This window comes from Arthrobacter mangrovi (genome assembly GCF_026011795.1).
GTDB lineage: Bacteria > Actinomycetota > Actinomycetes > Actinomycetales > Micrococcaceae > Crystallibacter > Crystallibacter mangrovi.
Window position 1 is genome coordinate 1 of the sequence record NZ_BRVS01000041.1, and the last position, 42,652, is coordinate 42,652.

General features: G+C 67.9%; 38 protein-coding genes and 1 tRNA gene. 22 read left to right on the plus strand and 17 right to left on the minus strand.

Annotation, left to right across the window (positions count from 1 at the left end; all coding sequences use genetic code 11):
* The first annotated feature begins 46 nt into the window (after positions 1 to 46).
* The 5 genes from AHIS1636_RS19910 to AHIS1636_RS19930 all read left to right on the plus strand — a co-directional run bounded on the left by AHIS1636_RS19910 (position 47) and on the right by AHIS1636_RS19930 (position 7,081).
* Positions 47 to 2,719, plus strand: a complete 2,673-nt coding sequence (locus AHIS1636_RS19910) for a helicase-associated domain-containing protein (protein ID WP_264797607.1) — start codon at positions 47 to 49, stop codon at positions 2,717 to 2,719.
* Entirely contained in the window at positions 2,712 to 4,382 is a 1,671-nt protein-coding gene (locus AHIS1636_RS19915) for a DNA repair helicase XPB (RefSeq protein WP_264797609.1), read from the plus strand. The genes AHIS1636_RS19910 and AHIS1636_RS19915 overlap by 8 nt, the downstream gene beginning before the upstream one ends.
* A 136-nt stretch (positions 4,383 to 4,518) precedes the next feature.
* Positions 4,519 to 5,229, plus strand: coding sequence for a response regulator transcription factor (locus AHIS1636_RS19920; protein WP_264797610.1), 711 nt, complete (start codon positions 4,519 to 4,521; stop codon positions 5,227 to 5,229).
* A 2-nt stretch (positions 5,230 to 5,231) separates the two neighbouring features.
* Positions 5,232 to 6,689 (plus strand): sensor histidine kinase, encoded by a 1,458-nt coding sequence (locus AHIS1636_RS19925; protein ID WP_264797611.1) that lies wholly within the window; start codon positions 5,232 to 5,234, stop codon positions 6,687 to 6,689.
* Between the two features lie 101 nt (positions 6,690 to 6,790).
* Positions 6,791 to 7,081: a WXG100 family type VII secretion target gene (locus tag AHIS1636_RS19930; RefSeq protein WP_264797612.1), complete on the plus strand. Its 291-nt coding sequence runs from the start codon at positions 6,791 to 6,793 to the stop codon at positions 7,079 to 7,081.
* A gap of 96 nt (positions 7,082 to 7,177) precedes the next feature.
* On the opposite strand, the gene AHIS1636_RS19935 is transcribed toward AHIS1636_RS19930, so the two are convergent.
* Positions 7,178 to 8,116, minus strand: a complete 939-nt coding sequence (locus AHIS1636_RS19935) for a ribonuclease HI family protein (RefSeq protein ID WP_264797613.1) — start codon at positions 8,114 to 8,116, stop codon at positions 7,178 to 7,180.
* Between the two features lie 65 nt (positions 8,117 to 8,181).
* Between AHIS1636_RS19935 and AHIS1636_RS19940 the strand changes: the two genes are divergently transcribed.
* The gene (locus AHIS1636_RS19940; RefSeq protein WP_264797614.1) at positions 8,182 to 9,087 is read left to right on the plus strand and encodes a DUF4031 domain-containing protein; all 906 of its coding nucleotides are present in this window, start codon (positions 8,182 to 8,184) and stop codon (positions 9,085 to 9,087) included.
* Here AHIS1636_RS19940 and AHIS1636_RS19945 read toward each other — a convergent pair.
* The 3 genes from AHIS1636_RS19945 to groL form a co-directional block, all read right to left on the minus strand.
* Complete coding sequence (locus AHIS1636_RS19945; protein WP_264797615.1) at positions 9,084 to 10,607, minus strand: MFS transporter; 1,524 nt, start codon at positions 10,605 to 10,607, stop codon at positions 9,084 to 9,086. The genes AHIS1636_RS19940 and AHIS1636_RS19945 overlap by 4 nt on opposite strands.
* A complete protein-coding gene (locus tag AHIS1636_RS19950; RefSeq protein WP_264797616.1) occupies positions 10,604 to 11,866 on the minus strand; it encodes a M20 family metallopeptidase in 1,263 nt (420 codons plus the stop codon). The genes AHIS1636_RS19945 and AHIS1636_RS19950 overlap by 4 nt, the downstream gene beginning before the upstream one ends.
* A 285-nt stretch (positions 11,867 to 12,151) precedes the next feature.
* Positions 12,152 to 13,789 carry a chaperonin GroEL gene (gene groL, locus AHIS1636_RS19955; protein WP_264797617.1) on the minus strand — a complete coding sequence of 546 codons (1,638 nt, stop codon included), beginning with the start codon at positions 13,787 to 13,789 and terminating at the stop codon, positions 12,152 to 12,154.
* A gap of 393 nt (positions 13,790 to 14,182) precedes the next feature.
* Here groL and AHIS1636_RS19960 point away from each other — a divergent pair, with 393 nt between their 5' ends.
* Positions 14,183 to 14,758: a TM2 domain-containing protein gene (locus tag AHIS1636_RS19960; RefSeq protein ID WP_264797618.1), complete on the plus strand. Its 576-nt coding sequence runs from the start codon at positions 14,183 to 14,185 to the stop codon at positions 14,756 to 14,758.
* Between the two features lie 96 nt (positions 14,759 to 14,854).
* On the opposite strand, the gene AHIS1636_RS19965 is transcribed toward AHIS1636_RS19960, so the two are convergent.
* The 3 genes from AHIS1636_RS19965 to AHIS1636_RS19975 form a co-directional block, all read right to left on the minus strand.
* Positions 14,855 to 15,061, minus strand: a complete 207-nt coding sequence (locus AHIS1636_RS19965; RefSeq protein ID WP_262106141.1) for a cold-shock protein — start codon at positions 15,059 to 15,061, stop codon at positions 14,855 to 14,857.
* 151 nt (positions 15,062 to 15,212) lie between these two features.
* Entirely contained in the window at positions 15,213 to 15,887 is a 675-nt protein-coding gene (locus AHIS1636_RS19970; RefSeq protein WP_264797619.1) for a LytR C-terminal domain-containing protein, read from the minus strand.
* 45 nt (positions 15,888 to 15,932) lie between these two features.
* Positions 15,933 to 16,241: a DUF3263 domain-containing protein gene (locus AHIS1636_RS19975; protein ID WP_264797620.1), complete on the minus strand. Its 309-nt coding sequence runs from the start codon at positions 16,239 to 16,241 to the stop codon at positions 15,933 to 15,935.
* A 149-nt stretch (positions 16,242 to 16,390) separates the two neighbouring features.
* Between AHIS1636_RS19975 and AHIS1636_RS19980 the strand changes: the two genes are divergently transcribed.
* Together AHIS1636_RS19980 and AHIS1636_RS19985 are read left to right on the plus strand one after the other, a co-directional pair.
* Positions 16,391 to 17,161 carry a uracil-DNA glycosylase gene (locus tag AHIS1636_RS19980; RefSeq protein ID WP_264797621.1) on the plus strand — a complete coding sequence of 257 codons (771 nt, stop codon included), beginning with the start codon at positions 16,391 to 16,393 and terminating at the stop codon, positions 17,159 to 17,161.
* A gap of 68 nt (positions 17,162 to 17,229) precedes the next feature.
* Positions 17,230 to 18,084 carry a siderophore-interacting protein gene (locus AHIS1636_RS19985; protein ID WP_264797622.1) on the plus strand — a complete coding sequence of 285 codons (855 nt, stop codon included), beginning with the start codon at positions 17,230 to 17,232 and terminating at the stop codon, positions 18,082 to 18,084.
* Here AHIS1636_RS19985 and AHIS1636_RS19990 read toward each other — a convergent pair.
* On the minus strand, positions 18,081 to 19,568 hold the full coding sequence (locus AHIS1636_RS19990; protein ID WP_373875890.1) for a threonine/serine exporter family protein: 1,488 nt from the start codon (positions 19,566 to 19,568) through the stop codon (positions 18,081 to 18,083). The genes AHIS1636_RS19985 and AHIS1636_RS19990 overlap by 4 nt on opposite strands.
* A gap of 525 nt (positions 19,569 to 20,093) precedes the next feature.
* Between AHIS1636_RS19990 and AHIS1636_RS19995 the strand changes: the two genes are divergently transcribed.
* The 3 genes from AHIS1636_RS19995 (at position 20,094) to AHIS1636_RS20000 (ending at position 23,089) form a co-directional block, all read left to right on the plus strand.
* Positions 20,094 to 21,503 (plus strand): OFA family MFS transporter, encoded by a 1,410-nt coding sequence (locus AHIS1636_RS19995; protein ID WP_264797624.1) that lies wholly within the window; start codon positions 20,094 to 20,096, stop codon positions 21,501 to 21,503.
* A complete protein-coding gene (locus tag AHIS1636_RS20450; RefSeq protein WP_444979311.1) occupies positions 21,503 to 21,604 on the plus strand; it encodes an MFS transporter small subunit in 102 nt (33 codons plus the stop codon). Before AHIS1636_RS19995 ends, AHIS1636_RS20450 begins: the two co-directional genes overlap by 1 nt.
* Positions 21,605 to 21,679: 75 nt before the next feature.
* Positions 21,680 to 23,089: a lipase maturation factor family protein gene (locus tag AHIS1636_RS20000; RefSeq protein WP_264797625.1), complete on the plus strand. Its 1,410-nt coding sequence runs from the start codon at positions 21,680 to 21,682 to the stop codon at positions 23,087 to 23,089.
* A 40-nt stretch (positions 23,090 to 23,129) separates the two neighbouring features.
* On the opposite strand, the gene AHIS1636_RS20005 is transcribed toward AHIS1636_RS20000, so the two are convergent.
* Complete coding sequence (locus tag AHIS1636_RS20005; RefSeq protein ID WP_264797626.1) at positions 23,130 to 24,131, minus strand: MsnO8 family LLM class oxidoreductase; 1,002 nt, start codon at positions 24,129 to 24,131, stop codon at positions 23,130 to 23,132.
* Between the two features lie 137 nt (positions 24,132 to 24,268).
* Here AHIS1636_RS20005 and AHIS1636_RS20010 point away from each other — a divergent pair, with 137 nt between their 5' ends.
* The gene (locus AHIS1636_RS20010; RefSeq protein ID WP_264797627.1) at positions 24,269 to 25,306 is read left to right on the plus strand and encodes an LLM class flavin-dependent oxidoreductase; all 1,038 of its coding nucleotides are present in this window, start codon (positions 24,269 to 24,271) and stop codon (positions 25,304 to 25,306) included.
* Positions 25,307 to 25,405: 99 nt separating this feature from the next.
* Here the strand turns inward: AHIS1636_RS20010 and AHIS1636_RS20015 are convergent, their stop codons facing one another.
* Complete coding sequence (locus AHIS1636_RS20015; protein WP_264797628.1) at positions 25,406 to 26,728, minus strand: MFS transporter; 1,323 nt, start codon at positions 26,726 to 26,728, stop codon at positions 25,406 to 25,408.
* 247 nt (positions 26,729 to 26,975) lie between these two features.
* Between AHIS1636_RS20015 and AHIS1636_RS20020 the strand changes: the two genes are divergently transcribed.
* From AHIS1636_RS20020 to AHIS1636_RS20035, 4 genes are all read left to right on the plus strand, one after another.
* The gene (locus AHIS1636_RS20020) at positions 26,976 to 27,848 is read left to right on the plus strand and encodes a shikimate dehydrogenase (RefSeq protein ID WP_264797629.1); all 873 of its coding nucleotides are present in this window, start codon (positions 26,976 to 26,978) and stop codon (positions 27,846 to 27,848) included.
* 22 nt (positions 27,849 to 27,870) lie between these two features.
* A complete protein-coding gene (locus tag AHIS1636_RS20025; RefSeq protein WP_264797630.1) occupies positions 27,871 to 29,745 on the plus strand; it encodes a bifunctional sugar phosphate isomerase/epimerase/4-hydroxyphenylpyruvate dioxygenase family protein in 1,875 nt (624 codons plus the stop codon).
* 85 nt (positions 29,746 to 29,830) lie between these two features.
* On the plus strand, positions 29,831 to 30,622 hold the full coding sequence (locus AHIS1636_RS20030) for an IclR family transcriptional regulator domain-containing protein (protein ID WP_264797631.1): 792 nt from the start codon (positions 29,831 to 29,833) through the stop codon (positions 30,620 to 30,622).
* A gap of 85 nt (positions 30,623 to 30,707) precedes the next feature.
* Entirely contained in the window at positions 30,708 to 31,019 is a 312-nt protein-coding gene (locus AHIS1636_RS20035; protein ID WP_264797632.1) for a hypothetical protein, read from the plus strand.
* Positions 31,020 to 31,030: 11 nt separating this feature from the next.
* Here AHIS1636_RS20035 and AHIS1636_RS20040 read toward each other — a convergent pair whose 3' ends face one another.
* Positions 31,031 to 32,320 (minus strand): CAP domain-containing protein, encoded by a 1,290-nt coding sequence (locus AHIS1636_RS20040; protein WP_264797633.1) that lies wholly within the window; start codon positions 32,318 to 32,320, stop codon positions 31,031 to 31,033.
* Between the two features lie 137 nt (positions 32,321 to 32,457).
* Between AHIS1636_RS20040 and AHIS1636_RS20045 the strand changes: the two genes are divergently transcribed.
* Positions 32,458 to 33,099 (plus strand): GNAT family N-acetyltransferase, encoded by a 642-nt coding sequence (locus AHIS1636_RS20045; protein WP_264797634.1) that lies wholly within the window; start codon positions 32,458 to 32,460, stop codon positions 33,097 to 33,099.
* A 58-nt stretch (positions 33,100 to 33,157) separates the two neighbouring features.
* On the opposite strand, the gene AHIS1636_RS20050 is transcribed toward AHIS1636_RS20045, so the two are convergent.
* The 3 genes from AHIS1636_RS20050 to AHIS1636_RS20060 form a co-directional block, all read right to left on the minus strand.
* Positions 33,158 to 33,604: a GNAT family N-acetyltransferase gene (locus AHIS1636_RS20050; protein ID WP_264797635.1), complete on the minus strand. Its 447-nt coding sequence runs from the start codon at positions 33,602 to 33,604 to the stop codon at positions 33,158 to 33,160.
* 236 nt (positions 33,605 to 33,840) lie between these two features.
* Positions 33,841 to 33,917 (minus strand) — tRNA-Thr (locus AHIS1636_RS20055).
* A 108-nt stretch (positions 33,918 to 34,025) separates the two neighbouring features.
* Positions 34,026 to 34,883 carry a DsbA family protein gene (locus tag AHIS1636_RS20060; protein WP_264797636.1) on the minus strand — a complete coding sequence of 286 codons (858 nt, stop codon included), beginning with the start codon at positions 34,881 to 34,883 and terminating at the stop codon, positions 34,026 to 34,028.
* A gap of 191 nt (positions 34,884 to 35,074) precedes the next feature.
* Between AHIS1636_RS20060 and AHIS1636_RS20065 the strand changes: the two genes are divergently transcribed.
* From AHIS1636_RS20065 to AHIS1636_RS20080, 4 genes are all read left to right on the plus strand, one after another.
* Positions 35,075 to 36,550 (plus strand): alpha,alpha-trehalose-phosphate synthase (UDP-forming), encoded by a 1,476-nt coding sequence (locus tag AHIS1636_RS20065; RefSeq protein ID WP_264797637.1) that lies wholly within the window; start codon positions 35,075 to 35,077, stop codon positions 36,548 to 36,550.
* Complete coding sequence (gene otsB / locus AHIS1636_RS20070; protein ID WP_264797638.1) at positions 36,547 to 37,344, plus strand: trehalose-phosphatase; 798 nt, start codon at positions 36,547 to 36,549, stop codon at positions 37,342 to 37,344. The genes AHIS1636_RS20065 and otsB overlap by 4 nt, the downstream gene beginning before the upstream one ends.
* Positions 37,345 to 37,414: 70 nt before the next feature.
* The gene (locus AHIS1636_RS20075; RefSeq protein WP_264797639.1) at positions 37,415 to 38,566 is read left to right on the plus strand and encodes an ABC transporter ATP-binding protein; all 1,152 of its coding nucleotides are present in this window, start codon (positions 37,415 to 37,417) and stop codon (positions 38,564 to 38,566) included.
* Positions 38,567 to 38,591: 25 nt separating this feature from the next.
* Positions 38,592 to 39,932 carry a DUF4032 domain-containing protein gene (locus AHIS1636_RS20080; RefSeq protein ID WP_373875891.1) on the plus strand — a complete coding sequence of 447 codons (1,341 nt, stop codon included), beginning with the start codon at positions 38,592 to 38,594 and terminating at the stop codon, positions 39,930 to 39,932.
* A gap of 5 nt (positions 39,933 to 39,937) precedes the next feature.
* Here the strand turns inward: AHIS1636_RS20080 and AHIS1636_RS20085 are convergent, their stop codons facing one another.
* From AHIS1636_RS20085 to AHIS1636_RS20095, 3 genes are all read right to left on the minus strand, one after another.
* Positions 39,938 to 40,546: a class I SAM-dependent methyltransferase gene (locus AHIS1636_RS20085; protein ID WP_264797641.1), complete on the minus strand. Its 609-nt coding sequence runs from the start codon at positions 40,544 to 40,546 to the stop codon at positions 39,938 to 39,940.
* Positions 40,547 to 40,611: 65 nt separating this feature from the next.
* The gene (locus AHIS1636_RS20090; RefSeq protein WP_373875889.1) at positions 40,612 to 42,000 is read right to left on the minus strand and encodes an FAD-binding oxidoreductase; all 1,389 of its coding nucleotides are present in this window, start codon (positions 41,998 to 42,000) and stop codon (positions 40,612 to 40,614) included.
* 69 nt (positions 42,001 to 42,069) lie between these two features.
* Positions 42,070 to 42,585 carry an SRPBCC family protein gene (locus tag AHIS1636_RS20095; RefSeq protein WP_264797642.1) on the minus strand — a complete coding sequence of 172 codons (516 nt, stop codon included), beginning with the start codon at positions 42,583 to 42,585 and terminating at the stop codon, positions 42,070 to 42,072.
* Between the last annotated feature and the right edge of the window lie 67 nt (positions 42,586 to 42,652).

The window sequence follows — 42,652 nt, forward strand, 5'->3', positions numbered from 1 at the left end:
AACCATAGGGACACCCCCCCAGGCTGCGGCGGGTACCGTTAATACGGTGTCCTCCATCCGGGCGCTGGCCCACGATCTGGCGGCCCGCAGCAACCAACAGCTGCGGGAGCTGTTCCTTGCCCGGCCGGATCTCTGCCTCCCTGCCGTTCCGGACTTCCCGGCCCTCGCCGCCCGCGCCTGCACCCGCGTCAGCCTGCAGCGCGCGCTGGAGAAGCTCAACCGGCCCGAGCTGGAATTGCTGGAAGCGCTGGTCCTGGCCACCGACGTCGACACCGGCACCGCAGCCGACGCCGCCGGACTAGCCCCGTTGCTGGCTGTGCCCGAAGGAATCGCCCCGGAGCAGCTGGTTCCTTACCTTCGGCGCCTCCACGCGCTGGGCCTGCTCGTGCGCGCGGACGGAGAGCCGCCATCCGCGCAGGATGCGGAGAATAACGACGGCGGCGGCGCCCATCCTGCCTACCTTCCGCTGGCAAGCCTCGTGGACGTGCTCGGCCCCTATCCGGCGGCGCTGGGCCGCAGCCACCGGGCCCTCGCGTCGCTGAATGCCTCCATCGGCAGCAGGCTTGCCGCCGTCGCCACCGCGCTGCGGGCCGCCGGCCACCGCGTGGCCGGCCCGGCCAGGGACAGTGCCGCGGAGGACGGTGCCGCCGAAAACCGTGCCGCCGAAGACCGTGCTGCCGAGGACGGCGCTGCCGCGGCGGCCGCGCTTGAAAACTGGCTGCAGCTGCCGGGGGTGTGGCCCGCGTTGCTGGCCGATGCTCCCGCGCAGACGGCGGACCTGCTGGAGCGCTTCCACTCCTCTCCCGTGGGCGCCGTACCCGACGCGCTGCGACCCGTTGACCCTTCGGAACCGCCCGGCCAGCCCGTGCCCTGGCTGCTGGCGCATGGCCTGCTGGTGCCGCTCGACAACACGCACGTGGAGCTGCCGAGGGCCGTCGGGTTACTGCTCCGCGGGGGCGCAGTCGCCGACCCGTGGCACGTCCGTCCCCCGCTGCCCTTCGCGTCGGAGGCAACCGGTGGCGGCCCATCCCGTGCCGGCGCGTCCGGAACCGTTCGTCCTGCGATCCGGGACAACGCGGCCTACTCCGCAGTGGCGGAGACGCTGCGCCTGATGTCGGACCTGCTCGGCGCGGCGGCCCGGGCGCCGGTGGCGACCCTGCGTGCCGGCGGCGTCGGCGTCCGGGAAATCCGGCGGCTGGCGGATGAGCTGCAGGCCGGCACCAGGGAGACCGGCTGGCTGCTGGAACTCGCCGCGGCCGCGGGCCTGCTGGTCCTGGATGTCGATACCTCCCGCTGGGTTCCGCACGGCGCCGAGGCCTATGCGGCGCTGGACCGGCACCTGCAGTGGCAGCTGCTGGCCACCGCCTGGCTCGATCTCGGCCGCGCTCCGTCCCTCGCGGGCACCCCGGCGGTCGGCTCCACCGCCTCCCCGCCGCGGCGCGGAACGGAAAAGGCGGCTGCGGCCGCCCCCGCCGCGGCGCGAGGCGCGCAGATCAACGTGCTGGCCGCCGAGGCCGCCCGACCGGATGCGCCGCCGGTGCGACGCCGGATGCTGGCAGCCCTGGCGGAACTCAGCCGACCCGCAGCGCAGGACCGGGCCGGCACTGTCCCCGCCCCTTCCCCGGGCGAGGTCGTCGCGTACCTGGGCTGGCAGTCGCCGCGGCAGCAGCGGAAGTTCGACCGGCTGGTTCCGGGCATGCTGGATGAGGCGGCGAGCCTTGGGCTGCTCGGCTCCGGCGCGCTCACCGCCTTCGGCGCCCTGCTGCTCGACGATCCGGCCGCCGCGGCCGAGCTGCTGGCGGCCGAGCTGCCGGCCCCGCTGGCCCATTTCATGCTGCAGGGGGACCTGACCGCGGTGGCGCCGGGCTATCTGGAACCGGCCGTCGCACGGCAGCTGCAGGAGCTTTCCAGCGCCGAAGGCCAGGGCCCGGCCGCCATCCACCGGTTCTCGGCGGACTCCATCCGGAGGGCCCTCGACGCCGGCCGGGACGCGCCCGGGATCCTCGCTTTCCTGGAGCGGCACTCGGCCACCGGCGTACCGCAGCCCCTGCGCTATCTCGTCGAGGACACGGCCGGGCGGCACGGTGCCATCCGGGTCGGGTCGGCCGGTTCCTACCTCCGTAGCGAGGACCCCCGGCTCCTCGACGACCTGCTGGCCGATCCGCGGGCCCCGGGCCTCGGGCTGCGCCGCCTCGCCCCGACCGTCCTCGCCGCCCCGGCGAGCGCCCCGGAACTGCTGGCTTCGCTCCGCCGCCTGGGCTACTCCCCCGCGCCGGACCGGGACGGTGTGCCGGCGCTTGGTACGGGGACCGCGCCCGAGAACACCAAACCCAGCGCCCGGACGGAAGGTACCTCCCCGCCGTCGTTCGCGGTCACCACCAACCCGTGGCGGCTCACGGAGGAGGACCTGCAGGCGCAACTGGAGCTCCTGCACGGGACCGCCGCCGACGGTGCCGGCCGGGCGGCCGAGGCCGAGCCGCTGCTGGCGCTGGAGACGCTGCGCCGCGCCATCCGGATGAAGAAGCGCGTGCGGATGGGTATCGTGGATCCGCACGGCAACCACAGCCGGGAGATCCTGCAGCCGCTCTCGGTCGGCGGCGGCCGGCTCCGCGTGGCGGACCCGGACCGCGGCAACGAGCGCGTCGTGCCGATCCACCGCGTCATGGATATCGAGCTGGTGGAGGACACCGGCAGCGAAAAGGAGCAAACGGATGGTTGACGGACCGCTGATCGTCCAGAGCGACAAGACCATCCTGCTGGAAGTGGACCACGAGCAGGCCACCGAGGCCCGCCATGCCATCGCCGCATTCGCGGAACTGGAGCGGGCCCCCGAGCACGTGCATTCGTACCGGATCACGCCGCTGGGCCTGTGGAACGCGCGGGCGGCCGGCGTGGACGCCGAACAGGTGCTGGATACGCTGCTGAACTATTCGCGCTTCCCGGTGCCGCACGCGCTGCTGGTCGATATCGAAGAGACGATGTCCCGCTACGGCCGGCTGCGGCTGGAGAAGGACCCGCAGCACGGGCTGGTGCTGCGGACCAGCGACTACCCCGTGCTCGAAGAGGTCATGCACGCGAAGAAGGTCAAGCCCCTGCTTGGCCCGCGCATCGACGCGGAGACCACGGTGGTGCACTCCTCCGGGCGCGGCCAGCTCAAGCAGCTGCTGCTGAAGCTCGGCTGGCCCGCCGAGGACCTGGCCGGCTACGTGGACGGCACGCCGCACCCGATCCGGCTGACCGAGACCCCCGGCGCGGACAAGGACACCGGCGGCTGGCAGCTGCGGCCCTACCAGCAGGTGGCCGCGGAGAATTTCTGGTCCGGAGGGTCCGGCGTGGTCGTGCTGCCCTGCGGTGCGGGCAAGACGCTCGTGGGCGCCGCGGCCATGGCCACCAGCAGCACCACCACCCTGATCCTGGTCACCAACACGGTCTCCGCGCGGCAGTGGAAGGACGAGCTGCTGCGCCGCACCACGCTGACCGAGGAAGAGATCGGCGAATATTCCGGCGCCGTCAAGGAAGTACGGCCGGTCACCATCGCCACGTACCAGGTCCTGACGACGCGCCGCGGCGGGATCTACCCGCACTTGGAGCTGGTGGACGGCCACGACTGGGGCCTGATCATCTATGACGAGGTGCACCTGCTGCCCGCCCCGATCTTCCGGATGACGGCGGACCTGCAGGCGAGGCGGCGGCTCGGCCTGACCGCCACGCTGGTCCGCGAGGACGGCCGCGAGGGCGAGGTCTTCTCGCTGATCGGCCCGAAGCGCTACGACGCCCCGTGGAAGGACATCGAGGCGCAGGGCTACATCGCTCCGGCGGACTGCGTGGAAGTGCGCGTGGACCTGCCCCGGGACGAGCGGGTGGCCTACGCAATGGCCGACGACGGCGACAAGTACCGTCTGTGCGCGGCGTCCGACACCAAGTCCGACGTCGTGGAGCGCCTCGCCGCCCGCCACCGCGGGGAGCAGCTCCTTGTGATCGGCCAGTACATCGACCAGCTGGACGACCTCGCGGAGCGGCTCGATGCCCCCGTAATCAAGGGCGAAACCTCGGTCAAGGAGCGGCAGCGGCTCTTCGACGAATTCCGCGCCGGCGGCATCCACACGCTCGTGGTCTCGAAGGTGGCCAACTTCTCCATCGACCTTCCCGAAGCCTCGGTGGCGATCCAGGTGTCCGGTTCCTTCGGCTCCCGCCAGGAGGAAGCCCAGCGGCTGGGCCGGCTGCTGCGGCCCAAGTCGGACGGCCGCGCCGCCCGCTTCTACACCGTGGTCGCCCGCGACACCCTCGACCAGGACTACGCCGCCAAACGTCAGCGGTTCCTGGCCGAACAAGGCTACGCCTACACGATCATGGACGCCCAGGACATCCCGAACCCCGCGTAGTAGGCCCGCCGCGCCCGCTCCCCCGGCCGCCGCCGGCGCAGGCACCGCCGTCGTGCGCGCAGCACAAAGGTGGCTCTAGGCCGGCTCCCATTTGACGTGCAGACAACTCCCAGAAACTGTGAGCATACTGGGAAATGTGAAGAAGAACGGACCTGAAGCACGCCTGCTCGTTGTCGACGACGAACCCAACATCCGGGAGCTGCTTTCGACCTCCCTGCGCTTTGCCGGGTTCGACGTCGTGGCTGCCGCGAACGGGCGCGACGCCCTCGCCGCGGCCGAGCAGCACAACCCGGACCTCGCGGTGCTGGACGTCATGCTGCCGGACATGGACGGTTTCACGGTCACCCGGCGCCTAAGGGCCGCGGGCCGGCACTTCCCCGTCGTCTTCCTGACCGCCCGGGACGAGACCGAGGACAAGGTCACGGGGCTGACCGTCGGCGGCGACGACTACGTCACCAAGCCGTTCAGCCTCGACGAGGTCGTGGCCCGCATCCGGGCCGTGCTGCGCCGCACCCAGCCGCTGCTGGAGGACGACGCGGTCATCCAGGTGGAGGATCTGGAGCTCGACGACGACGCGCACGAGGTCCGCCGCGGCGGCCAGGTCATCGACCTCTCCCCGACCGAATTCAAGCTGCTGCGCTACCTGATGCTGAACCCGAACCGCGTGCTCTCCAAGGCCCAGATCCTCGATCACGTCTGGGAGTACGACTTCAACGGGGACGCTTCCATCGTGGAGTCCTACATTTCCTACCTGCGCCGGAAGATCGATATCAACCCGGACGCCCCCGCCCTGATCCAGACCAAGCGCGGAGTGGGGTACCTGCTCCGCACGTCGGAAAAGCGCTGACCTTGCTCGAGCGGTGGAACCGTGTCTCGCTCCGAACCCAGCTGGTGGCGATCATCAGCGTGCTCGTCGCCGCCACGATCGCCCTGCTTTCGGCCTTCACCATCACGTTCATCCGCAGCGACCTGGTTGAGCGCCTGGACGTCAACCTCGTCAGCAACGCGGAGACCATGGGCGGAGTGCTGCTGTCCCGCGATGATGCGAACCTGCGGCTGAGCGGCTACTACGGTGCGCTCCTGCTGCCCGACGGAACCAGCATCAGGAAGACACCGCGTGTCGAGGGCGATGCACCGGTCATACCGGTATTGACCATGCCGGAGATCCTCCGGCTAGGAGATACCGCAATCTATGATCTCCACGGCACCGCCCCCGGAAGCCCGGGGTGGCGGGCGTTTGCCTACGCGCTGCCCAACCAGGGCGGTACCGTCGTGATCGCCCGGTCCTATAAGGAAATCAACGACACCGTGGACTCCGCCACGGCGCTGAGCCTGCTGCTGGGACTTACTGCCACCGTGTCGGCGTCGGCCATTGCGTGGCTTGCGGTCACGCGCGCCTTCCGGCCCCTGGCCAGGGTGGAGAAAACGGCTGCGGCTATCGCCGCCGGGGACCTTTCCCGCCGCGTAGAGGTGGACAACCCGACCACGGAAATCGGACGGCTCTCGAGCTCCCTGAACGCGATGCTCGCCCATATCGAAACCGCGTTCGCCGCCAAGGCCGCCTCGGAGACGCGCATGCGGCGCTTCGTCGCCGACGCGTCCCACGAGCTGCGTACGCCCCTGGTCACCATCCGGGGCTTCTCCGAGCTCTACCGGCACGGAGCCCTCCAGACGGAGGAAGACGTCAAGGCCGCGATGGGCCGGATCGAGGCGGAGGCCCAGCGCATGGGGCAGCTGGTGGAGGACCTGCTGACCCTGGCCCGCGTGGACGAGCAGCGCCCGCTGGAGTCCAAGCCGCTGGACCTGCTGCTGCTCGGCAACGATGCCGCGATGGATGCCCGTGCGAGCGCCCCCGACCGCGACATCAGCGTGATCGGGCTGGACGGGGCCGCACCGCGCCCGGCCCCCGTCGTCGGCGACGAAGGCCGGTTGCGGCAGGTGATGGCGAACCTGGTCACCAACGCCCTGCGCTACACGCCGGCCGGCTCCCCGATCGAGATCGCCGTCGGCGTGGAGCCGGTGATCGCCGACCGCAAGGATTCGGTGATCGAGGTGCGGGACCACGGTCCCGGAATTTCCGACGACGACGCCGCCCGGGTCTTCGAGCGCTTCTACCGTGCGGACACCTCCCGCTACCGCGAAACGGGCGGGACGGGCTTGGGTCTGGCCATCGTTGCCGCGCTCGTGGCGCAGCACGACGGCACGGTACGGCTCAGTGAAACGGAGGGCGGCGGGGCCACCATGTCGATCCGCATCCCGTACGAGCCATTCCCCGAGGACCCGGACCACGTGTACGAAATCGACTGACGGCCGAGGTTATCCACAAGCTGAAGCCTGCCCCTCGTCCGGGGGCGGGGACCCGCCTAGCCTCGAAGTGTCACCCAGCCTCAACTTCGAAGGACTCGATCATGGCGGTATTCCACGTAGACAGCGAAGCCCTCAACGCCAAGAGCATGGCCGTGCAGGGCACCATCGGCCGGCTCCAGGCCGAGGTCAACACCATGCAGGCGGGCCTGCGCGAACTTGAGTCCCTCTGGACCGGCTCAGCCTCCGCGAACTTCCAGCAACTGGTCAGCGACTGGCGGGCCACGCAGCTGAAGGTCGAGGAATCCCTGGCCAGCATCAATGCCGCCCTGGCCCAGGCCTCGCAGCAGTACGCACAAGCGGAGGAGGCCAACGCCCGCATGTTCATGGGCTGACCCGGGACCGGCAGCCGGGCCGGCGGTTTCCCGGACGCCGCCCCGCTGCGAGGCTTCGGCTCCCCCTGCCGCCGGGGGCCCTAGGGACCCGCGGTGCTAGTTCCGTTCCGGAGTCCCCTGGTGGAAACGCAGCCGCCACTGCTCCCCGTCCCTGAGCCAGAGCGAACTGCGCAGGGCGGACCCGGTCCGCGTGCTGGTGCGGTAGGTCAGCAGGATGCTGTCTTCGCCCAACCGTTCAGCGGCGAAGAACTCCACGGACGCGTCGGTCTCGGGATCCTCCTGGAGCGAGCTGATCATGGCGTCCCTGGTCCACATCCGGCCCGTCTGCCCGATCTCCGCGAAGTCGGGATGCAGCAGCACGCCGAGCCTGCCGAAATCCGCGCGGGTCCCGGGGTCCAGCAATTCCTTCTCGAGCCGGCGGACCATGTCCTCGGCCGGCTCCTGGCCGGCCTCGTCGTAGTCCTCGAGGGCGGAGAACAGGTCCGGTTCGGACGGCGGCAGCTGCGGCTCCTTGGCCGGCACCGCCGATTCGGCCACGGCCGAGTTGGTTTCGGCGTGGCGGGGCAGGGCACCGGCGAACCCCGGCCCGTGCGGGATGACGGAACCGTTCTGGAAGGCGGTGGCCACCGCACGGGCCCGCACATCGGCGGCCTCATTCAGGTCATGCCCGGCATGGCCCTTGACCCACTCGAATTCGTAGTTGCGTCCCTTGATCGCGGCGTCGATCTGCTGCAGCAGATCGACATTGAGGACCGGCTTGCCGTCCGCCTTGCGCCAGCCCTTGCGCTTCCATCCCGGCATCCACTTGGTGATGCAATTGATGACGTACTGGCTGTCGCACAGGATGCGCAGGGGTTCCTGCGGGATGTGCTCGGTCGCCTTGAACAGGTCCAGCACGGCCATGAGCTCGCCCTGGTTGTTGGTTCCGTGCGGCCAGCCTCCCGCTGCCCAGGAGTTTTCGTCGATGAACCAGGCCCAGCCCGCGGGCCCGGGATTGCCGAGGGCGGAGCCGTCGGCGGCAGCAGTGATGGTCATGGACCTATCTTTTCAGATCACCGCAGGCGGTACTGGACAGCAGTATTGGATCTAAGCTTGCGTAGATGGCAATCCTGATCGATCCACCCCGCTGGCCGGCGCATGGAACGCGTTTCTCGCATCTGGTCTCCGACGACTCGCTGGAGGAACTCCATGCCTTCGCCGCGGCAGCCGACGTGCCGCCGCGGGCCTTCGATCTCGACCACTACGACGTGCCGCTGGAGCGGTATGCGGAACTGGTGGTCCTTGGTGCGCAGGAAGTATCCGGGGCGGAGCTCGTGCGCCGGCTGATCGGGAGCGGACTGCGGGTACCGGCCCGGCGCCGATCCGGGAAACTGGGCACGGCCCTGTCTTCCCGCTGGGCCGTCGTCATGCCGGATCACCCCGGGCCCGGCCGCGAACTCATCCGGCGCTGGGGCGAAGAGCACCGGCACTACCACGACCGGGTGCATCTGCTGTCCGTGCTCGACAGCCTCGACCTGCTGCTGGAGGCGGGCGCAGACCCGGGCCCACTCCCCCGTGCCGTCACGCTGGCCGCCTGGTTCCACGACGCGGTCTACAACGGGGTGGCCGGCCGGGACGAACAGGATTCGGCGGAGCTTGCCGCCCGGATGCTGCCCTCTGCCGGCATTCCGGCGGCCGAGGTGGAGGAGGTGGTCCGGCTGGTGCTGCTGACGGCGGGCCATTCGCCCGAGCCGCAAGACACCGCCGGCGCCCTGCTCTGCGACGCCGACCTGTCCGTCCTGGGACAGGAGCCGGATGGCTACGGCCGGTACCTGCGGAACGTCCGCAAGGAGTATGCACACATCAGCGACGCTGGCTTCGCCGCCGGTCGCGCCGCCGTCGTGCGCCGGCTGCTGGCGCTGGATCCCCTCTACCGGACGGCCGCCGGCCGCAGGCTGTGGCTGGAGCAGGCACGTTCCAACCTCGCCGCCGAGCTGGCGGCAGCGCCCGCCGGGGACCCTCGCTAGCTGCCGATCGACGGCGTGGCAGGAACCTCCGGGCGGGCATCCTCCTCTTCCTTGGGCCGGTGGACGGGAACTGTCAGCATGATCGAAATGATCGCGACCACGACCATGAACAGGTTGAACAGGATGGCGACCGCCCCGCCGAAACGCAGGCCGACGTTCTCCTGGTTGCCGATGAACAGGCCCCAGGACCGGATCATCTCCGGGTCCACCGCCTGCGCCGCCACGTAGACTGCCGCGGAAATGGCCACGCCGATCGCGTTCCCCAGGGACGAGGCCATCTTGTAGATGCCGGCCGCCGCGCCGACCTGCGCGTCGGGGACGTTGGACAGCGCCGCGTCCGTGGACGGAGTGGCGTAGAAGCCCAGGCCGATGCCGAACAGCGTGAAGCCGATGACCGATACCACGACGTACTGTTCGATCAGCAGGAACGTCATGGCGGTCATCAGGATGCCGGCGCCGGTGATCATGCTGCCCCAGATCATCGGCCGGCGCGGACCGAACTTCTGCAGGAGCTTTTCGCCAACCCGGATGGTGGCCAGGATCGCGATCAGGTAGCCCAGCGTGAGCAGCCCTGACTGCAGCGAGGACATGCCTGCCGCCACCTGGACGAGGCCCAGCGACACAATCAGCATGCCTGCCGCGCCGTTCAGCAGGAAGTTTGAGATAGTGGCGCCCGTGAAGGTCAGGTTCCGGAACAAGGCCAGGTCCACGAACGGGCGGGCTTTAGTGGTCTCGACCTTGAAGAAGAGCAGCAGGAACACCACGAACAGCGCGAGCAGGATGACACCGGCCCAGCTGAGCCACCCGATGGCGGGCCCCTGCGAGATGTAGATGTTGATGGAAACCAGCGCGATGATGAACGCGACCAGCCCGGTCCAGTCGAACCGGTGCGGCGTGTCCGCTGCGGGGGCTTTGGACTCCGGAGTCCCTCTGAGCAGGAACAGCGCCAGGATGGACAGCGCGATGGAGATCCAGAAGATGCTGCGCCAGCCCAGGAAGGAGGTAGCCATCAGCCCGCCGAACAGCGCCGTGAAGCCCGAGCCGCCCCACGATCCGATGGACCAGAAGGACAGCGCCCGCTGCCGGTCCTTCCCTTCGTAGTAGGACTTCACCAAGGCCATCGTCGAAGGCATGATGCAGGCGGCGGACAGGCCCTGGATGATGCGTCCGCCGAGCAGCATCGCGTCGGTGAGCCCGCCGGCGTTCTCGGGGGTCAGCGCGATCAGCAGCGACCCGAGGATGCTCAGCCAGATGCCGATGTACGTGATCTTGACGCGGCCGAGGCGGTCCGCCAGGCCTCCGGCCACCACGATGAAGATACCGGAGAACAGGGAGGTGATCGACACGGCCAGGTTGCCCAGCGTGCGGCTGACGCCGAGTTCGCCCTGGATGCCCGGGATGACGTTCAGCAGCGTCTGCGCGAAGAGCCAGAAATTAATGACCGCGAGGACGATGCCGAGGAGCCACTTATCGGTGGGTTTCCAGTCGACGGCGGTGGTTTGGCGGGCCGTGCTGCTCATGAGAGGGCCTTCCGGTCGAGGTAGGACAGGGCTGCCAGCACCTGAGCCTGGGTCGCGATGCCAAGGGTCGGATCGATCACGGGGGCGAAGAAGGGCGAATGGTTCGCCGGGATGTCTTGGGCGACGCTGCCGTTCTGCACGGCCTTGTGGTACGTTTCGGGGTCGATGCCGCCGACGGTCCAATAAGTGTAGGGCGTCCCGAAAGCGTCGGGGATCCGGCTGAAATCTTCCGAGGCGGTGGCGGGCTTCATCGGGAACACCGCGTCGTCGCCGAAGTATGCCCGGAAGGCCCCGGTCACCTGCTCGGTGGCCGCTGCATCATTGGAGGTCAGCGGGAACTGGTCGTAGTAGCCGAATTCCGGTGGCTGCGGTGAACCGGCAGCTTCGCATTCGGCGCGGACAATCCGCTCGATCGAAGCGATGATCCGTCCGCGCAGCTCCATGTCGTAGGTCCGGATGTTCAGCAGCAGGGTGGCGCGGTCCGGAATGATGTTGGATTTGGAGCCCGAGTTCAGCGCGCCCACGGTCAGCACCGCGAAGTCGCCCGGCTTGGTCTCGCGGGACACGATCGTCTGCAGCCGCATGACGATCGAGGCTGCCAGCACCACGGGGTCCACCGAGTTGTGCGGCATGGAGCCGTGGGCCCCTTTCCCGTAGACCGTGACCTTGACCGAGTCGCCGGCGGAAAGGATGGGGCCCTGAGTGGTCCCTATCGTGCCCGCTGCGAACGGCATGACGTGCTGGGCCAGTGCGATGTCCGGCTTCGGCACCTTCGCCGTCAGGCCGTCGTCGAGCATGGCCTGGGCGCCTGCCCCTATTTCCTCGCCCGGCTGGAACAGGGCGATGTAGGTGCCCTGCCAATGGCCGCGGCCGTCGGCCATCAATTTCGCCGCACCCAGCAGCGAGGCAACGTGGAAGTCGTGTCCGCAGGCATGCATGACACCCACGGTGTTGCCGTTCTCGTCCGCAGCGGTGGCGGTCGAGGCGTACGGCAGGCCGGTCGCTTCCGTGACCGGCAGGGCGTCGGTGTCCGCCCGGGCCAGTACCGTGGGGCCGTCCCCGTTGGCGAGGATACCGACGACGCCGGTGCCTCCTATGCGCTGGACATCGTAGCCGAACCCGGCGAGCCTGGCCTGGACCAGCTCCGCGGTCCGGTGTTCGGCCAGGCTGAGTTCCGGGTTCCGGTGGAGATCCTGGTACAGCTCGCGCTGCCATTCGAGTTCGTTGTCCAGGCCCGCCAGGACCTCAGATGCCGCCATGATGCCTCCTATTCCCTCCCCCGGTCCGGTTCCGGTCCGGTTCCGGCCCGGGTTTGCCGATGGCCCCGGACGCGTACCCGGAGTCATCAAGTTGGCCGTACATGCCCCATGGTATTCCTCGGGCTTGGCGAAGCGGTGCGGCCCGCGGATTCGTTCATCCGTCCGTGCAGCTATGGCCTTGCAGCATTAACGCGTCCGGCGCCTTAACGCCGCAAGGTGCGGCCCCCGTTACGGGAACCGCACCTCGCAGCTATGGTGCGCTGTCGGCAGGACAGACAGGAGTGGCTAGAAGCCGCCCATGCCGCCCATGCCGCCCATGTCGTCGCCACCCGGCATGGCCGGAGCGGCCTTCTCGGGCTTGTCGGCGACAACGGCCTCGGTGGTGAGGAACAGGCCGGCGATGGACGCCGCGTTCTGCAGGGCAGAGCGGGTGACCTTGACCGGGTCGTTCACGCCGGCAGCCAGCAGGTCCTCGTAGACGCCGGTTGCAGCGTTCAGGCCGTGGCCGGGTTCCAGGCCGCGGACCTTGTCGACCACAACGCCCGGCTCCATGCCGGCGTTGAAGGCGATCTGCTTCAGCGGAGCATCGATGGCAACCTTGACGATGTTGGCGCCGGTGGCCTCGTCGCCTTCGAGCTGCAGGTTGGCGAACGCCTTGGCGCCGGCCTGGATCAGGGCCACGCCGCCACCGGCGACGATGCCTTCCTCAACGGCAGCCTTCGCGTTGCGGACAGCGTCCTCGATGCGGTGCTTGCGCTCCTTGAGCTCGACCTCGGTTGCGGCACCGGCCTTGATGACTGCAACGCCGCCGGCCAGCTTGGCCAGGCGTTCCTGCAGCTTCTCGCGGTCGTAGTCGGAGTCGGAGTTCTCGATCTCGGCGCGGATCTGCGCCACGCGGCCGGCGATCTCCTCGGCGTCGCCGGCACCTTCGACGATAGTGGTCTCGTCCTTGGTGACGACAACCTTGCGGGCCTGGCCCAGCAGGTCGAGGGTGGCGTTCTCCAGCTTGAGGCCGACCTCTTCGGCGATGACCTGGCCACCGGTCAGGATGGCGATATCGGCCAGCTGGGCCTTGCGGCGGTCGCCGAAGCCCGGAGCCTTGACGGCGACGGACTTGAAGGTGCCGCGGATCTTGTTGACCACCAGGGTGGCCAGGGCTTCGCCCTCGATGTCTTCGGCGATGATCAGCAGCGGCTTGCCGGACTGCATGACCTTCTCCAGGACGGCAACCAGATCCTTCACGTTGGAGATCTTGGAGTTGACGATCAGGATGTAGGGATCCTCCAGGACCGTCTCCTGGCGCTCTGCGTCGGTGACGAAGTAACCGGAGATGTAGCCCTTGTCGAAGCGCATGCCCTCGGTGAGCTCGAGCTCGAGGCCGAAGGTGTTGGACTCCTCGACGGTGATGACGCCTTCCTTGCCCACCTTGTCGAGAGCCTCGGAAATCAGCTCGCCGATCTGCGGGTCGCCCGCGGAGATCGATGCGGTCGCGGCGATCTGTTCCTTGGTCTCGATTTCCTTGGCGGAAGCCAGCAGCTCGGCGGTCACGGCGTCGACGGCCTTCTCGATGCCGCGCTTGAGGCTCAGCGGGTCGGCGCCGGCGGCAACGTTGCGCAGGCCTTCCTTGACCAGGGCCTGGGCCAGCACGGTCGCGGTGGTGGTACCGTCACCGGCGACATCGTCGGTCTTCTTGGCAACTTCCTTGACCAGCTCGGCGCCGATCTTCTCGTACGGATCGTCGAGTTCGATCTCCTTGGCGATGGAAACACCATCGTTGGTGATCGTGGGAGCGCCCCACTTCTTCTCGAGGACCACGTTGCGGCCGCGCGGGCCGAGGGTCACCTTAACAGCGTCAGCGAGGATGTTAAGACCCCGCTCGAGGCCGCGGCGGGCCTCTTCGTCGAAGCTAATGATCTTTGCCATGGCGGCATCGTCCCTTCTGGACAGTAGACAGCGGGCGCAACCGGAAATCACCCGGTTGCTAGCCACGGCGGTGCCCGCGACGGACGGATTCCGGCGGCGGCGATCTCTTCACGCCGCGCCGGGACCCTCACCACAGTGGCTTAGGAATTTCACTCTCTCCCGCCGAACCGGCCGCGTTAGCAGTCGGCCTGCGAGAGTGCCAACTCCATAATTAGCACTCAGCCACCTCGAGTGCAAGCCGTCGCGACGCCCGAAACCCGGTCTTCGCCGGACGCGCAAAACCTCGGGGGACCCCCGGCCGGAGGATCAGGGTGGACCCCCATGGCTTGGCACCCCGCCGGCCCGTAGATTGGTATTCGAGCACCAGTGAATCCAGAGTGAAGGGCCGTCGACATGTCCGAGAATCCGAGCAGGCAAGACCAACCCGAAGAAAATCCCACCGAACCTCTGGCCGGCACCGGAACCAATCCCACCCGACCGCTGGGCAGGCCGCAGGAACCCAACCTGACGCCGCCCGGGCAGGAGGAGCCCGCCCGGCCCGCCTACGGACAGGCCGGGCGCGGCCCGGCCCCGGACCAGCCACCCTATCCGCAGGCACCGGCAGGCGGCCCCTACCAGCAGCCTTACGCCCAGCCGCCCTACGGCCAGCCGCCCTACGGCCAGCAGCCTTACGCCCAGCCCGCCAACGGCCAGCAACAGTACGGACAGCAGCCCTACGGCCAGCCCTACTACGGAGGCTACCCCGAGCAGAAGTCGCGGCTCGTCGCCGGGCTCCTGGGCATCCTGCTGGGCGGCCTCGGCATCCACCGCTTCTACCTGGGCTATGTCGGCCTGGGCATCGCCCAGATCGCCGTGACCCTGGTGACCTTCGGCTTCGGCGCCATCTGGGGCTTCATCGAAGGCATCATGATCCTCGTCGGCGCCGAGATGTTCCGCCGGGACGCCAAGGGCGTGCCGCTCAAGGAGTAGGACCGTTCCCGGCGCAGCGGCCGCTGGCTTTTTGGCAACGACAGCGGCGGGCCAGGTCCCCACGGAACCTCGCCCGCCGCCGTCGTACTTCAACAGTCAGGCAGAAACCTTCACGTCTTCGGCCTGCGGCCCCTTTTGGCCTTCCCCGATCTCGAATTCGACGCGCTGGCCCTCCTCGAGGGAGCGGTAGCCGTCCATGAGGATGGCCGACCAGTGCACGAATACGTCCGACTTGTTCTCATCAACGGTGATAAAGCCGTAGCCCTTCTCCGCGTTGAACCATTTGACGGTTCCCAGCGCCATATTGCTCTCCATAGTTCAGTAGTTCCCCCTGCAGCCACTGCTCCCGGCAATCAGGTGCGTTTACTCTATCGGCACCCGGACGCGAATGTGAGGCGCGGCACATCGAACGTTATGGAGGTGTAATGATGCGGCGGTCCCGCGCCGCCGCAGGCTACTGGAAGCCCGGACCGAGAACCACGGTGACGTAGAGCGACACTGCGCCCTGGGCCGTCTCGCGCAGGTCGGTGATGCCCAGCAGCTGGCCGACCGCCTCGGCATTGGCAGCCTGGCCCGGGTTGTAGTAGATAACCGAGTTGGGCATCGCCCCGCCCTGCCAGTTGTCGACCAGGGCGACGGACCAGCCGTCCGCGCTGACCCGCTCCGACACCGTGCCGCCCAGCCCGGTGATGCCGGCCGCGTTGAAGATCAGCAATGGGTCGGCCCGGTTGACGGCTTCGCGTGCCGCTTCCGCGCTCGGGTCCTGCGAAGGCTCTTCGGCAGGCGCGTCCGTCGGTGCCGCGGCGGCTTTGGCCTCCTCGGTTGCCGCCTCCGTGGATTTTGCGGTTGGCTTCGCGGCTGCCGCCTTCGTCGGCTCGGCCGTCTTCGCTGCGGCGGGCGTCGACTCCGCCGCCGTCGCGGTCTGCGTGGCCGGCAGTCCGGACCCGCCCGCGCCCAGCAGCGGGACGACGAAGAAGGACACTGCACCCACGGCCAGGGCCAGCACAGAGGCCAGAATGATCAGGCCGAGCCCGCTGCTTTTCCTGGCGTCGACGTGCGCACGGTGGACACCGTGCCGGTCAGACGTTTCAGGAACCTGGTCAAACTCGTCCCGGGGATACTTGGTCATCGCTGAAGAGTGCGTCCTTGTCAGTGGATGTCCGGAGGACCCGGATCAGGCGTTGGTGCCCAGCCGGCGGGCCGTGCGGGCGCGCTGCCGGGACGTACGTAGTCTACGCAATCTCTTGACCAGCATCGGATCGTGGGCCAGTGCTTCCTCGGTATCGATGAGCGCGTTCAGGATCTGGTAGTAGTGCGTGGCGGACAGATCGAACAGTTCGCGGACCGCCTGCTCCTTGGCGCCGGAGTACTTCCACCACTGCCGCTCCAGGGCCAGCATCTTCTGGTCCCGTTCGCTCAGCGGGCTCGACTCGTCAACTTCGGCGTCGAGGGAGAAGGCGCTGGCTTCGGCGGGACCGGGCACGACGTACCGTCACTTCCTTTGGTTTGCTGGGGAAACTGTCCTGCCCATTTTAAGGCCGAAGCACAGCCTTGTCATTTATCGCCCGCGGTGATCCTGCCGACGCCCCGACCGGTTCGCGCTTCGATACCGCTTCCCGGCACCATAGGGGCATGACTGACGACGACGGCGCCCTGTTTCCGCTGCCGGCCCGCCCCGGCGCGGGGCCGGCAACGGCGGCCTACCCTTTTGCCGCCCCGGCCGAACTCGGGGACGTCATGCATCCGCAGTGGGCGGCGGCGCTGGCGCCGGCGGCCGGAACCGTCCACGCACTGGCTGGCCAGCTGGCCGAGCAGCGGCGCGAGGGACGCGAAATCCTTCCTGCGCCAGCCAATATCCTGCGGGTTTTCGAACAGCCGCTCGACGCGGTGAAGGTGCTCATCGTGGGCCAGGATCCGTACCCGACGCCGGGGCACCCGATCGGCCTCTCCTTCGCGGTCGACGGCAGCGTGCGGCCGCTGCCCCGCAGCTTGGCCAACATCTACAAGGAGCTCCAGTCCGACCTCGGCATTCCACCGGCGCCGCACGGCGACCTGAGCGCCTGGGCCGACCAGGGCGTGCTCCTGCTGAACCGGGTGCTGACCGTGGAGGCGGGCAAGGCCGGAAGCCACCGGCGCAAGGGGTGGGAACAGCTGACCGAACTGGCGGTCCGCGCCCTCGTGGACCGCGGCGGTCCGCTGGTGGCTGTGCTCTGGGGCCGGGACGCCCAGGACCTCGCACCGTTGCTGGGCGCTGTCCCCCGGGTCGAGTCCGCGCACCCCAGCCCGCTCTCTGCAGCGCGCGGCTTCTTCGGCTCGCGCCCCTTCAGCCGGGTCAACGAGCTGCTGGCCTTACAGGGGGCGGCGCCCGTGGACTGGCGTCTCCCGTCCAGCCCCGGCCGGTAACGGCAATTGGGCACGGGCAGGTTACTGGGTTAGCTTGGCCTAAGTATCAAGGAACCCAGGAGCAGTCGATGTCGAGCCAGCCCGCAGCACCCGCACGGACCCGAAAGCCGCAGATCAACCTGCGGGTCACCCGGACCGAGCGGCTCTCCGAACACATGGTGCGTGTCTTCGCCGGCGGCGAGGGGTTCGCGAAATTCGAGCCCAAGCCTGCCACGGACCAGTATGTGAAGATCTGGTTCCTCCCGCCGGACCTGGACGTGGAGCTTCCCGCGAATGTGGCTGAGCTTAAGGAAAGCCTGCCCGCCGACCGGCTCCCGGTCAGCCGCACCTACACGGTCCGCAGCGTGGACACCGAAGCCGGAGAGCTGGCCATCGATTTCGTGGTCCACGGCGACGAAGGCGTGGCCGGCCCCTGGGCCGCCTCCGCGCGTGCCGGCGACTGGTTGATGCTGACCGGCCCCGGCGGCGCCTACTCCCCCGCCCCGGCCGCCGACTGGTACCTGTTCGCGGGCGATGACGCCGCGCTGCCCGCCGTCGCCGCCGCCATCGACGCCCTGCCGCCGAGCGCCGCCGGCCACGTGTTCCTGGAGGTTGACTCCCCCGCGGACGTGCAGGAGCTCGGCACTCCCCACGGGGTCGAAGTGCATTGGCTCTACCGGCAGGGCCGTCCCGCGGGCACCACGTCGCTGCTGCGCGACGCGGTGGCGGAGCTGGACTGGCCGGCGGGAGACGTTGACGCCTTTGTGCACGGCGAGCGCGGCGCGGTCAAGGAACTGCGCGATGTCCTGTTCAAGGACCACGGGCTGCACCGCAAGCAGGTGTCGATCTCGGGCTACTGGGCCTACGGCCGCGCGGAGGATGCCTTCCAGGCGGAGAAGAAGACCCCCACCGGCCAGATCTTTCCCGAGAACTACCCGGGCTAGCGGCGGCGGTTCCGCCGCCGGCCCTCGTTGGACCCGAGGTCGCGGGTAAGGGGCTGCGCCAGATAGTCGCCGAGCACCGTGCCGCCGGCCATCGCCAGGATCACGGTCAATGCGCCGAGCAAGCCGATCATGCCGTTGAACGCCTGCTCGGTGCTGATCGTCAGCTCGTAGATGGCGCGGAAGACCGAGAAGCCCGGAAGCAGGAAGAGCACCGCGGGAACGGCGACCACCAGCTGCGGGGACCCCAGGCGCAGTCCGACGATCCGCCCGAGGAAACCAATAACGACGGCGGCGACAAACGGGCTGATGCGCGATCCAAGTCCGGCCAGCAGGACGGCCTCGTAGACCATGAGGCCAACAACGCCTACCAGTGCGGTCGGCAGCAGGACGTTCGCCCGGGTCTGTTCCGTGATGGAAATTGCGATCGTCGCGACCATCAGCAGGGCGGCCCGGACGATGAAGGGATAGCTGATCCCTCCCTCGACGAAGATTTCGGGCAGGCTGACCCCCGCCAGGTTTCCGGCAACCAGCCCAACGGCCACGCCCGAGGCAATGGCGGCAAAGGTCAGGAACGCCGAGAGGTAACGCCCCATGGCCGTGACCGGGAAGCCGTTGATGGCGTCCTGGGTCGCGGAGACCAGGCGGCCCGTCGGCAGCAGGTAGAGGATCCCTCCGGCGATGACCAGCGCGGGGCTGAGCGGCACGCGCAGCTGGAAGAAGACCAGCGCCGCGACGGTGGCCAGGCAGGCGCCCACGGCGGTCACGAAGAAGTCCGGGACCCGCCACTTGTTGAGTTTCCGGCCGAGCAGGCCCATCAGCACCGTGGCGAGCAGCGCCACCAGCCCGGCGAAGATTCCGCCGCCCATGAATCCGGTGATCGCGGCGGAGAACACGCCGCCGGCACCGATGGCCATCCAGCGCGGGAACGGCTTGGGACGCGAAGTGATCTGCTTCAGCCGCTCCCTGGCCTCGGTCCGGCCCACGCCGCCGTTGACGATGTCCGTCACGAGCTGGTGCACCGCGGACAGGCCCGCGTAGTTGTTGGTCCACGAGCGCACGACGCGCAGGACGTTCATCGGCACTGTGTCCGGACGGGCGTAGTTGATCACCACGGATTGGTTGGTGATGTCCACGTCGACGTCGCGCAGCCCGAAGGCGGCCGTCACCGCGATGATGCTGGATTCGACCTCCAGCGCGCCGGCACCGAACCTCAGCATGGTCTCGGCGACGTCGAGGGCGAAGTCCAGCGTGAGGCGCGCCGATGCATCCACCCCGGAGCTCTGCACCAGCGGGTTGGCGTAGGGGCTGCCTGCCAGGCGCTCGACGATGCTCATCGGGGCCGTCGGAGGGGCCTCCCCTTGCACCAGCTTGCGTAGCATCCGGCGGGCGGCCGCATTGGTCCGCTGCTGGTTCTTGGGCAGCGGCAGCGGAGCCGTGCCGGCGGGGACCGGCTTGGCTTCCTTCGCCACCGGCCTCTTCGGCAGCTCCGGCTTGCCCCGGTGCCTGTTGTGCCGGCGGGACTGGACCCTCGCTGCCCGGGGCTGTTGTTTGGTTGCCAACGGACCATCGTCCGTGGATCCGGTGGCAGGACGGCCCGGTCGGGGCTGGCCTGCCGCGGTCCCGTCGGGAGAGGAACCGGCCTGGTTCACCGGCCTGACGATGGGCAGCATGCCGGCCCGCGGCGTCGTCCCCGACTCCGTGTCCCGCTGACCGTCCTTCTCCTGCACTGCCCCTCCATTCCTGATGTGTCCCGGCGCTCCCGCCGGGGCCGGATTTCATGGTGACACACCGGCCGGAACCAGAAGTCCGCTTCGGCCGAGAATCGCATCACACCCGGTCCGGACTCAACCCGGCGCGGCGAATGCCGGCCCTTTTCGCCGGTCTCCATGGACTCATTCTCGTCCTTGCGGCGGACAAGCGTAAGCATCCGCTCCAAGCCGGCCAGCGGGCGACCCTGTGATATAACGCACAGTAGTGAATAAACGATCAATCGGCTCGGAGGCATCCGCATGGCTTGGCTGGACCGCAGGAATTCCGTCGCCCCGCCGGGGTTCAACCGCTGGCTCATCCCGCCGGCAGCCCTCGCCGTCCACCTGTGCATCGGACAGGCCTACGCGACAAGCGTGTACAAGAACGCCCTGGTTGCGCACTTCGATGCCAGCCTCACCGAGATCGGCGTCATCTTCTCCGTAGCGATTGTCATGCTCGGCCTGTCCGCGGCCGTCATGGGCACCTGGGTGGACCGGAACGGGCCCCGGAAGGCGATGTTCACGGCGGCGGTCTTCTGGTCCGCGGGGTTCCTCGTCGGCTCGCTCGGAATCTTCAGCGACCAGCTGTGGCTCGTCTACCTCGGCTACGGGGTGATCGGAGGCATCGGACTGGGCATCGGCTACATCTCCCCCGTTTCGACATTGATCAAGTGGTTTCCCGACCGTCCGGGGCTGGCGACGGGCATGGCCATCATGGGCTTCGGCGGCGGGGCGCTGATCGCCAGCCCGCTCTCAGGCGCCCTGCTCCAGTTCTACGATCCGTCCTTCGACGGCACCCCCGGCTGGGTCGCCAGCGGAGACGCCGTCGGCAAGCTCTTCCTGACCTTCGCCGTCGTCTATTTCCTGTACATGATGTTCGGGGCGATGACCATCAAAGTGCCCGCCGATGGCTGGAAGCCCGCCGGCTTCGATCCCTCCAAGGTGAAAGCGAAGGAGCTGGTCACGACCGCCAACGTCTCGGCACGCAATGCCATCCGCACCCGGCAGTTCTGGCTGGTCTGGATTGCGCTGTTCTGCAACGTCACCGCCGGCATCGGCATCCTCGAGCAGGCCTCGCCGATGATCCAGGACTTTTTCAGGCAGGCCGACGGGAGTTCCCTCGTCACCGCGGCCGTGGCGGGAGGATTCGTCGGGCTGCTGTCCATCGGCAACATGGCCGGCCGGTTCGCGTGGTCAACCACCTCCGACTACATCGGCCGCAAGAACATCTACATGATCTACCTCGGCGTTGGCGCGGTGCTCTACGTGGTCCTGGCCCTGTTCGGCCACTCCGCCACCTCCCTCTACGTGCTGCTTGCCTTCGTGATCATCAGCTTCTACGGCGGCGGATTCTCGACCGTTCCCGCCTACCTGCGCGACCTCTTCGGCACCTTCCAGGTCGGCGCCATCCACGGCCGGCTGCTGACGGCTTGGTCCGCTGCCGGCATCGCGGGGCCACTGATTGTCAACGCCTTCCTCGACGCTCAGGGCAAGCCGGGCGAACTGACGGCGGCGGCCTACCAGCCGGCCCTGTTGACGATGGTCGGCCTGCTGGTGCTGGGATTCGCCGCCAACCTGCTCGTCAAACCGGTCGACCCCAAACACCATGAACCGGTCCCCGCGGAGCCCGCGCAGCTCGACGCCGCCGCGGCAGGAAAGGACAGTCACTGATGAAGAAGGCCCAGGTGGCAGCAGGCTGGCTGCTGGTCGGCATCCCGCTGCTCTACGGAGTCGCGCAGACGCTGATGAAGGCATCCGCGCTCTTCGGGTAGACGCGCGGGAGGTGCCGCGCCAGTCCGCCTCGCTCCCTTGACACCCTCGGGCGCCGCCCTAACGTGGAGAGTGCGATGGATTGGTTGGAGGCCGACGGATTCGAAGTGGCGCGGCAGGTACTGCAGCGCGGCATCGCCGCGGTCTATGCGATCGCATTCCTCTCCGCGGTAGCGCAGTTCCGGGTACTGCTCGGTGAACACGGACTGCTGCCTGTACCCCGCTACCTGGCCCGGACCTCTGCCCGCGGACCCACGCTCTTCCGCTGGCGCTACTCGGACGGGCTGCTGCTGGCGGTGGCCTGGACGGGGGCGGTCGTCGCACTGCTGCTGGTGGCCGGCTTGCCGCAGGCGGGGCCGCCGTGGCTTCCCATGGCGGCGTTCCTGCTGCTGTGGGGCCTCTACATGTCGATCGTCAACGTCGGACAGACCTTCTACGGCTTCGGTTGGGAAACGCTGCTGCTCGAGGCCGGCTTCCTCGCGGCCTTCCTGGGCTCCAACGATATCGCGCCGCCGGTCACGGTGCTGTGGCTGTTCATATGGCTGGCCTTCCGGCTGGAGTTCGGAGCCGGCATGATCAAAATCCGCGGCGACCGGGTCTGGCGGGACCTGACGGCCCTGTACTACCACCACGAGACGCAGCCGATGCCGAACCCGGGCAGCTGGTTCTTCCACCACCTGCCCAAGCCGCTGCACAAGGTGGAGGTGGCCGGCAACCACTTCGCCCAGCTCGTCGTTCCGTTCTTCCTGTTCTTCCCCCAGCCGATCGGCAGCATCGCCGCCGCCATCCTGATCATCACCCAGCTGTGGCTGGTGCTCTCCGGCAATTTCGCCTGGCTGAACTGGCTGACCATCATCATCGCCTCCGCAGCCCTGGGCGATCGCGCCATCGCCGCCGTCCTTCCCGGAGATCCTGCCCTGACGCCGGACTACGGCCCCACCCCGCTCTGGTTCACCGTCGTCGTCCTCGCCGTCACTGCGCTGATGGTAGTGCTGAGCTACTGGCCGGCCCGCAACCTGTTCGCCAAGCGCCAGCTGATGAATGCCAGCTTCAACCGCTGGCACCTCGCCAACGCCTACGGCGCCTTCGGCAGCATTACCCGCGAGCGCTTCGAGATCGTCGTCGAAGGAACTCTCGACGGCGACCGGTGGGAGGAATACCAGTTCAAGGGCAAGCCCGGCGACCCGCGGCGGCTGCCGCGCCAGTTCGCGCCCTACCACCTGCGACTGGACTGGCTGATGTGGTTCCTGGCCCTCGGCGTCCCGGGCGATAGCTGGTTCATCCCCCTGCTGCGCAGGCTGCTGGCCGCGGATCCGCGCACGCTGCGGATGCTCCGCCGGGACCCGTTCGACGGCGCTGCGCCGAAGCAGGTCCGCGCCCGGGTGTTCCATTACCGCTACTCGACCTGGTCGGAGCTGCGCCGCACGGGCCAGTGGTGGGTCCGCCGGCCGGTCGGCCTGCTGGTTGCCCCGACCAGCCGGCTTTGACGCCCCGGCGGCCGGAGCGCGGGCCGGCCGCGGCGCCGGGCTAGGCCAGCCCGAACATCCTCGCGAGGCGGCGGTCGGCCGCGGCCAGCGCACCGGTGTCGAAGGTGTTCGTGGTGACCATCAGCTCGTCGGCCCCGGTCGCTTCCAGCAGCCGGCCGAGCCGTTCCGCCACCGCCGCCTCCGTTCCTGCCACCGACGCGGACAGCGATTCCGCCACCAGCTGCTGCTGGCGCGGCGACATCCCCACCTGCCTGATGGCCTCGACCGGCGCCAGCGGCGGGAACTCCCCGCGGGTCCGGGACTGCGCCATCGCCCACGCCTCCGGCAACAGCAGTTCTTCGGCCGCGTCCGCGCTGTCCGCCACCGCCACGTTCGCCGAGACGATGATGTACGGCTCGGAGTAGTAGGCGGACGGCCGGAAGTTCCGCCGGTAGCGTTCCAGTGCGCCGAGGACCGGCGCGGAGGCGCGCCCGCTGAAGGCCGGACCTCCCACAACGACGGCGAGGCCCGCCTTGGCGGCGGTGTCCACTCCCTTTCCGGTCGCCAGCACGAACGGCGGCGTTGCCCCGCCATCCTCCGGACGGGCCGTGATGGCCGCGCCTCCCGCCAGATAGGCCAGCAGTTCCGCGAGGTCGTCGGCGAACGCGTCGGCGGCATCCCGGTCCTGGCGCAAGGCGGCCCGGACCGCCGGGGTGAAGCCGACGGACCGCCCCAGACCCAGGTCGATGCGTCCGGGAAAAAGAGCCTGCAGGGTTGCCGCCTGCTCCGCGACGATAAGGGGCTGGTGGTTCGGCAGCATGACTCCCCCGGAGCCGATGCGGATGCGCGTGGTCCGCGCCGCCGCAGCCGCCATCAGGACCGTCGGCGCGGAACCCGCAATCCCGGGAACCCCGTGGTGCTCGGCGACCCAGAAGCGGTGGTAGCCGAGCCGCTCGGCCCGCTGGGCCCGCGCCACGGTGGCGTTCAGGGCGTCCGCGGCGGTTTGGCCCTCGCGGGCGTTGGCTCGGTCCAGGATGGAGAGGGGGATCGACGGTAGCTGCACACTTGGCACAACGCCGCGCCGCCGAGGGTATTCCTGCCGGCCGTCCCGCCGGCGGTGTCCGATGGAATAGCCCGTGCCCGCGCGAAGTTCAATAAGATGCAAATGCATCAACCATTCGACAGAAAGGCCCCGTTTCCGTGGCACAGACTCTTGAACTCGGCCTGGACACCTTCGGCGATGTCACCGCGGGACCCGAGGGCGCCCTCCTGCCGCACGACCAGGTCATCCGCAACGTGATTGCGGAGGCGGTCCTCGCGGACCAAGTCGGCCTGGACTTCATCGGCATCGGAGAACACCACCGCCAGGACTTCGCCGTCTCCGCCCCGGACGTTGTGCTGGCCGCCATCGCCGGCCAAACCAAGCGCATCCGCCTCGGTTCGGCGGTGACCGTGCTGAGTTCCGACGACCCGGTGCGGGTGTTCCAGCGCTTCTCCACCCTCGACGCCGCCTCCAGCGGCCGCGCCGAAGTCATCCTCGGCCGCGGTTCCTTCACCGAATCCTTCCCGCTGTTCGGGCTGGACCTGGCAGACTATGACCTGCTCTTTGACGAGAAGCTCCAGCTCTTTACGGAACTGCTCAAGGAGGAGCCCGTCACGTGGGCCGGCCGCACCCGCCCCCGGCTGGACAACAAGCGGATTTATCCGCCCACGGGCTCGGGCAGGCTGCCGGCCTGGATCGCCGTCGGCGGGACCCCGGAATCCGTGGTCCGCGCCGCGCATTACGGGCTGCCGCTGATGCTCGCCATCATCGGCGGCGCCCCCATGAACTTCGCCCCGTTCACCGATCTCTACCATCGGGCCCTCGACCAGTTCGGCCGGCCGCGGCTGCCCATCGGCGCGCACTCCCCCGGCTACATCGCAGCCACGGACGAGCAGGCGCGCGAGGAAATGTGGCTGCCCTATGCGGACATGCAGGAGCGGATCGGCCGCGAGCGCGGCTGGAGCCGGATGAGCCGCGCCCAGTTCGAGGCGGAGGCAGGCCCGGACGGCGCGCTCTTCGTCGGCTCCCCGGAAACGGTTGCCGCCAAGATCGCCAAAGTCGCCAAGGGCCTGGGCCTGAGCCGCTTCGACCTGAAGTACAGCCTCGGCACCCTGCCCCACGAAAAGCTGATGGCCAGCATCGAGCTCTACGGCACCAAGGTTGCACCTCTGGTCCGCGAGCTGCTTGCCGGTTGATCCACGCCGCGCTCCTCAGGAGCACTTAAACCAACGACGCCGGGAGGAAACTTCGCTGCGAAGCCTCCTCCCGGCGTCGTACGCGCAGGTTGCGGGCGGCTAGACGGTGACCGCCTGGCGCTTGCCCAGCTCGGCGGTGGGAACCCTGTAGGTTTCGCGGGCGGTCAGCGCGGAGACAGCGGCGACGGCACAGATCGCGGCGGTGAAGAGGCTGGTGGCGACCCAGCCGCCTTCCTGGATACCGCCCATGGCGGCCACGATGGACGGAGCGAAGCCGGCCATCAGGAAGCCCAGCTGGGTGCCGATCGCCAGGCCGGAGAACCGGACCTTGGCGCTGAACATTTCGGCATAGAACGAAGGCCACACCGCGTTGGCGGCCGCGTAGGCGCAGGAGAAGGTCAGCACGGACAGCGCGAACTGCAGCAACATGTTGCCCGACTCCATCGACAGCAGGTAGAAGGGCATGAATACGGCGCTGCCGACGGCCCCGTAGATGAAGACCGGCTTGCGGCCGATCCGGTCCGCGATGGTGCCGAAAAGCGGCTGCGTGAACAGGGCGCCGGCATTGCCTGCGACCACGAGCCAGAGCGTGATGCCCTCGTCGACATTGCCGACCTCCGAGCCGTACTTGATAGCCAGGGTGCCGTAGACGGTGGAGACGGCGGCGATGAACGCGCAGCAGATCACGCGGAGCACGTCGCGCCAGTGGTTCTTCAGCAGCACGCCGACGGGCAGCTTGGCGATCTCGTTGTTGGCCTTGGCCGCCTCGAACGTGGGGGTCTCGTGCAGCGAGCGGCGGATGAAGTAGGTGACCAGGACGACGATCGCCGAGAGCCAGAACGGAATGCGCCAGCCGATGCCGTACTTGATCTCGTCCGGCAGCGCGACCACCGGGATGAAGACGAGAGCGGCGAGGATCTGGCCGCCCTGGGTGCCGGTAAGGGTCCAGGAGGTGAAGAAGGAACGGCGGTTGTCCGGGGCGTGCTCCAGGGTCAGCGAGCTGGCACCCGCCTGCTCGCCGGCCGCGGACAAGCCCTGCATCAGGCGGCAGAGCACCAGGATCGCGGGCGCCCACCAGCCGATGGTGTTGAAGTCCGGGATGCAGCCGATGATGAACGTTGCGGCGCCCATCATGACCAGCGTGAACATCAGGACCTTCTGGCGGCCGATCCGGTCGCCGAAGTGGCCCACGAAGACGGCACCGATGGGCCGGGCGATGTAGGCAAAGCCGAAGGTGGCCAGCGACATGATGCTGGCCTGGGCGCTTTCGTCCGGGAAGAACACATGCGGGAAGATCAGCGCGGCGGCGGATCCGAATATGAAGAAGTCGTAGTACTCGACCGCGCTGCCCATAAAGCTGGCCAGCGCCGCCTTTTTGGGAGTCCGCGCGTGTTCCACGCTCTCCTGCATCGGTGCACTCATGAGAAGTCCTTGGTGTACGGGGAGGTTTGGGGTCCGGCAGCTCGAAGGCGTCACCGGGACAAGTTGTGCGCCATACGCACAACTGCGCGTAGATCGAACACTGAGTAAAGGTAGCGCGTATCACAGCAGCCCGCAAGGCCGGCAAAAACAGTCCGGCTAGCTAGTGCGATATACGCACAATTGTGCAAGAATCGAACAGGCCGTGAAATCGGGCACTTGTCGCCCGCCAACAGAAAGCGAACCTCGCATGAGCACTGTGAGCGAGTCCTACCTGGTCGGACTCATCGGCGAAGGCATCACCGCGTCGTTGACGCCTCCGATGCACGAGCGCGAAGCGGACCATCACGGCCTGCGCTACCTGTACCGGCCGGTGGACCTGACCGAAATCGGGCTCCCGGGAGAGTCCGTCGGGGACCTGCTGCGGCAGGGCCGAAACCTGGGCTTCAGCGCCTTCAACGTCACCCACCCGTGCAAACAGCTGGTTTTGGACCACCTGGACGAGGTTTCGGATGATGCCGCCCGGCTGGGGGCCGTCAACACCGTCCTGGTCCGGGACGGAAAGTTCATCGGCCACAACACCGACTTCTCCGGATTCGGCACCGGCCTGGCCCACGGGCTGCCCGGCGCGACGCTGGATAACGTCGTGCAGCTCGGCGCCGGCGGGGCGGGATCCGCCGTCGCGTATGCCCTGCTCAAGGCCGGGGTGCAGTCGCTGACTCTCATCGACCTCGATCCGGCTCGCGTCGCAGCCCGGGCCGCTGCCCTCGCCGAGCTCTTCCCCGGCCGCGAGGTGGCCGCAGCCGGACGTGACGAACTCGCTGATGCGCTGTCCACGGCGGACGGCTTCGTCAACACCAGCCCGGTGGGCATGCACAGCCACCCCGGGCTCCCGATCGATGCGGAGCTGCTCCAACCACGCCACTGGGTCGCCGACGTCGTCTACCGTCCGGTGGAGACCGAGCTGGTCCGGGCGGCTTCGGCCAAGGGCTGTCGGGTGCTCGACGGCGGGCACATGGCTGTCGGCCAGGCGGTGGACGCCTTCGCGCTGATCACGGGCATCGCCCCGGACGCCGCCCGCATGCGGCGGCACTTCCTTGAACTGATCGGGCAAGGCCGCTAGGCCGGGGCCGGAAAGCAGCAGCATGAGAACCTCCATCGCCACCGTTTGCCTCAGCGGAACGCTCGAGGAGAAGATGCGGGCCTGCGCCGACGCAGGCTTCGACGGCATCGAGATCTTCGAGCAGGACCTGCTCGTCTCCCCCAGCAGCCCCGCCCGGATCCGCGCCCTGGCCGGCGAGCTCGGGCTCAGCCTCGACCTCTACCAGCCCTTCCGCGACTTCGAAGGAGTCGGCGAGGACCTGCTGGAGGCCAATCTCTACCGTGCCGAGGCCAAGTTCAAACTGATGAACCAGCTCGGCGTCGACACCATGCTGCTGTGCACGAACGTCGCCACGGCCACCGTCGACGATGACGAGGCCGCCGCCGCCCAGCTGCGCCGGCTGGGCCAGCTGGCTGCGAAGTACGGCGTCCGGATCGCCTACGAGGCCCTGGCCTGGGGCAGGTTCGTCAGCGACTTCGAGCACGCCTGGTGGATTGTGGAGCTGGTGGACCTGCCGAACTTCGGCACCTGCCTGGACAGCTTCCACATCCTCTCGCGCAACTGGGACCCCTCCGGCATCGAGAAGATCCCGGCGGAGAAGATCTTCTTTGTCCAGCTCGCGGACGCCCCGCGCATGAGCATGGATGTCCTCTCCTGGAGCCGGCACCATCGGGTGTTTCCGGGCGAGGGCGACTTTGATCTGGCCGGCTTCATGGGGCACCTGGTCCGCGCCGGGTACGACGGCCCGGTCTCGCTGGAAATCTTCAACGATGTGTTCCGGCAGACTGACGAGGTGCGCACCGCCGTCGACGCCATGCGGTCGATGATCTGGCTCGAGGAACAGACCCTGCTGCACCTGCAGGAGGCGGACGGGCCGGGGGGCCGCTACGCCATGAAGCTGGCGACGCTGCCGAAGGTGGACGATCCGAGCGGCTTCAACTTCACCGAAGTCAAGGCCGAAGACACCGCGCAAGTGCAGGAACTGCTGTACCAGCTGGGCTTCGGCTACGCCGGCCGGCACCGGACCAAGCCAGTCCAGCTGTGGACCCAGGGACAGGCCCGCATCATCATCAACGAGCAGCAGGCGCGCAAGATGGAACCCACCATCGCTGCCCTGGGGTTCGACGTCGAGAACCCGGTGGCGGCCGCGTCGCGTGCCGTGCAGCTGAAGGCCACTCCGGTTCTCCGCCCCAGCCAGGCGGATGAGGAGGTACTGCAGGCCGTATCCGCGCCCGATTCGACCGAAATCTTCCTATGCGAAGCCTCCGGGGACGGCACGGTGGCATGGATGAAGGAGTTCAATCCCCGGACCGGCGCGCCGGACTACGCCGCGGGAGTGCCGGCCGCCGGGCTCATCACCCACGTAGACCACGTGAACCTGGCCCAGCCGTGGCAGCATTATGACGAAGCCGTGCTCTTCTACGAAAGCACGCTCTCGCTGGACCGGCAGCCGTCGACCGAGGTGCCAAGCCCGGTCGGCCTCGTCCGCAGCCAGGTCATGCGCACGGAGGACCGCAGGATCCGCCTCGCACTGAACATCGCCCCGCTGGTGCTGGAGCATCCGGCCTCAGCCCCCCGCTACCCGCAGCATGTCGCCTTCGCCTGCACCGACCTGGTGGCCGTCGCGCGGCGCGCCCTGGAACGCGGGCTGGATTTCCTGCCGGTTCCCGCCAATTACTACGCCGACCTGCAGGCCCGGTTCCGGCTGGCGGACGGCTTCCTCGAGACCCTGCAGCAGTACAACCTTCTGTACGACCGGGACGAGGACGGAGAGTTCCTGCACTTCTATACGGCCACAGTGGGCAATGTCTTCTTCGAGGTCGTCGAGCGCAGGGCCGGCTACGACGGCTACGGCGCGCCCAACACGCCGGTGCGGCTCGCCGCCCAGTACGGGCGCACGCGGCGCGGACGCGGCTAGGCCGAATCCGGCGGCAGGTGTCCGCGGCTGTATCCTAGCTCTCGGCCCCCGGGCTTTTGAGCATGACCCATCGGAGGAGCATATGGTGACCGAGCCGGCCGGCCAGCAACCGGCCTACTACGTAAAGTCAGTCGAGAAGACCTTCGCGGTCCTGCTGGCTTTCACCTCCGACGAGCCGCGCCTCACCATGACCCGTGTCGCTGCAAAGGCCGACCTCAGCCGGGCGGCTGCCCGAAGGTTCCTGCTGACCCTTGCCGACCTCGGCTACGTCAGCACTGACGGGACGCACTTCGAACTCACGCCGCGGGCCCTGGACATCGGTGCGTCCTTCCTGGCCAACCTGACCCTGCCGCAGATCGCCGAACCGCACCTGCGCCAGCTCGCCGTCGACCTCAACGAGACCACCTCGCTGTGCATCCTCGACGGCACCGACGTCGTCTACATCGCCCGCGTCGCCGCGCCCCGCCTGCTCAGCGTCTCAGTGAACGTCGGCACCCGGTTCCCGGCCTGGGCGACGTCGATGGGCCGCATCCTGCTGGCCGGGTTGCCGCCGGCCCACCGCGAGGCCTACTACAAGAGCATCCAGCTGACCCCGTTCACGGAGAATACCGTCGCCAGCATCGACGCCCTGCGCAGCGAGGTTGACCGCGCCGCAGAACTCGGCTGGTCGCTGGTCTCGCGCGAGCTCGACGACGGATTGCGCGGCCTGGCCGTTCCCGTGAAGCGCGGAAATGATCTCATCGCCGCGCTGAACGTCTCCCTGCAGACGCACAGGATGCCGGAAGCGGAGATCGCCGAGACCGTGCTGCCCTGCCTGCAGCAGGCGGCCGAGGCCATCGCCAGCGATTTCGGCGGACGCAGCCGCGGCGTAGCCTGACCCGCCCCGGCTGTCCGGACGGCGCATTTCGGACGCGCCGCGGCAGTGTCCGGAAACTGTCAGAGCCCGACGTTAAGTTGGGACCATGAGCACGACAAAGAACACCACCCCAGTTGCAGCCAAGGCACCTGTGCACCCGCAGCGCGGCCGCCGGTACGCCATCGAAGAGCTGGTCAGCCTCGCCGAGGCCGGCGACGCCTGGGCCATGGCCAAGGTGGACGAGTGGGAGCAGCACTTCGCCAACGAGTATGCCGGCGACCTGTCGGAGGCGTGCCCGGACCAAGGCTGCGAACACTTCGGCGAAGCCGTCAATATCCTCCACGGCGAGGACGGCAGCGTCCTCGAGGTAGACCACGGCGCCTGGGCGCATTACCCGGCGCTGGCCAAGGCCTCCTGACGGGCTCAGCCTCAGCTGCCGAGCAGCAGCCCGCTCCAGCCGCCGACGCCGATCGTCGCGCGTCCCTTGATCCTGTTCCCTGACACCGGATAGTGGTGCAGGTTACCGGACCGGTCCCGCGCCAGGATCCCCGGCAAGGCGTTGCCCAGGTGGTTCTCGATGGCGGTCAAATGGTCCATTGCGTTCCAGCCGGAGCTGCCCACGGTTCGCCGCGTCTCGGAGACGAATCCGGAAGCACCGTTGCCACGGTAAAGCTTCAGCTGCCCGGCAGAGGTCTTGGCGACGAGGTCGGTCCTGCCATCGGCATCGAAATCCAGCGCGAGGATCTCCAGCGAGCTCCAGCCGGTGCCAATCTGCTTCCTCGCCCCGTGCTTGGTGCCGGACGGGTTGGTGTAGTAGTACAACCGCCCGTTCGCGGTGTTCTTGGCGACGATCCCCGGAAACGCATCGGCCTGCTTCCAGTCCGTCACCAGAATGTCATAACCGGCCCAGCCACTGGACCCAATGGTGGAGGCGGCATCGAAACCGCCTGCGGAACGGCCGTAGTTGACGGTGAGGCGCCCGTTGCTCCATTTGGCCACGATGTCCTGGACGCCGTCGGAGTTCCAGTCCACGGTTTCGATTTCCTTGGCGCCCTGCCAGCCGCCGGAGACGTAGGTGCGATTCCAGAGGTCTCCGCCGCCCGCGGACGGATAAACGTATAGGTAGCCGGCGGGATCCACCGCCGCAATGTCTCCCGGACTGATGGACCCGCCGGTGGCACTTTGGCCGCCGCCGGGGTGCGGCGGAAGACTGCTTCGTGTGGTCGGATACCCGGCGACATTGGCGACCGCGAAGTACTGCCCGTACCAGCCGGCCTTCGTCGTCTTCATGTAGCCGATCCCGATGTCGGTCGCCTTCGGACTCAGCACAATCGAACGGTGGACCGGGGAACTCATCCACCAGTCGACAATCGCCTTGGGCGTGGTGTTGTAGGCGATGATTTCCGTGCCGTAGTCGAAGCCGGCCGGGATCTGCTGGGTGCCGTAGCCGGAGCGGTGGATTGTCTCAAGGCTGTAGGTGCCCTTGTTGATGCGGGTGTTCTGCACCTCGGACCATTCCTGCGCCACGTTGGCCACGCCCTGGTTCCACACCACACGGGAAAGCCCGTTCTCGGCACGGTACTTGTTCACCTGCGCCAGGATTTCCTTGACCACCGGATCACTGGAACTCCTGGTGATGGCCGCGGCGGGACTGAGGCCGGAAAAGAGCAGGACTACTAGGACCGCGAGCGCCATGAATGGTTTAAGTACTTTCCCCATGGTCAGCAAGTGTAAATGCAGAAGCCCTGATATAGCACGTTTAATCAGCAAAACGACGCATTATGGCGGCGTGTCCCCGGCTCGGCTGGCCCCTAGACTGGTCCTACCAGGCGGCACTCCACTGAAACGGGACGGCCATGATCGACGTTGATCCTGAGTATCTGATCCTCTCCTACCGGCTGACGTACCTGGGGGTGCCTGACGCGCAAGAATCTCCCGAGACATACCCTTTGGCGTGGCGCATCAACATTTACGCCGAGGTCTTCGCTGAGAACGACGACGTCGAAGAGCACAGCATCGGCTCCGCCATGGTTTACACGGTTCCGGACGCCGGGCGCATCGATCTGTTCAACACCCTCGACGTCGACAAGAAGCTCGCGCCGTTCGGCAAGATCCTCGGGGTACTGCACCCCGACATCCTGGACACGGCCGGCATGAAGGATCTCGGCGGCGATCTGATGATCCTGTCCAGTCTGCTGATCAAACCGGACTACCGGGGGCAATGGCTCGGCCACCATGTGCTGTTGGCCGTCCTGGCTACCATCGGCCGCAGCGTCGCCCTCGTCGTGCTGCGTGCTGCACCTCCGCTGGAACAAGACGGACCCGAAGAGGAAATGCCGGAGCACCACGCGGCCAAGTCAGCCTTGCACTCCTACTGGGAATCCTTCGGATTCATCCCTGTGCTGGAAGAAGAGTTCACCGACTACATGGTCTACTTCACCGGCCCTCCCGAACTCTCGGACGAGGTCCTGCCCCCGGTGACAGGCGACGCCCCATAAACATCGGATGGCCGGACATGGTCCAGGTCAGGGCAATGTTCCCGAAGCACCCCAGCAACTATCCCGGAAGCACGGTCTTCCGGTAATGCCTCGAAGGCTGCGAGTAGCCGTGGCGTTCGTAGAATCGGTGCGCACGCTGACGCCGGTTTGATGTCGAAAGCTCCAACACACCGGCGCCCAAGTCCCGGGCGGCCTGCTCCGCCGCCCCCAAGAGGAGGCCACCGACACCGCGCGAACGTTCCGCTTCATCGACTACCAAGGCAGTGAGTCTGGCCTTGTAGGCGCTCTCAGTCAGGAACGGCACCCTGTGGATGTGCGCCAAGCCGACCACCCGGAAATCGACCTCCGCCACCAGGCACCGGTCGTCCGGCGACGCTGCACCCACCCAGGTTCGCACCCAGTCCTCCTCCGGGGCATATCCGAGTTGCACCAGCAGACCCAGCATGGCGGAAACATCGGCTGTGCAGGCCCGGCGAATCACGGTGGAGGAAACACCCACGACCACCCTCCCGCTCCTGTGCCGACGGCCCCGATCAGTACAACTGCAGCAAAGCCATGCTCCGCCAATGAGCAATCCGGGCGCAACCCGTCCCTGCCCGCCTACGAGACGGTCGCCGCGGCGCCCTACGGGATCGGGTGAGTCGGCGGAGAGCCGAAACTCGGACTGCGGGGCGTTTCGAGGCCCGGCGGACAGGTGAAAACCCCTCCTGACAGGCGTTTACCGAGTCAGGAGGGGTTTCGTGGAGCCCCCTGCCGGATTCGAACCGGCGACCCCCTGTTTACAAGACAGGTGCTCTGGCCAACTGAGCTAAGGAGGCGGACTGCTGGTGGACCAGCGCGGCTGGATCAAGCCAGCTAGATAAGGTTAGCCCAGGTGGACGCCGGGCGTGAAACCGCGGCGCCCACCCGGGACCTAGCTGCCTGGACTACGCGCGGGCGTCCAGGATCGGCTGGGCGAACTCGACGAAGTCGCCGGTGTTGTCCCACAGCTTGCCGTCGACGTAGACGGCCGGGGTGCCGCCCACGCCCTCGGCGCGCGCGAGCGCATCCGTGTACTTGGCGTACGGGCGGTAGGTGCCGTCCTTGATGCAGCTCTCCGCCCCGCCTGCCCCGGCGTCGGAGGCCATGCTGGCTAGCTCGTCGCTGTCCAGGCCGGTCGGGACCTGGCGCTCGAAGAGGGTTTCCATGAAGGGCAGGAAGCTCTTGGGCGAGGTATTCGCCACGCAGGCCAAGGCATTGGCTCCGCGGGAAGAGTAGTTACCGGTGGCCGGCTGGTCCAGGAAGGCTACCGTGCGGTATTCAACCGTGGCATCCCCGCTGTCCAGCCACTTCTTCAGCTGGCCCGAGTACGCGGCTTCGAAGTCCGCGCAATGGGGGCAGGCTGCGTCAACGTAGATCACGATCTGGGCCGGATCGCCCTTGGGTGCTGCCGCTATCCCGCTGGGCACGGCCGGAGGCTTGGCCTCCGGATCCACCGTGGATACATCCACCGTGGCGGCGTCGGTGGCGGCCAGTTCCGTGCTGGATGTGAGCGTGATCCCGCCGTACTTGTTGCCGTGCGCGGGCGTGGAGCCTGCGTCGGGGAAATCGCCGCGCTGGTTGGTGGCGACAACGACGGCGATGATCGCCACGATCGCCACGACTGCGGCCACAACACCCCAGCGCACCAGCAGCGAATTGCGCTTCTGCTTCCGCTGCTCGGCCTCACGCATCTGGCGGGCTTTTTCGCGTGCCTCCGCGGTGCGCTCGGCCTTGGTGGGCCTCGGTGTGTTCTGGCTTGCCATAAGTCCTCAAGTCTTTCGGTCTTCGGGCACCGTGGCGGCCGCCCTCGGGGACAGTTTTGTTGAAACTACAACGTTCTAACGATACCGCGCAGCTCGCCGGCGGTTCCATTGTTAATTAACGCACCGCAGTCTGCCGTTGGTTCCGGTCTTATAGAGTCAATGGCAGGATTCACAACTAGCAGGAGAGTCATATGGTTACTAGGCCCACATCATTGGACGCGGAACCGGAGGGCTCTGACTACGGACAATACGACTTCATCGTAGTCTCCAACCGGCTGCCGGTGGACCGTGTGCAGGAGGACGACGGCGGGACCTCCTGGCGCCGTTCGCCCGGCGGTCTCGTAACCGCGCTCGCCCCGGTGATGGCCAAGACCGACGGCGCCTGGATCGGCTGGCCCGGGTCCGCCAACGAGGTCCTGGACCCGTTCGACCACGATGACATGCGCCTGGTTCCCATTCCCATGAGCGACGATGACGTCGAGCTCTACTACGAGGGGTTTTCCAACGCGACGCTCTGGCCGCTCTACCATGACGTCATCGCCCCGCCGGAGTTCCACCGGGCCTGGTGGGAATGCTACAAGAGGGTCAACCAGCGGTTCGCGGATGCCACCGCAAAGGTCGCGGCCGACGGCGCCACCGTCTGGGTGCAGGACTACCAACTGCAGCTGGTTCCCAAACTGCTGCGCGAACTCCGCCCTGACCTGAAGATCGGCTTCTTCAACCACATCCCCTTCCCCCCGCTGGAGATTTTCGCGCAGCTGCCGTGGCGCCGCCAGGTGATCGAGGGCCTGCTCGGTGCGGACCTCCTGGGCTTCCAGCGGCCCAGCGACTCCAGCAACTTCCTGCGCTGCGTCCGCCGCTTCACCGGCCACCCCATCAAGTCCCAGCATGTGAACATCAAGACAGAGTCCGGTACCCGCATCTGCCGGGCCGGCGCCTTCCCGATCTCCATCGATGTGGCCCAGATCAACGAGCTGGCCAACCGTCCCGACGTCATCGAGCGGGCACGGCAGATCCGCGAAGAACTCGGCAATCCCAAGACCGTACTGCTCGGCGTGGACCGGCTGGACTACACCAAAGGCATCGGGCATCGGATCAAGGCCTACGGCGAGCTCCTCGAAGACGGACAGGTCACGGTCGAGGACGCGGCGCTGATCCAGGTCGCCAGCCCCAGCCGCGAACGGGTGGAGTCCTACCGCCTGCTGCGCGAGGAAATCGAAGCCTCCGTCGGCCGGATCAACGGGACGTACGACACGCTCAGCAACACGGCCATCCGGTACCTGCACCATAGCTATCCGAAGGAAGAAATGGTGGCCCTGTACCTCGCGGCCGACGTCATGCTGGTGACCGCCCTGCGCGACGGCATGAACCTGGTGGCCAAGGAGTACGTCGCCTCCCGCACGGGAGTCAACGGCGCGCTGGTATTGAGCGAGTTCGCCGGTGCTGCCGACCACCTGAAGCAGGCTCTCCTGGTCAACCCGCACGATATCGACGGACTCAAGGATGCTGTAATGCGGGCCATCAACATCTCTCCCGGCGAAGCGACCCGCCGGATGCGGACCATGCGCCGGCAGGTGCTGCAGAACGACGTGGAACACTGGTCGCAGAGTTTCCTGCGGGCCCTGCAGGCGGGACCCGGCGCAGAGGCCGAGGGGGAAGATCGGTGAAAGACGGACTCGCCCCCGAGCTGCTGGAAGCGCTGCGGGCGATCAGCCGCACGCAGCGGCTGCTGGTCGCCCTGGACTTCGACGGCACCCTCGCCCCAATCGTCGAACGTGCCGAGCACGCCCGGGCCCTGCCCGCGTCGGCCGCCGCAGTGCGGGAACTTGCCGCGCTGCCCCGGACCTACACCGCTTTCATCTCCGGGCGCGCGCTGGACAGCCTCCGGGTCGTCGCCTCGCCCGGTGAGGAAACGCTGCTGATCGGCTCCCATGGCGCCGAAGTCTTCACCGGACCGGGCAGTCCCGCCCTGACCCTCGACGACGCCCAGGCGCTGGCACTGCGGGAGGCGACCGCCGTCGTCGAAAGCGTTGTCGCTACCTACCCCGGCACCCGGCTGGAAGCCAAGCCCGCCGGCGTCGTACTCCATACCCGTACGGCGGACGACGACGTGGCACTTGCCGCTACCGAAAGCGCGCGGAAACAGCTGGCTGCCATCGCCGGAGTGCACCTGAAGGACGGCAAGCGGGTGCTGGAAACCTCCGTGATCAGCTCGGACAAGGGGCAGGGCATCGAATTGCTGCGCGGTGCCACCGACGCCACGGCGGTAGTCTTTGCCGGCGACGATGTCACGGACGAGGATGCCATCGGGGCCTTGGGCCCTCAGGACCTCGGCATCCGCATCGGACCCGGCGCCTCCCGGGCGGCCCACCGGGTGGACTCGCCGGAGGATTTCACCGCTGTGCTGGAGGCCCTGTCCGAGCTGCGCCGTACCGCCGTCGAATCCGGCGTGCAATACTGAGCACACACAACTGAATTACCGCTTCACTACGGATCGTCGGGCACGTACCTGCCCGTGAAGGGATATGAACATGGCAACGGTAACGTTCGATCGTGCTACCCGGTTGTACCCGGGGACGGATAAGCCGGCGGTGGACGCGCTGAACCTGGAGATCGCCGACGGCGAGTTCCTGGTCCTGGTGGGCCCGTCCGGCTGCGGCAAGTCCACCTCGCTGCGGATGCTCGCAGGCCTCGAAGACGTCAACACCGGCCGGATCCTGATCGGTGACCGGGACGTCACCGATGTCCCGCCGAAGGACCGGGACATCGCGATGGTGTTCCAGAACTACGCGCTCTACCCGCACATGTCGGTCGCGGACAACATGGGCTTCGCACTCAAGATCGCGGGCATCGACAAGGACGAGCGGCGCCGCCGGGTCGAGGAAGCGGCAAAGCTGCTGGACCTGGAGCAGTACCTGGACCGCAAGCCCAAGGCGCTCTCCGGCGGCCAGCGCCAGCGCGTTGCGATGGGCCGGGCGATCGTCCGCTCCCCGCAGGTGTTCCTGATGGACGAACCGCTCTCCAACCTGGACGCGAAGCTGCGCGTGCAGACCCGTACGCAGATCGCCTCGCTGACCCGCCGGCTCGGAGTCACCACCGTGTACGTCACCCACGACCAGGTCGAGGCCATGACCATGGGCGACCGGGTCGCGGTGCTCAAGGACGGGATCCTGCAGCAGGTCGACACCCCGCGGAACCTCTACGACCGGCCGGCCAACGTGTTCGTCGCCGGGTTCATCGGCTCCCCGGCGATGAACCTGCTGGAACTGCCCGTGACCGAGGGCGGCGTGCAGTTCGGCGGCGCGGTGTACCCGGTGCCGCGGAACGTGCTCGGCGAGGCCCACGGCAGCACGGTGTCCCTGGGCGTGCGCCCGGAGGACCTGGAACGCGCCGAGGACGGCCAGGGCCTCGAGGTCGCCGTCGACGTGGTCGAGGAACTCGGCGCCGACGCCTACGTCTACGGCCACACCATGCTCGACGGCCAGCGGCACGAGATCACCGGCCGCACGGACGGACGCCGGCCTCCGGTAGCGGGCAGCACCGTATACGTCCGGCCCAAGCCGGACCACGTCCACCTCTTCGACTCCCAGACCGGGCTGCGCCTCGGCGGCCACGACCCCGCCACCCCGCAGGCCTCCCTGAGCGACCTGGAATCAGCCGTCGAGACGAGCGACCGGGCCTGAGGCCGGCGCCGGAACCGGGATGTCCATGGACGCCAGCTGGCAGAACGAGCCCACCGACTACCGCCAGATGGGCAAGCTGCCACGGCGCAGCGGGCCCACGGAAGCGGCGCGGCTGGGCCCCCTGAGCATCACGTCCGCCACGATGGACGAGGAACTCCTCGACCTGCCGTGGCATGTGGCGCTGGAAGAGTGGCCGGTGCACAACCTGGCCGCTCTTCCACGCGGCATTTCGCGGCATGTGGTCCGGTTCGCGCACCTGGGCGGCTCCGTCATTGCGGTGAAGGAGACCAACGAACATGTGGCGCGCCATGAGTACCACATGCTGCGCAAGCTGCAGCGGCTGGCCGTGCCGTGCGTGGAACCGCTGGCGATCGTGGCCGGCCGGCGCAATGCGGCCGGCGAGGACCTCAAGCCGGCGCTGGTCACCCGCCACCTACGCTTTTCCATGCCGTACCGGGCCGTGTTCTCCCAGACCCTTCGGCGCGCCACCCTGACACGGCTGATCGATGCCCAGGCGCTGCTGCTGGTGCGGCTGCATCTGCTCGGTTTCTACTGGGGCGACGTTTCCCTTTCCAACACGCTCTTCCGCAGGGACGCCGGCGCCTTCGCCGCGTATTTGGTGGACGCCGAGACGGGCGAGCTCTATCCGGAGCTCTCCACGGGGCAGCGCGAGTACGATCTGGAGGTCGGCCGGGTCAATATTGCGGGCGAACTGATGGACCTGATCGAGGGCGGCCTGGTCGAGGAGGCCGTGGACCCGGTTGCCGTCAGCGAACGCATCATCGACAGCTACCGGAATCTCTGGGCGGCGCTGACCGAGCGGGAGTCCTTCGAATTCGGCCAGCGCTGGCGGATCAACGCCCGCATCCGGAAGCTCAACGAACTCGGATTCGATGTGGAGGAATACTCCATCCTGACGGCCCCGGGCCAGTCCGAGGTGCAGCTCCAGCCAAAAGTCGTCGACGCCGGACACCACCAGCGGCGGCTGCTGCGGCTGACGGGCCTTGATGTGCAGGAGAACCAGGCGCGGCGGCTGCTCAACGACATCGACGCGTACCGGACGGACGCCAGCACCGCGCAGGACGAAGAGCTGGCAGCCCACGAGTGGGTCACCCACGTCTTCGAGCCCATCGTGAAGTCCATCCCGCGCGAACTCTCCGGCAAGCTCGAACCGGCCGAAGTGGTCCACCAGGTACTCGAGCACCGCTGGTACATCTCCGAGGCGCAGCACCGCAACGTCCCGCTCGCCGAGGCGCTGCAGGCCTACCTCGACGATGTGCTGCCGCACCGGCGGGACGAAGCTGCGATTATCCTCGACCCCAAGGCCGGCGGTCCCGGCCTGGCCGACTACGACGACGCCGAATAGCGCTCCTAGCTGGCCCGGCTGAAGACCGCCACGAGGAAGTCCGACGACGGCGAGAACGGCCGCAGGTCCCACGTGGAAAAAAGGTGGTCCACGGCCAGCCCGGCACCCGCGGCATCCTTCAGGAAGTCCTCGAATTCATAGCCCCGACCGGCGCCGAAGCCGGTCACCAGCCGCCCGGCCGGCATCAGATGGCGTTCCAGCCGCGCCAGGACCTCCGGCGCCGTGCCGGGGGCCAGGAACGTCAGCACGTTTCCGGCGCTGACAATCAGGTCGAATGGTTCCGCGATGCCCTGGGCCGGCAGATCGAGCTCGGCCAGGTCTCCCACCAGCCACCGCACCTCGGGGTGGTCCTTGCCGGCCGCCTCGATCAGCTCGGGATCGACATCGACCCCGACCACCTCATGCCCGCGCCCGGCGAGCTCGCCACCCAGCCGCCCCGGGCCGCACCCGGCGTCTAGTATCCGGCTTCCCCGGCCGGCCATCGCATCGATCATGCGCGCCTCGCCATGGAGGTCCATGCCTTCCGAACGCATCGCCTCGAACCGTTGGATGTACCACGCCGAATGGCCCGGGTTCTTACGCTTCTGGGCTTCCCAAAGAGTCTCTTTCCGCACGTTCCCAGCCTACGCGCTAACGACGGCGGCGACAGCCGCCGTCAGACGCGGCTGCCTGCCGGCCCTCAGGAAACCTGCGGTTCCACCCGCTCCGGCAGCGCCTTGCCCGGGTTCAGCAAGCCCTTCGGATCGAACAGTTCCTTGATCCCGCGCTGCAATTCGAGCACCTCCTCGCGCTGTTCCAGCAGCAGCCACCGCAGCTTGTACTGCCCCACGCCGTGCTCCCCGGTGATCGTGCCGCCCAGCCGCAACCCGATTTCGATTGATTCATCCAGCGCCGCATCCAGATCGGGGATCTTCTCCGCCTGCGCCGCCGGCACCCAGAACATCGGGTGCAAGTTGCCGTCGCCGGCATGCGCCACCACTTTCAGCCCGACGCCACGCTCGGCCGCGATCCGTTCCAGCTCAGCGATGTAGTGCACCAGCTGGGAGCGAGGCACCGCCACGTCCTCGCCGACGCGGAACACGTCGTCGATCTCAGCGCCGCGGCTGTGGCGCCGCAGTTCCACCAACTCCAGTGCCTCCTCGCTGACCTCCGCCATCATCGTGGCTCCTAGCTCCGAGAGCACACTGCGGATGATCGTGGCTTCGATCCCGGCGCCGTATCCGTCCGTCTGGATCAGCAGCAGAGCCCCGCCGCGCCGGCGCAGGTCCGATCCCTGGTCCTGGTCCAGCTGGGCCAGGGTATGGCCGTCGAGCAGTTCCATGATCGACGGCTGCACCCGTGCCTTACCGACCGCCAGCACCCCCGCCGCCGCAGCCGTTACTTCGGGGAAGAACGCCGCGATTGTCTGCACCTCCGTGGGCAGGTAGCGGAGGCGGAGGGTTGCGCCGACGACCACGCCCAGAGTCCCCTCCGAACCGACAAACAGACCGGTCAGGTCGTAGCCCGCGACCCCCTTGAAGGTCCGCCGCCCGGTGTTGATCAGCGATCCGTCGGCAAGGACAACGTCCAGTCCGAGGACCGACTCCCTGGTCACCCCGTACTTGGCACAGCGCAAACCACCGGCGTTCGTAGCGATGTTGCCGCCGATCGTAGACAGCCGGTAGCTGGCCGGGTCCGGAGCGTACATCAGGCCGTGCCGGGCGGCCGCCGCATTCAAGTCCGCGTTGATCACTCCCGGCTCGACCCGGGCGACCTCGTCCTCCGGGTGGATCTCCAGAATGCGCTTCATGCGCTCAAGGCTCAGGACCACGGAGCCGGGAGTCGCGTGCGCCCCGCCGGAGAGGCCCGTACCCGCCCCGCGGCACACCACCGGTACGCCGTGCAGGTCCGCAAGCCGCATCACAGCCTGCACATCCTCGATGCTTTCGGCCCAGACCACGGCCGCGGGCAGCCAGCGGTCCTGTACAGGCCCCAGGTCAACCGCGTAGGACGCCAGGACATCCTCGCTCGTGCTGAAGCGTTCCGCAGGCAAGGCCGCCTGCAGCGACTCAATCATCAGTTCGCTCATGAATTTCAGGGCCTCCTCGCCCAAGTCCTCACTAATAACGACGACGGCAGCGCGCCTGGCACTGCTGTCCTAGGAACCCGGCGGGAGGATCCGGACACTGGAACGTAGGCCGCCCATGAACCGAGCATACTTCGCCAGAATCTCCGGCCACTCCCCGGCGTACTCCTCCCGTGCCGCCTCTCCGGCCGGGACATGCTCCCACCCGGAATGGACCAGCCGGACGATGGAACTTTCGGGCCCGTCCGCCTCAAAAGCCACCTCGAGCCGGCTGGCCACCGCCGGGCCCGCGCCCCGATGCCAGGAGAGCCGGATCAGCGCACCCGGCTGCCACTCCAGGATGTCCGCCCAGATCTCGACCTCGTCCCGGTCCGAGGTTTCCGCCAGCACCCGCTCCTCGAACTCAAGATGCGACCCCTCGCCAAAGACCCCGTAGTCGGCTATAGGCCACCAAAGATGGATCAGTTCAGTGAAGCCTTCGAAGGCCTGCTCCCGCGCGTGCGGAACGGACACCTCGAAAATAATCGGTGTCGCGGGCCTGCCCGAGTCGGAAGGCTCTGGCGCGTGGGAAAACAGGGAAGTAGCCATGACGTAACCCTAGCCGCAGGGCCGGTGGAACGCTTGTGCTTCCGGTGCGGCCCCGTCCTAGGCCTCG

Excerpts from the sequence above, each read along its gene's own strand:
- AHIS1636_RS19985 (WP_264797622.1), top strand. The coding sequence starts at position 17,230 with ATGTCGAGCCAGCCCGCAGCACCCGCACGGACCCGAAAGCCGCAGATC.
- AHIS1636_RS20065 (WP_264797637.1), top strand. The coding sequence starts at position 35,075 with ATGGTTACTAGGCCCACATCATTGGACGCGGAACCGGAGGGCTCTGAC.
- AHIS1636_RS20035 (WP_264797632.1), top strand. The coding sequence starts at position 30,708 with ATGAGCACGACAAAGAACACCACCCCAGTTGCAGCCAAGGCACCTGTG.
- AHIS1636_RS20015 (WP_264797628.1), bottom strand. The coding sequence starts at position 26,728 with ATGAGTGCACCGATGCAGGAGAGCGTGGAACACGCGCGGACTCCCAAA.
- AHIS1636_RS19930 (WP_264797612.1), top strand. The coding sequence starts at position 6,791 with ATGGCGGTATTCCACGTAGACAGCGAAGCCCTCAACGCCAAGAGCATG.
- AHIS1636_RS19995 (WP_264797624.1), top strand. The coding sequence starts at position 20,094 with ATGGCTTGGCTGGACCGCAGGAATTCCGTCGCCCCGCCGGGGTTCAAC.
- AHIS1636_RS20000 (WP_264797625.1), top strand. The coding sequence starts at position 21,680 with ATGGATTGGTTGGAGGCCGACGGATTCGAAGTGGCGCGGCAGGTACTG.
- AHIS1636_RS19960 (WP_264797618.1), top strand. The coding sequence starts at position 14,183 with ATGTCCGAGAATCCGAGCAGGCAAGACCAACCCGAAGAAAATCCCACC.
- AHIS1636_RS20025 (WP_264797630.1), top strand. The coding sequence starts at position 27,871 with ATGAGAACCTCCATCGCCACCGTTTGCCTCAGCGGAACGCTCGAGGAG.
- AHIS1636_RS20045 (WP_264797634.1), top strand. The coding sequence starts at position 32,458 with ATGATCGACGTTGATCCTGAGTATCTGATCCTCTCCTACCGGCTGACG.
- AHIS1636_RS19945 (WP_264797615.1), bottom strand. The coding sequence starts at position 10,607 with ATGAGCAGCACGGCCCGCCAAACCACCGCCGTCGACTGGAAACCCACC.
- AHIS1636_RS19915 (WP_264797609.1), top strand. The coding sequence starts at position 2,712 with ATGGTTGACGGACCGCTGATCGTCCAGAGCGACAAGACCATCCTGCTG.
- AHIS1636_RS20040 (WP_264797633.1), bottom strand. The coding sequence starts at position 32,320 with ATGGGGAAAGTACTTAAACCATTCATGGCGCTCGCGGTCCTAGTAGTC.
- AHIS1636_RS20075 (WP_264797639.1), top strand. The coding sequence starts at position 37,415 with ATGGCAACGGTAACGTTCGATCGTGCTACCCGGTTGTACCCGGGGACG.
- AHIS1636_RS19935 (WP_264797613.1), bottom strand. The coding sequence starts at position 8,116 with ATGACCATCACTGCTGCCGCCGACGGCTCCGCCCTCGGCAATCCCGGG.
- AHIS1636_RS19965 (WP_262106141.1), bottom strand. The coding sequence starts at position 15,061 with ATGGCGCTGGGAACCGTCAAATGGTTCAACGCGGAGAAGGGCTACGGC.
- AHIS1636_RS19940 (WP_264797614.1), top strand. The coding sequence starts at position 8,182 with ATGGCAATCCTGATCGATCCACCCCGCTGGCCGGCGCATGGAACGCGT.
- AHIS1636_RS19950 (WP_264797616.1), bottom strand. The coding sequence starts at position 11,866 with ATGGCGGCATCTGAGGTCCTGGCGGGCCTGGACAACGAACTCGAATGG.
- AHIS1636_RS19980 (WP_264797621.1), top strand. The coding sequence starts at position 16,391 with ATGACTGACGACGACGGCGCCCTGTTTCCGCTGCCGGCCCGCCCCGGC.
- groL (WP_264797617.1), bottom strand. The coding sequence starts at position 13,789 with ATGGCAAAGATCATTAGCTTCGACGAAGAGGCCCGCCGCGGCCTCGAG.
- AHIS1636_RS19970 (WP_264797619.1), bottom strand. The coding sequence starts at position 15,887 with ATGACCAAGTATCCCCGGGACGAGTTTGACCAGGTTCCTGAAACGTCT.
- AHIS1636_RS20080 (WP_373875891.1), top strand. The coding sequence starts at position 38,592 with ATGGACGCCAGCTGGCAGAACGAGCCCACCGACTACCGCCAGATGGGC.
- AHIS1636_RS20095 (WP_264797642.1), bottom strand. The coding sequence starts at position 42,585 with ATGGCTACTTCCCTGTTTTCCCACGCGCCAGAGCCTTCCGACTCGGGC.
- AHIS1636_RS20450 (WP_444979311.1), top strand. The coding sequence starts at position 21,503 with ATGAAGAAGGCCCAGGTGGCAGCAGGCTGGCTGCTGGTCGGCATCCCG.
- AHIS1636_RS20020 (WP_264797629.1), top strand. The coding sequence starts at position 26,976 with ATGAGCACTGTGAGCGAGTCCTACCTGGTCGGACTCATCGGCGAAGGC.
- AHIS1636_RS20090 (WP_373875889.1), bottom strand. The coding sequence starts at position 42,000 with ATGAGCGAACTGATGATTGAGTCGCTGCAGGCGGCCTTGCCTGCGGAA.
- AHIS1636_RS20060 (WP_264797636.1), bottom strand. The coding sequence starts at position 34,883 with ATGGCAAGCCAGAACACACCGAGGCCCACCAAGGCCGAGCGCACCGCG.